This window comes from Nonomuraea sp. NPDC004354 (assembly GCF_053602555.1).
In genome coordinates, this window is record NZ_JBSGDV010000006.1 from 227,217 (window position 1) to 284,887 (window position 57,671).

Annotated in this window: 44 protein-coding genes and 1 tRNA gene (2 of these 45 cut by a window edge); 15 read left to right on the forward strand and 30 right to left on the reverse strand. The window is 70.4% G+C overall.

Annotation, left to right across the window (positions count from 1 at the left end; translation table 11 throughout):
- A protein-coding gene (locus ACWENQ_RS20445) for a TIR domain-containing protein (protein WP_452415639.1) crosses the window boundary here: on the forward strand, positions 1–3,959 show its 3' portion. It extends 1,612 nt beyond the left edge of the window; 3,959 of the gene's 5,571 nt are visible here — the last part of the coding sequence; its start codon lies beyond the left edge, outside the window; it ends in the stop codon at positions 3,957–3,959.
- A gap of 19 nt (positions 3,960–3,978) precedes the next feature.
- Positions 3,979–4,941 (forward strand): hypothetical protein, encoded by a 963-nt coding sequence (locus ACWENQ_RS20450; RefSeq protein ID WP_354910555.1) that lies wholly within the window; start codon positions 3,979–3,981, stop codon positions 4,939–4,941.
- On the opposite strand, the gene coaE is transcribed toward ACWENQ_RS20450, so the two are convergent.
- Positions 4,931–5,518 carry a dephospho-CoA kinase gene (coaE, locus tag ACWENQ_RS20455; protein ID WP_449920855.1) on the reverse strand — a complete coding sequence of 196 codons (588 nt, stop codon included), beginning with the start codon at positions 5,516–5,518 and terminating at the stop codon, positions 4,931–4,933. The genes ACWENQ_RS20450 and coaE overlap by 11 nt on opposite strands.
- Positions 5,519–5,552: 34 nt before the next feature.
- Positions 5,553–5,999 (reverse strand): GNAT family N-acetyltransferase, encoded by a 447-nt coding sequence (locus ACWENQ_RS20460; protein WP_452415640.1) that lies wholly within the window; start codon positions 5,997–5,999, stop codon positions 5,553–5,555.
- A 117-nt stretch (positions 6,000–6,116) separates the two neighbouring features.
- On the opposite strand from ACWENQ_RS20460, the gene ACWENQ_RS20465 reads away from it, so the two are divergent.
- The gene (locus ACWENQ_RS20465) at positions 6,117–6,290 is read left to right on the forward strand and encodes a hypothetical protein (protein ID WP_452415642.1); all 174 of its coding nucleotides are present in this window, start codon (positions 6,117–6,119) and stop codon (positions 6,288–6,290) included.
- 125 nt (positions 6,291–6,415) lie between these two features.
- Positions 6,416–8,431, forward strand: a complete 2,016-nt coding sequence (locus ACWENQ_RS20470) for a CehA/McbA family metallohydrolase (RefSeq protein WP_452415644.1) — start codon at positions 6,416–6,418, stop codon at positions 8,429–8,431.
- Between the two features lie 199 nt (positions 8,432–8,630).
- Here the strand turns inward: ACWENQ_RS20470 and ACWENQ_RS20475 are convergent, their stop codons facing one another.
- Positions 8,631–9,089, reverse strand: coding sequence for a transposase family protein (locus ACWENQ_RS20475; RefSeq protein ID WP_452415645.1), 459 nt, complete (start codon positions 9,087–9,089; stop codon positions 8,631–8,633).
- Positions 9,090–9,288: 199 nt separating this feature from the next.
- Here ACWENQ_RS20475 and ACWENQ_RS20480 point away from each other — a divergent pair, with 199 nt between their 5' ends.
- From ACWENQ_RS20480 to ACWENQ_RS20490, 3 genes are all read left to right on the forward strand, one after another.
- Entirely contained in the window at positions 9,289–9,720 is a 432-nt protein-coding gene (locus tag ACWENQ_RS20480) for a hypothetical protein (protein WP_452415647.1), read from the forward strand.
- A complete protein-coding gene (locus ACWENQ_RS20485) occupies positions 9,717–11,762 on the forward strand; it encodes a M48 family metalloprotease (protein WP_452415649.1) in 2,046 nt (681 codons plus the stop codon). Before ACWENQ_RS20480 ends, ACWENQ_RS20485 begins: the two co-directional genes overlap by 4 nt.
- A gap of 369 nt (positions 11,763–12,131) precedes the next feature.
- Positions 12,132–13,316, forward strand: a complete 1,185-nt coding sequence (locus ACWENQ_RS20490; RefSeq protein ID WP_452415651.1) for an acyltransferase family protein — start codon at positions 12,132–12,134, stop codon at positions 13,314–13,316.
- A gap of 462 nt (positions 13,317–13,778) precedes the next feature.
- Here the strand turns inward: ACWENQ_RS20490 and rpsA are convergent, their stop codons facing one another.
- The 3 genes from rpsA to polA form a co-directional block, all read right to left on the reverse strand.
- Positions 13,779–15,260, reverse strand: coding sequence for a 30S ribosomal protein S1 (gene rpsA, locus ACWENQ_RS20495; RefSeq protein ID WP_449920869.1), 1,482 nt, complete (start codon positions 15,258–15,260; stop codon positions 13,779–13,781).
- A gap of 224 nt (positions 15,261–15,484) precedes the next feature.
- A complete protein-coding gene (locus ACWENQ_RS20500; RefSeq protein WP_452415652.1) occupies positions 15,485–16,588 on the reverse strand; it encodes a polysaccharide deacetylase family protein in 1,104 nt (367 codons plus the stop codon).
- A gap of 876 nt (positions 16,589–17,464) precedes the next feature.
- Positions 17,465–20,155 (reverse strand): DNA polymerase I, encoded by a 2,691-nt coding sequence (polA, locus tag ACWENQ_RS20505; protein WP_452415654.1) that lies wholly within the window; start codon positions 20,153–20,155, stop codon positions 17,465–17,467.
- Between the two features lie 119 nt (positions 20,156–20,274).
- Between polA and ACWENQ_RS20510 the strand changes: the two genes are divergently transcribed.
- The gene (locus ACWENQ_RS20510) at positions 20,275–20,619 is read left to right on the forward strand and encodes a PaaI family thioesterase (protein ID WP_354910544.1); all 345 of its coding nucleotides are present in this window, start codon (positions 20,275–20,277) and stop codon (positions 20,617–20,619) included.
- A 153-nt stretch (positions 20,620–20,772) separates the two neighbouring features.
- Here ACWENQ_RS20510 and ACWENQ_RS20515 read toward each other — a convergent pair whose 3' ends face one another.
- The 3 genes from ACWENQ_RS20515 to ACWENQ_RS20525 are packed head-to-tail and all read right to left on the reverse strand — an operon-like array spanning position 20,773 to position 23,357.
- The gene (locus ACWENQ_RS20515; RefSeq protein WP_354910543.1) at positions 20,773–21,525 is read right to left on the reverse strand and encodes an amino acid ABC transporter ATP-binding protein; all 753 of its coding nucleotides are present in this window, start codon (positions 21,523–21,525) and stop codon (positions 20,773–20,775) included.
- 8 nt (positions 21,526–21,533) lie between these two features.
- A complete protein-coding gene (locus ACWENQ_RS20520) occupies positions 21,534–22,424 on the reverse strand; it encodes an amino acid ABC transporter permease (RefSeq protein ID WP_449920877.1) in 891 nt (296 codons plus the stop codon).
- 3 nt (positions 22,425–22,427) lie between these two features.
- Positions 22,428–23,357, reverse strand: a complete 930-nt coding sequence (locus ACWENQ_RS20525; protein WP_354910497.1) for an ABC transporter substrate-binding protein — start codon at positions 23,355–23,357, stop codon at positions 22,428–22,430.
- 197 nt (positions 23,358–23,554) lie between these two features.
- On the opposite strand from ACWENQ_RS20525, the gene ACWENQ_RS20530 reads away from it, so the two are divergent.
- Positions 23,555–24,100 (forward strand): DUF4352 domain-containing protein, encoded by a 546-nt coding sequence (locus ACWENQ_RS20530; RefSeq protein ID WP_452415655.1) that lies wholly within the window; start codon positions 23,555–23,557, stop codon positions 24,098–24,100.
- A gap of 50 nt (positions 24,101–24,150) precedes the next feature.
- On the opposite strand, the gene ACWENQ_RS20535 is transcribed toward ACWENQ_RS20530, so the two are convergent.
- The 6 genes from ACWENQ_RS20535 to ACWENQ_RS20560 form a co-directional block, all read right to left on the reverse strand.
- On the reverse strand, positions 24,151–24,888 hold the full coding sequence (locus ACWENQ_RS20535; RefSeq protein ID WP_449920883.1) for an ABC transporter ATP-binding protein: 738 nt from the start codon (positions 24,886–24,888) through the stop codon (positions 24,151–24,153).
- Entirely contained in the window at positions 24,878–25,618 is a 741-nt protein-coding gene (locus ACWENQ_RS20540; RefSeq protein ID WP_354910542.1) for an ABC transporter ATP-binding protein, read from the reverse strand. Before ACWENQ_RS20540 ends, ACWENQ_RS20535 begins: the two co-directional genes overlap by 11 nt.
- A gap of 41 nt (positions 25,619–25,659) precedes the next feature.
- Positions 25,660–26,793, reverse strand: a complete 1,134-nt coding sequence (locus ACWENQ_RS20545) for a branched-chain amino acid ABC transporter permease (RefSeq protein WP_354910490.1) — start codon at positions 26,791–26,793, stop codon at positions 25,660–25,662.
- A gap of 14 nt (positions 26,794–26,807) precedes the next feature.
- Positions 26,808–27,776, reverse strand: coding sequence for a branched-chain amino acid ABC transporter permease (locus ACWENQ_RS20550; RefSeq protein ID WP_354910487.1), 969 nt, complete (start codon positions 27,774–27,776; stop codon positions 26,808–26,810).
- Between the two features lie 140 nt (positions 27,777–27,916).
- On the reverse strand, positions 27,917–29,074 hold the full coding sequence (locus ACWENQ_RS20555; protein WP_449920887.1) for a branched-chain amino acid ABC transporter substrate-binding protein: 1,158 nt from the start codon (positions 29,072–29,074) through the stop codon (positions 27,917–27,919).
- Positions 29,075–29,435: 361 nt separating this feature from the next.
- The gene (locus ACWENQ_RS20560) at positions 29,436–30,002 is read right to left on the reverse strand and encodes an ANTAR domain-containing response regulator (RefSeq protein ID WP_452415717.1); all 567 of its coding nucleotides are present in this window, start codon (positions 30,000–30,002) and stop codon (positions 29,436–29,438) included.
- 126 nt (positions 30,003–30,128) lie between these two features.
- Here ACWENQ_RS20560 and ACWENQ_RS20565 point away from each other — a divergent pair.
- Together ACWENQ_RS20565 and ACWENQ_RS20570 are read left to right on the forward strand one after the other, a co-directional pair.
- Positions 30,129–30,204: transfer RNA gene (locus tag ACWENQ_RS20565), tRNA-Leu, on the forward strand.
- A gap of 79 nt (positions 30,205–30,283) precedes the next feature.
- On the forward strand, positions 30,284–31,051 hold the full coding sequence (locus ACWENQ_RS20570; RefSeq protein WP_452415657.1) for a helix-turn-helix domain-containing protein: 768 nt from the start codon (positions 30,284–30,286) through the stop codon (positions 31,049–31,051).
- Between the two features lie 76 nt (positions 31,052–31,127).
- On the opposite strand, the gene ACWENQ_RS20575 is transcribed toward ACWENQ_RS20570, so the two are convergent.
- The gene (locus ACWENQ_RS20575; protein WP_452415659.1) at positions 31,128–31,835 is read right to left on the reverse strand and encodes a siderophore-interacting protein; all 708 of its coding nucleotides are present in this window, start codon (positions 31,833–31,835) and stop codon (positions 31,128–31,130) included.
- 159 nt (positions 31,836–31,994) lie between these two features.
- Here ACWENQ_RS20575 and ACWENQ_RS20580 point away from each other — a divergent pair, with 159 nt between their 5' ends.
- Positions 31,995–32,414, forward strand: a complete 420-nt coding sequence (locus tag ACWENQ_RS20580) for a pyridoxamine 5'-phosphate oxidase family protein (RefSeq protein ID WP_354910478.1) — start codon at positions 31,995–31,997, stop codon at positions 32,412–32,414.
- A 21-nt stretch (positions 32,415–32,435) separates the two neighbouring features.
- Positions 32,436–33,401, forward strand: a complete 966-nt coding sequence (gene dapD, locus ACWENQ_RS20585; RefSeq protein ID WP_452415660.1) for a 2,3,4,5-tetrahydropyridine-2,6-dicarboxylate N-succinyltransferase — start codon at positions 32,436–32,438, stop codon at positions 33,399–33,401.
- Between the two features lie 49 nt (positions 33,402–33,450).
- On the opposite strand, the gene ACWENQ_RS20590 is transcribed toward dapD, so the two are convergent.
- From ACWENQ_RS20590 to gltB, 6 genes are all read right to left on the reverse strand, one after another.
- On the reverse strand, positions 33,451–33,789 hold the full coding sequence (locus ACWENQ_RS20590) for a hypothetical protein (RefSeq protein ID WP_452415662.1): 339 nt from the start codon (positions 33,787–33,789) through the stop codon (positions 33,451–33,453).
- 175 nt (positions 33,790–33,964) lie between these two features.
- On the reverse strand, positions 33,965–35,395 hold the full coding sequence (gene pyk, locus ACWENQ_RS20595; RefSeq protein ID WP_354910472.1) for a pyruvate kinase: 1,431 nt from the start codon (positions 35,393–35,395) through the stop codon (positions 33,965–33,967).
- Positions 35,396–35,430: 35 nt separating this feature from the next.
- Positions 35,431–35,868, reverse strand: coding sequence for a DUF2784 domain-containing protein (locus tag ACWENQ_RS20600; RefSeq protein ID WP_452415663.1), 438 nt, complete (start codon positions 35,866–35,868; stop codon positions 35,431–35,433).
- Positions 35,869–36,873: 1,005 nt separating this feature from the next.
- Positions 36,874–38,646, reverse strand: a complete 1,773-nt coding sequence (locus ACWENQ_RS20605) for a S8 family peptidase (RefSeq protein ID WP_452415665.1) — start codon at positions 38,644–38,646, stop codon at positions 36,874–36,876.
- A gap of 927 nt (positions 38,647–39,573) precedes the next feature.
- Entirely contained in the window at positions 39,574–41,025 is a 1,452-nt protein-coding gene (locus ACWENQ_RS20610) for a glutamate synthase subunit beta (RefSeq protein ID WP_452415667.1), read from the reverse strand.
- Positions 41,026–41,038: 13 nt separating this feature from the next.
- Positions 41,039–45,547, reverse strand: coding sequence for a glutamate synthase large subunit (gene gltB / locus ACWENQ_RS20615; protein WP_452415669.1), 4,509 nt, complete (start codon positions 45,545–45,547; stop codon positions 41,039–41,041).
- A gap of 262 nt (positions 45,548–45,809) precedes the next feature.
- Between gltB and ACWENQ_RS20620 the strand changes: the two genes are divergently transcribed.
- Entirely contained in the window at positions 45,810–47,369 is a 1,560-nt protein-coding gene (locus ACWENQ_RS20620; RefSeq protein WP_452415670.1) for a bis-aminopropyl spermidine synthase family protein, read from the forward strand.
- 157 nt (positions 47,370–47,526) lie between these two features.
- On the opposite strand, the gene ACWENQ_RS20625 is transcribed toward ACWENQ_RS20620, so the two are convergent.
- The 7 genes from ACWENQ_RS20625 to ACWENQ_RS20655 form a co-directional block, all read right to left on the reverse strand.
- Positions 47,527–48,138, reverse strand: coding sequence for a hypothetical protein (locus ACWENQ_RS20625; RefSeq protein ID WP_452415672.1), 612 nt, complete (start codon positions 48,136–48,138; stop codon positions 47,527–47,529).
- 11 nt (positions 48,139–48,149) lie between these two features.
- Complete coding sequence (locus tag ACWENQ_RS20630) at positions 48,150–48,938, reverse strand: hypothetical protein (RefSeq protein WP_452415673.1); 789 nt, start codon at positions 48,936–48,938, stop codon at positions 48,150–48,152.
- Positions 48,935–49,642, reverse strand: coding sequence for a VIT1/CCC1 transporter family protein (locus ACWENQ_RS20635; RefSeq protein WP_354910451.1), 708 nt, complete (start codon positions 49,640–49,642; stop codon positions 48,935–48,937). The genes ACWENQ_RS20630 and ACWENQ_RS20635 overlap by 4 nt, the downstream gene beginning before the upstream one ends.
- Positions 49,642–50,640 carry a prolipoprotein diacylglyceryl transferase gene (lgt, locus tag ACWENQ_RS20640; RefSeq protein WP_452415674.1) on the reverse strand — a complete coding sequence of 333 codons (999 nt, stop codon included), beginning with the start codon at positions 50,638–50,640 and terminating at the stop codon, positions 49,642–49,644. The genes ACWENQ_RS20635 and lgt overlap by 1 nt, the downstream gene beginning before the upstream one ends.
- Before the next feature lie 51 nt (positions 50,641–50,691).
- Complete coding sequence (locus ACWENQ_RS20645) at positions 50,692–51,456, reverse strand: DsbA family protein (protein WP_449920915.1); 765 nt, start codon at positions 51,454–51,456, stop codon at positions 50,692–50,694.
- The gene (locus tag ACWENQ_RS20650; RefSeq protein ID WP_449920917.1) at positions 51,449–51,937 is read right to left on the reverse strand and encodes a MauE/DoxX family redox-associated membrane protein; all 489 of its coding nucleotides are present in this window, start codon (positions 51,935–51,937) and stop codon (positions 51,449–51,451) included. Before ACWENQ_RS20650 ends, ACWENQ_RS20645 begins: the two co-directional genes overlap by 8 nt.
- Before the next feature lie 123 nt (positions 51,938–52,060).
- Positions 52,061–52,906, reverse strand: a complete 846-nt coding sequence (locus ACWENQ_RS20655; RefSeq protein WP_449920919.1) for an AraC family transcriptional regulator — start codon at positions 52,904–52,906, stop codon at positions 52,061–52,063.
- A 103-nt stretch (positions 52,907–53,009) separates the two neighbouring features.
- Between ACWENQ_RS20655 and ACWENQ_RS20660 the strand changes: the two genes are divergently transcribed.
- Positions 53,010–54,752, forward strand: a complete 1,743-nt coding sequence (locus tag ACWENQ_RS20660) for a glycoside hydrolase family 35 protein (RefSeq protein ID WP_452415675.1) — start codon at positions 53,010–53,012, stop codon at positions 54,750–54,752.
- A gap of 58 nt (positions 54,753–54,810) precedes the next feature.
- Here ACWENQ_RS20660 and ACWENQ_RS20665 read toward each other — a convergent pair whose 3' ends face one another.
- Positions 54,811–57,671: the 3' portion of an endo-alpha-N-acetylgalactosaminidase family protein gene (locus ACWENQ_RS20665; protein WP_452415677.1), read on the reverse strand. Its footprint extends 895 nt past the window's final position; the window shows 2,861 of its 3,756 coding nt (coding positions 896–3,756); its start codon lies off the right edge, out of view; the stop codon is at positions 54,811–54,813.

Below are 57,671 nucleotides of genomic sequence, written 5' to 3' on the forward strand. Positions count from 1 at the left end.
GCCAGTCGATGATCGCCGCCCACGTGGGCGAGCTGTCCGCCGAGCACACCGAGGCCCTCGTCCGGCAGGCGCACGCCACCACCCTCGCCCTCGAACTCGTCTACCAGGGCCCGCCGCCCCCCAGGGTGCTGCGCGAGGACCTGATGCGCAGGGGCGTGCGGGTGCGCAGCTTCACCGAGTTCCAGGGCCTGCTCGACCTGTCGGAGTACGTCGCCGAGCAGTCCATGAGGTTGCGCGCCGACCGCCGCTACCCGCCCGAGCTGTACGTGCCCCAGCGCTACCGCGAGCTCGACCGCCCCACGCCCGAGACCAAGGACGGGCTCACCGACGAGCTGATGCGGCTGCTGTCGGCCGACCACGGCAGGTTCCTGCTGCTGCTCGGCGACTTCGGCCACGGCAAGACGTTCGCCCTGCGGGAGCTGGCCAGGCGCATCCCCACCGAGCTGCCGCACCTGACGCCGATCCTCATCGAGCTGCGCGCCCTGGACAAGGCGCACTCCGTCGACGGGCTGGTGGCCGCGCACCTGGCCAACCACGGCGAGGAGCTCATCGACCTCAAGGCCTTCCACTACCTGCTCCGGCAGGGCCGGATCGTGCTGCTGTTCGACGGGTTCGACGAGCTGGTCACCCGCGTCACCTACGACCGGGCGGCCGACCACCTGACGACGCTGCTGGCCGCGGCCGAGGACAAGGCGAAGATCGTCGTGGCCAGCCGTACCCAGCACTTCAAGTCCCACGGGCAGGTGCTGACCACGCTGGGCGAGATGGTCGGGGTCCTGCCGCAGCGGCGCGTCATCAGCGTCGAGGACTTCACGCACGGGCAGATCCGCGCCTACCTCGCCAACCGCTTCACCGACAGCGACGAGGCGCAGGCCCGCCTGTCGCTGCTCGAAGGCATCAAGGACCTGCTCGACCTCGGGCGCAACCCCAGGATGCTGAGCTTCATCGCCGATCTCGACGCCGAGCGGCTGCGCACGGTCGCCACCGCGCGCCACACGATCAGTCCGGCCCTGCTGTACGAGGAGATCCTCACCTCCTGGCTCGCCTTCGAGGAGCGGCGCACCAGCGTGCCGGGCGCTCCCGCGCCGCTGACCGCCGGGGAGCTGTGGCGGGCGGTCACGGCGCTGGCGCTGCGGCTGTGGGACACCGGCGAGTCCTTCCTCGGCCTGGCGGAGCTGACCGAGATCGCCGAGACGCTCACCGACCTGGCCGACGGGCAGCTGACCGGCGTGCAGGCGGCCCACGCGGTCGGCACGGGCAGCCTGATGGTGCGCACCGACGAGGGGATGTTCGGCTTCATCCACGCCTCGGTGATGGAGTGGCTGATCGCCCGGCAGGTCGCCGCCTCACTGCCCGACTCGTCGCTGCTGGCCAGGCGCCCGCTGTCGGCGCTGATGGTGGAGTTCCTGTGCGACCTGGCCGACATCAGGGCCACCCAGAACTGGGTGGCCACGGTGCTGTCCGACCCCGGCACCGACGACGTGGTCAGGGCCAACGCGGTCAAGATCCTGGCGCGGCTGCGCACCCCCGCCAAGGCCGACCTGCGCGGCGCGAACCTGCAGGGCGAGGACCTGTCCGGGCGCGACCTGCGCGAGGTCGACCTCACCGGCGCGCGGCTGGACGGGGCGACGCTGGCCGGCACCGACCTGTCCAGGGCGACCCTGCGCGACGCGGTCCTGCAGGGGGCCCGGCTCGACGGCGCCGTCCTGTCCGGCGCGGACCTGCGGGGGGCCGACCTGTCAGGAGCCCGGCTGTTCGGCACCGACCTGAGCGACGTCTCCGTCGAGGGCAGCCGCTGGCACCGCGCCGCGCTCATCAACACCAAGGGGACGCTGCCGCCGCTGCGCGGGGCGGCCGTCGTGCCGGGCGACCCGGTCGAGGTGGAGCTGGCGCCCGCGGCGATCGGCGTGCCGTACGGGTACCACTTCCAGACCAGCCGCCTGCCCGAGCCGATCGCCTACAGCCCCTCGGGCGCGCTGCTGGCGGTCGGCAACGAGGACGGCGGCGTGCTGCTGTCCACCGGCGGGCTGCCGGTCCGCACGCTGCAGGGCCACAGCGGGCGCGTCTACGCGGTGGCCTTCAGCGACGACCTGCTCGCCACCGGTGCCAGCGACGGAACGGTGGTGCTGTGGGACCCGCTCACCGGCCGGCCGCTGCACACGCTGCGCGGCCACGCGGACGGGGTGTGGCCGGTGCGCTTCAGCCCCGCGGGCGACCTGATCGTCGCCGGCGGCGGGGACGGCGTCGTGCGGATCTGGTCCACCTCGACCGGCGCGCTCCTGCACCGGCTGAGCGGCCACACCGCGCCCATCTTCACCGCCGCGTTCACCCCTTCCGGGCTGGTCACGGGCGACTCCGCGGGCACCGTCCGGGTGTGGGACCCCCGCTCAGGCCGGCACGTGCGCACGCTGTTCTCCGGGCAGGGCGCGGTCTACCGCGCCGCCGCCGGCGCCGACCTGCTGGCCACCGGCCACGAGGACGGCACGGTGCGGGTGTGGCGGAACGGCGAGCTCCTGCACACGCTGTCCGGGCACCAGGGGCGGGTCTACTGCGTCGCCTTCTCACCTGACGCCGACCTGCTGGCCACCGGCGACACCGAGGGCGCCGTCCTGCTGTGGGAGCCGCGCTCCGGCCACTCACGCGGCCTGCACACCACCCACCGGGCCGCCGTCTACCAGGTGACCTTCTCCCCCACCGGCGAGCTACTGGCCACCGGAGACTCCGACGGCACCGTCCGCGTGCAGGAGATCGGCGGGCCGCGCAGGACCGAGCTGTCGGGGCACCGCAGCTCGGTGTGGCCCTTCTCCTTCCGCCCCGACGGGGCGCAACTGGCCACCAGCAGCAACGACGGCACCACCCGTCTGTGGGATCCCGTGACCGGCCAGTGCACCCGCATCCTGCGCGGCCACGGCCGCCGCATCTCCTCCGTCTCCTTCAGCGCCGACGGCTCGATGCTGGCCACCAGCGGCAACGACGGCGCGGTACGGATCTGGGAGCCGCGCACGTGCCGCCGCCTGCGGGAGTTCACCGGCGCCGCCGACCGCCTGATCTCCGCCGTCTTCTCCCCCGCAGGGCCCGTCCTCGCCACCGCCAGCAACGACGGCGGCGTCCACTTCTGGAACGCGGTCACCGGCGACCACGAGCGCGAGCTGAACGTCGAGACCGACCACGTGTGGGCCGAGGCGTTCAGCCCCGACGGCTGGCACATCGCCACCGCCAACGACGACGACAGCGTCCGCATCTGGTACCGGCCGACCGCCCGCCTGGTCAGCGACCTGGCCGACCACAAGGGCAGGGTGCGCTCGATCGGCTTCAGCCCCGACGGGGTCTTCGTCGCCACCGGCTGCGACGACCGGCTGGTCCGCGTCTGGCACGTCGAGTCGGGCGGCAGGGTGGCGACCCTGGAAGGGCACACCGACCGCGTCTACTCCGTCTCCTTCGACCCCACGGGCCGCCTGCTGGCCAGCGCCTCCAACGACGGCAGGGCGATGATCTGGGAGCTGCGCCCGGGCAAACCGTGGAATCCCCGGCTGCTGCACACGCTCAGCGGGCACGCGGGCCGGCTGTGGAGCGCCGACTTCTCCGCCGGGGGCGACCTGCTGGCCACCGGCGGCGACGACCTGGCCGTGCGGGTGTGGGAGGTCGCCACCGGACGGCTGCTGCACACGCTGACCGGCCACACGCGCCGGGTGCTGACCGTCGCCTTCTCCCCCGACGGGCTGCTGGCCAGCGCCGGCGACGACGGGGTGGTCATCCTCTGGCGCGACGGCGTACGGCAGGCCACGCTCCTCGGCCTGCCCGAGGGCTGGGCGGCGCTGGCGCCCGACGGGCGCTACAAGTTCCAGGGCGAGGTGGCCGGGCAGTTCTGGCACGTGATCGGGACGGCCAGATTCGAGCTGGGCGAGCTGGATCCGCACCTGCCCGCCGTCCGGTCGGTCGCCCTGGACGCCGAATTCTGATCGTGGTAGATGGCGTCCTATGGGAATCTCCGCGCGGCTGCGCGACATCGCGGGCAACCTCGACATCATCGTGGTTTTCGTGGTCGCCATGGTGGTCGGCGGCCTCGACCTCCTCAACGTCATCGAGGACGGCAAGGCCGACGGCGTCATCCTGCCGGTGCTGGCGGCTCTCGCCTTCGTGTGGATCAGGGACCGCCACCGCCAGCGCCGCGTCGCCGACCAACTGGCCAAGGTGGCCACCACGACCGACGGCATGTGGTCGCTGCTCACCAGCGGGCAGTCGGTCATCACGCTGACCGGGCCCGCCATCAGCAGGGAGCTGACCGCCGCCCGCGCCGAGACCGACCGCTGGCTGTTCAAGGGCAGCACCGGCACCTTCACCCGCGCCGTCACCCTGCCCGAGTGCGTCGAGCACGCCCAGCGCCAGCGCAGGAAGCTGACCTTCCGCCTGGAGATCCTCGACCCGGCCGACCTCGACCTGTGCGCCGCCTACACCCGCCTCCACCGGGACCTCGCCCCGGCCGGCACCGAGGAGAAGACCTGGACCGACCTGGGCACCCGCCAGGAGCTGTACGCCACCATCCTGGCCGCCTGCTGGTACCGCCAGCGCAACCGGCAGTTACTCGACATCGAGGTCCGGGTCTCCCAGACCCTCTCGCTGTTCCGCTGGGACCTGTCGTGGAGCCGCCTCATCATCACCCAGCGCGGCCCCGCCTTCCCCGCCGTGTCCATCCCGCGCGGCAGCCCCCACTACAACCTGTGGGCCACCGAGCTGGAGAACAGCCTCAGCCAGGCCCGGCGGCTCCCGCTGGAGCGCGCCACCCCGCTCGGCGACACACCCACCGTCGAGGAGGCCCACCAGCTGTTCGCCGCCCTCGGGGTGGCCGTGGACCTGGCCCCGGCCGACCTGCTGGAGGTCACCCGCATCGCGCTCGACCACCTCGACCCCTACCGCGACCACGTCGCGACGGTCAACCCGTGAGCCGCCGCCACACCTCGGCGACCCGGGCGTCCAGGTCGTCCAGCGAGCCCTCGTTCGGGATCACGACGTCGGCGACCGCCAGCCGTTCCTCCCTGCCGGCCTGGGCGGCGATCCGCGCCCTCGCGTCCTGCTCGGACATGCCCCTCACCCGGGTCAGCCGCTCGAGCCGGACCTCGTCGGCGGCGTCGACCACGATCACCACCTCGTACATGGGGGCCAGCTTGTTCTCCACCAGCAGCGGCACGTCGTAGACCACCACGGCGTCGTCGGGCGCGTCCTGCTGCAGCCGCGCGACGCGCTCACCCACCAGGGGATGGACGATCCCGTTCAGCGTGGCCAGCTTGTCGGGATCGGCGAACACGATCGAGCCCAGCCGTTCCCTGTCGAGCGAGCCGTCCGGGCGCAGGATCTCCTCGCCGAACGCGGCCACCACCCTGGCCAGCCCCTGCGTGCCGGGCTCGACCACCTCACGCGCGATCTTGTCGGCGTCGATGACCACGGCGCCGCGCTGCGCCAGCCGCTTGGAGACCTCGCTCTTACCCGACCCGATGCCGCCGGTCAGACCCACTTTCAGCACAGGCAGAGCCTATCCGCCGCGCGGGCCCCGCAGATCAGTCTCGCCGCATGTGCACCAGCGTGAGGTGATCGTCCATCCGCTCCCGGTGTGTCTCCCTGTAGCCCAGGCGACGGTACAGGCGCAGGTTGCCCTCCGACAGGTGACCGGTGAACAGGTCGAACGCCGCCGCCTCCGGCACCGCATCATGCAGGGCCTCCAGCAGGGCGGTGCCGACGCCGCGGCCCTGCGCGTCCGGCGCGACCACCAGCCGCCCGACCCGGCAGGCGGTGCCGGCCAGCCGGCCCCTGACCGCGCCGACGATCCGCTCGCCGTCGGTCGCCTTGAGCACCACGGCCGACTCGATCGCGGCGCGCACCTGCTCCACCGACTCGACCAGCGGGGGGATGAACGGGTCACCGTACAGCTGGGCCTCGGTGACGTAGGCCGCCCGCTGCACCGTCAGGATCTGTCCCGCATCGCGTGCCACCGCCCGCACGATCATGCGCCCACCCTACCGGCCACCCACCCTCCGGACAGGGCAGGCAGCCCCCGCCACCCCGGCCCCCGCGCAGCGTTCGTCCGCATCGCCCCGGCCGAGCGGCGCGGCCAGGCGGTCAGCGTGGCGACCTCCGTGCTCACCGCGGTACAGGAGCTGGGCGTGCCGCTCAGCGGCCCGCTTGCCGATCTCGCCGGACCGTCGGCCGCGATCGCGATGTACGGAGTGGCGGGCACTATCGCCGCCCTCCCCCTCATGAGAACCTGGCGACGCCGGGTCGCGATCACGGGCCGCTGAGCCGGGTGCAACGCATCCACATGACGATCATGAACCAGAACCCGAGCGGCAAGGGCCACGCTGCCCGGCCTCGACCATCCGGCACCTGATGAAGATCGAGATGCTCCGTCGACCAGGAGTGACGCATGTGTGACGATCCGATGCTTCCCGAGCCGGTGGCCCGCGCGGTCGCCGACTACCGCGACCTGCGCGACAGGCACGGCCTCACCTGGGGTGAGGCACCCTTGGGGTACGTCGTCCAGGCCCGCGCCACCGTTTTCCTCGACCGGCGCTACAACTACGTGACCGCCGCCCTGCGGCAGCTCGCCGAGCGGCACCCCGGCGCCTCCCCCGGCGAGCTGGAGGACCGGCTCGGCGAGGTGGACGCGGACAGGGCCGTGCGCGACGGGCTCGGGGGCGACGTGCTCGGCCACCTGCCGGCGCTGCGCCTCACACCTGAAGGTGTCACCCTGGAGGCCCGCACGAGGGTCGTGCTCGGCGACGCGCCGTTCCGGACGGCCCTCCTGCTCGACTCCAGCCGGGAGGAGCCGGTCACGGTCGTCGTGGACGGCGTCGCCCACGAGGTGGCCCCGCGCGGCGCCAAGGTGGTCGAGGCCGCACGCGAGGTACGGGTCGGCGGCCAGGCGGTGGACCTCGCGCCGATAGCCAGGCGGGCGCCTGCGGCCAGGCTACGGCTGCGCGCCGGCCTGCCGTGCCGGTGGAGCATCACCGGCGTGGACGGGCAGGGCTGGTATCCCGAGGGTGCGCCGCACAAGGTGGACGCGCACCTGCGGCCGTACTTCCACGGCGACGACCTGGTGGTGGAGGTGCCGGCCGAGCCGGTCAGGGTGCGCGTCACGCGCGGCATGGAGTACACCGAGTCGGGTGTGTCGCTCACGCCTGCCGCGGGAGAGGAGACGCTGGTGGAGCTGACACCCGAGCGGCTCTACGACGCGGCGGCCCACGGCTGGTACGGCGGCGACCTGCACGTCCACCTCAACTGGATGGGAGAGGAGCCCGCCGCTCCCCGGCTGGCGGCGGCGGCGCAGCACGGCGAGGGCCTGCACGTGCTCGGGCTGGTCGCGGGCAACGTGGCGGGTCGGCGGGTCTACGACCTGGAGGCGCTGGCCCACTGGGTGGGCCGCGACCTGCCGTGGTCCGACAGCGAGCACATCGCCCGGCTCGGCGTCGAGTACCGCAACGACCTGGTGGGCCACTTCAGCGCGTTCGGGCCGCGCGGCCTGCCCGAGCGCTACCACTCGGGCTTCGCGGGCGAGGCCGACTGGCCGCCGAACGCGACGGCGCTGGAGGAACTTCGCGCCTTGGGCGCGATGACGGGCTACGGCCATCCGTTCCACCAGCCGGTCTCCGACGACGACCCGCCCGAGGCGGTCCTCGACCGCGGGCGTGACTGCTCCGCCAGGGAGATCGTCGCCGACGCCGCTCTCGGACTGGTCGACACGCTCGACGTGCTCAACCACTCGTCGATCCAGGGGACGGCGGTGGTCTACCGCCACCTGGTCGGGGCCGGCAATCGGCTCGCGGTCACGGCCGGGACCGACGCCGTGCTGTCCTTCTGCCGGCGCGGCACCGCATCCGGCCCTCCAGGCTGGGCCCGGGTGTACGCGCACGTGGACGGGCCGCTCACCGCGGAGTCGTACATGGAGGCGGTACTGCTCGGCCGCACGTTCGCCACCACCGGGCCGTGGCTCGGGCTCACCGTGAACGGCCACGAGCCTGGCGACACGCTGGACCTGGCGCCGGGAACCCGGGTGGAGATCGAGGTGGTGTCCATCGGGCCCGAGGTGGAGCGGCTGGAGATCCGCACCGCCGACGGCGTCGTCGCCGAAGGACCGCCCGGCCGGCTGACGACGACGCTGGCGGTGGGCGAGCCGACCTACGTGGTGGCCGTCGCGAGCGGCGGTCCGCACCCACGCTCGCAGGCCCGGTGCGGCGCCTACGCGCACACCAGCCCCGTCTACCTGGACGTGGCGGGCGACCATGTGGCCCGGGAGTCGGACGTGCGCTGGTGCCTGGCGTGGCTCGACCGGCTGGAGGAGCTGATCGCGGAGTTCGGCCGGTTCGAGAGCAAGGAGCAGCACGCCGACCACCTCGCCGTGTACGAGCGGGCCAGGCAGGTGTACCGGTCACGCCTGCGATGAGCTTGACCCGACGACCCGGAGCCGCCGTACCCGGTGAAGCCCATCGGGCATCGCGTGGATATACCGGGCCTGTACGCGGCTGACGAATCCCTACTTCCAGCAGCCGCCATTCCCGGTTGAGGTCGCACGTTGTCACGGCCTTTCACCGCGATGACGGGACGGGAAAGTGCGTATTCACATTCGTGCTCCGGTCGCGCCCTTACCGGCGTCGTGATGCCCGTTTCAGCGGTCTCGAGAAGCTGTAGTACGAGAATCGCCTTGACGGCCTGCGCGAAGTGGGCAGCAGCGGAGCTCGCGGAGGATACGCCAGGTCTTCAGTCGCGCATTGGCGCGCTCGCCGGGGCCGCGCAGCTTGGCGTGGGCGGAGTTCGCGCCCTTCTGCGAGGCGGGCTTGTTCTTCCCGTTGTACCGGCACACGCACATGCTCACCCGCGCCGACGTAACCCTTGTCGGCGAGCGTGACCAGCCCGGCGGCGGCCAGACGGCGCAGGATGCCCCGGATGCGAACGGCCTTCAGATCGCGCACCGACCCGGGCAGCGAGCCCGAGGTCCACAGCGGCGCTTGTTTCCTCGGCTGGTCGACTCGGGGGAGCCAGGGGACCAGCCGATTTCTTTCGGCCCGGGGGGCATACCCGGACGTAGTTTTTCGTCCCTTCACCAGGCCCCAGCGAGAGCACGACCATTCGTGCCCGCGCGATGAGGCAGCATGCCCCGGGTCTTGCCGCAAGCCCCGGGGTGCGCTATGCGGTAAAAGCGGCGAAGAGTGCGAGCTGGTCCAGCGCGTAATGATTCACCAGACAGCGGACCTCGGGGCTGCCTATATTTCAGGGACCAGAATTCCCGCGTTGGAGGCCCAGGTGTCCGATGTGTTCGCCAAGGATCTCAGCCGTCGAGTCGTGATGAGAATCGCTCCCTCCGAATCGCCCCTGTTCGATCAGACCTGGGACGCGCTCGGCGGCAGGAACAGGTCGAGGCCTCATCGGGAGCCGCTCGGGTTCGGGCTGCCAGGGGTGGACGAGATGCTGGTGACGGCGATCGTCTCCGGCGTCGTGACCACGGTGCTCATGGATGTGGGCAAGGACGTCGGCTCGTGGACCGGCCGGCTGATCGGCCGGTTGCGCCGTCGTCCGAGGGAGCTGCCCGAGGGCCCGCCGCCGTTGTCTCCGGCCCGGCTGGCGGAGATCCGGAAGGTCGCGTACCGGAAGGCGCGCCGGATGGGCATGTCGGAGGCACAGGCCGACGCACTGGCCGATGCGGTGGTGAGTGAGCTCGCCCGCAAGCCGTCATGAACGGCCGCATCCCGTCGGCCACCGCGTCCGCGTTCGTCCTGCTGATCAGTCTGGCGTTCGCGACGACCGCGATCTACCGGCCAGGGGTGTTCGACCTGCTGTCGACGCATGGGCCGGAGGTCGCGGCAAAGGTCAGGGAGGCGTGCCTGCTGGCGGCGTTGAAGGGCCGGGACGATCCCGCGTGCGAGGTGATGAGCCGTGCGGCTGACCAGGATCTCCGACCGGGCACGTTGCTCTGTTTCGCGACACTCATCCTGCTCACAGGGCTGCAGTACTGGTTCGGCCCGGCCTGGCGGATCCGCCGCCGGCGGCTGCGTCCGGTCGTCGGCGAGGTCCACGATGAGTTGCGGCGGATGTCCGAGGAGGTGCTCGGCGGCCGCCGGGTCGTCTTCCTGCTCGACGTGCTCAACCCCGCGGTGGCCGGGCTGGCGTTCGGCCGGGCCGGGCACAGGTATGTCGTGATCAGCCGGGGCACCTTGATGTTGTTCGAGCGCGATCGGCCGCTGTTCCGTGCGGTGGTACTGCACGAGCTGGCGCACGTGCGCAACAGGGATCTGGACATCACGGCGGTGACGCTGGCGATGTGGCGGTCGTACGCCGCGGTGATCCTCGTGCCGGGCCTGCTCGCCGCCGTGATCGGGGTGCTGTCGGAGCATGCGCCGTTCCTGCGGTCCGAGCAGATGCCGTTCGGCTCGAACGTGGTGCTGTCGTGGTTGTTCGCCGCCCAGATCGCCGGACTGGCGGTGCTGTCGTGGCTGACCCGCTCGGTGGTGCTGCAGTCGCGTGAGCTGATGGCCGACGCCCGCGTGTTGTCGTGGCAGGAGGACGCGACGCCGCTGCGCCGCCTGTTCGAGGAGGCGCCGGCTCCGCGCCGGTGGCCGGTGTCGCTGCGGGTGCGCACCCACCCGCATCTCGCCGTACGCCGGGCCGCACTGGACGATCAGGCGCCGCTGGTACGCCAGGGCTTCGTCTTTCCGCTGGCCCTGGGCGGCTGCTTCTCCCTGACCATGGATCCTGCCACGTCGCTGACCGCGCAGGGACGCACCAACACCTTGCCGTGGCCGGCGGAGGTGTTCGCCCTGCTGCTGGCCGTCGCGCTGGGGTTGCGGGCGTTGCGGGCCGTGGGGGCGGAGAGCGACGCCGTGCACGTGCCGCTGGGCCTGGCCGTGGGGCTGGCGGGTGGCTGGGTTCTGGCCCCGAGCAGGATGACGGACCACGCGCTGGCCCCGTTCCCCGTGTCGGTGCAGCTCGCCGGGCTGGTGGTGCTGGCGGTGGCGGGCCTGCTGCTGGGGGTCTGGGTGCGGTGGGTGGCGAGAGTGTGGGCGCCGCGGGTGCAGGGCCTGTGGTCGGCGCTGGCGCTGCTGTTGCTGATCGCGGCGGTGGTGACGCTGAGCGCGCGGACGTTCTACGGCATCCAGACCGACATCATCATCGCCCATGTCCAGAAATATCCGGCCGTCTCCGACCCGCTGGCACACGTCCTGATCAGCGCGCAGATCGTGCTGGACACCCGGCTGTCGCCGGGCGTCCTGCTGCTGATCGCCATCGTCCTGCTCATGCTGGCCCCGATGGCGGTACGTCTGGCCACCCTCGGCGAACGCCGGCCGCCGATGCCCCGCCGCAATGGCCGCATCGCCCTGGCTCTGGGCTGCGGAGCCGCCGCGGCGGTGATCACGGCGTTGGTGTCGGGCACGGTCAACGGCTACGTCTTCCAGAGCCCTGGCACCACCCTGTCGGGCTTCATCGCGGCCGGAGCCGCTTTCGGCGCCGCCCTCGCGGCCGGCGTGGCCGGGTTGTCCGGGACGTCGCCGGTCGCGAAGGGCATGGTGACAGGGCTGGCCGCCGCGGTGCTGTACGCCCTCGTGCTGGAGTTGGTGGTGCTCCCCATGAGGGCGGCGCTGCCGTGGATGATCCACATGCTCATCCTGGAGCGCATGCTGGAGGCCGCGCTGATCGCCGGGCTGGCCACGGCCCTGCTGGCCCGGTTGCTGCCCGTCCGCAGGGAGCTGGGTCCGGTCGGCGGTGTACCCGTACGGGGGTGAGATCGGCTCTCCCTGGGCGAAGCGGTCGGGGGCGAAGGCGGAGACGTCGACGGTCTGCGGGATGCCTAGGGCGAGCCTGGCGAGAGCCTCTTGAACCCCATCCCGGAGAACCCAGCCGTGCCGATCAGCCCTTCGGCCCCGGTCACGGAACCGAGCATCGGCCAGGCATCGGGCCAGGCATCGGGCCAGGCATCGGGCCGGGCATCGGGCCGGGCATCGGGCCGGGCATCGGGAAGCGCATCCACCGCGGAGAAGGTCGATCGGCCGTGAGCGAGGGCCCTTTCCTGCGTCCAGGGAATCGATCGTCGGTACGGGAGACGTGTCCCTGGTTGGGGGCGATTGGCCGGGCAGGTCCGATAAGTTGGCTAAATGTCCTTTGCCAGCACATTGGCGCCACCGAGCGGAACTCCCGTTCTGTCGCGTCTGGCGTGGCTGGACGCGCTCCGCGGCATCGGGGCGGTCGCCGTACTGGCCGAGCACATGCTGCCGTGGGTGATCCCGTCGCTGCGGCCGTACTGGTTCAACCTCGGCATGTACGGCGTGCTGGTCTTCTTCCTCGTCAGCGGCTACATCATCCCGACCTCCCTCGAACGCCGCGGCGACGTCGGCGGCTTCTGGATCGGCAGGATCTTCCGCCTCTACCCGCTCTATCTCACCGTGATCGCCGTGGTGCTGGCCACCTCGTGGTGGATCCCGGTCCGCGTGGACGTCCCGCGGGAGCCGTCCTCGGTCGCCGCGCACGCCACGATGCTCCAGGACGTCCTCGGCACCGCCGCCCTGGTCGACACCATGTGGACCCTCGCCTACGAGATGGTCTTCTACCTGGTGGTCACCATGCTGTTCGTCGCTCGAGGGCACCGCCGCAGCGGCCCGATCGCGATCGTGTTCGGCGCGGCCGCCGTGGTCAGCGGACTGGTCATGGCCGCCGCGCCGGTCCCGCCGGGCCCCTGGCCCTCGTGGTCGGCGTTCGCGGTCTTCGGTGTCGGTCTCGCGTGCCTGGTCAGCGGCAGGTTCGTGAAGCCCGCCGCCTGGGTCATGGGTGCCGGCGCCCTGGCTCTGCTGGTGCTGACGAGCAGGGTGCCGTGGTTCGGGCTGGCCATCCTCGCCGTCATGTTCGCCGGGACCGCCATCCAGCGGTGGGAGCGGGGCGAGGGCGCGCTGTGGCCCGTCGCGGTCACGGCCGCCCTCGTCGCGGTGGCACCCGCGTGGGCGACCCAGGCCGGCTGGTGGTGGGTACGGCCCGGCGTGTGGATCACCACGATCGCCCTGGCAGCCGCGACGTTCGCGGGGGCGATGGTGTTGCGGCGGCGCCTTTCGTTCCGCTTCCTGGCGTGGCTCGGAACGATCAGCTATTCGCTCTACCTGCTGCATCATCCGCTGCTGAAGGCCTTCGTCGTCGTGACGGGGGATCTGCGCCGGGCCGCGCTGCCCGTCCAGGCGGGGATGGCCGCGCTGTATGTGGTGCTGGTGCTGGGGGCCAGCTGGCTGACCTACCGCTGCGTGGAGTCCCCCCTGCAGCGCCTCGGCCGCCACGTCATCACCCGCCGCCGCTGACCCTGAGCTGACAACACCACCCACACCGACCCACCGGATGCCACCCGGGCCGATGCTTCCCCGCACCCGGTAAGGCTTCCGCGCCGTGCCGATGGCTACCGGATGCCGGCTACTCGCTGCTCTCCCGGCCCGGTCGCCGGACCCGTCGAACGAGGGTGGCTCGGTGTGCCTGGTCCGTCGGGGCGGCCGGCCACGTGCGCTCGGTGACGCGTATCCCTGGACAGGCCCCGGCCCCGTGCCCAGGGTGGCGCGTGGCACGGCTTGCCGTACGGGAAGAAAAGCGCCCCGCCGTACGGGAAGGAAGGCAACCCGCCGCACGGGGAACGAAGGCAACGCGCCGCACGGGGAAGAAAGCGAGTCGCCCTACCGGAACCACAAGAAAGAAGCGCGGGAACGGGAAAGGCCCCGCACGAAGGTCGTGCGGGGCCTTTCGGCTAGCTCAGGTCGAGCGAGGGTAGAGCGTCAGCTCTGCCCGCCGGCGAGCTTCTCGCGCAGGGCCGCGAGGGCCTCGTCCGAGGCGAGCGCGCCCGCGGCCGGAGCCGAGGACGAGCTGCTGCTGGACGGGGCCTGGGTCTCGCCGCTGTAGGACGAGGGGACCTCACCGGCCTCAGCCTCGGCCTTGCGGGCCTCCTCGATCTGCTTCTTGTGGGCCTCGAAGCGGGTCTGCGCCTCGGCGTACTGGCGCTCCCACTCCTCACGCTGCCTGTCGAAGCCCTCGAGCCACTCCCCGGTCTCCGGGTCGAAGCCCTCGGGGTAGATGTAGTTGCCCTGGTCGTCGTACGTGGCCGCCATGCCGTACAGCGTCGGGTCGAACTCGACCTCGGCGCCGACGCCCTCGTTGGCCTGCTTCAGCGAGAGGCTGATGCGACGACGGTCGAGGTCGATGTCGATGATCTTGACAAAGATCTCGTCGCCGACCTGGACGACCTGCTCGGGGATCTCCACGTGGCGCTCGGCCAGCTCGGAGATGTGGACCAGGCCCTCGATGCCCTCCTCGACGCGGACGAACGCACCGAACGGCACCAGCTTGGTGACGCGGCCCGGCACGACCTGGCCGATCTGGTGGGTGCGGGCGAACTGCTGCCACGGGTCTTCCTGCGTCGCCTTGAGCGAGAGGGAGACGCGCTCGCGCTCCATGTCGACGTCGAGAACCTCGACGGTGACCTCCTGGCCGACCTCGACGACCTCGGAGGGGTGGTCGATGTGCTTCCAGGACAGCTCGGACACGTGAACCAGACCGTCGACGCCGCCGAGGTCCACGAACGCACCGAAGTTGACGATCGAGGACACGACGCCCTTGCGGACCTGGCCCTTCTGGAGGGTGTTGAGGAAGGTCTGGCGGACCTCGGACTGGGTCTGCTCGAGCCAGGCGCGGCGGGACAGGACCACGTTGTTGCGGTTCTTGTCCAGCTCGATGATCTTGGCTTCGAGCTCGCGGCCGACGTAGGGCTGCAGGTCGCGAACACGGCGCATCTCGACCAGGGACGCCGGCAGGAAGCCGCGCAGGCCGATGTCGAGGATGAGACCACCCTTGACGACCTCGATGACGGTACCGGTGACGATGCCGTCCTCGTCCTTGATCTTCTCGATCGTGCCCCAGGCGCGCTCGTACTGGGCGCGCTTCTTGGACAGGATCAGGCGACCCTCCTTGTCCTCCTTCTGGAGAACGAGGGCCTCGACGTGCTCGCCGACCTCGACAACGTCGGCCGGGTCGACATCGTGCTTGATCGAGAGCTCACGCGAGGGGATGACACCCTCGGTCTTGTAACCGATGTCGAGCAAGACCTCGTCTCGATCGACCTTGACGACGGTGCCCTCGACGATGTCGCCGTCGTTGAAGTACTTGATGGTCTCGTCGATCGCGGCGAGGAAGGCCTCTTCGGAACCGATGTCGTTGACCGCTACCTGCGGGGTGCTCGAGGTGGCCTCGGTGCTGCTCGTCATGTGTGGAATTGCTCCGAACGCGGACAGATGTCGATGTGGCGGATGCGCAGCAGGCTCTCTTCCGCATCAAGCCGAGGATGACGTCATCGACGAGACCGAGCGCGAGCCCGCTCCGTCTGAGGCGCGCGCGAGCCCACAGCGCAGCGATCAGCATATGAGACCTGGCGGGCGGGGTCAATCCGAGGACACGGGAGTGCAACGGGCGCAAAGCCGCGTGAGGCCGCCTAGTAGGCGTTGAGCTGGGCTCTCCGCTTGGCAGCGATATTACCCGCAGATTTCCGTGGGATGGAGATCCGCTGTGGGTCTCCATCGGAGACGTAGCGCTCACCAGGGTGCTTGTTCAGCCATTCCAGCCAGTACTCCGAGCACCACTTCCGGCATTCGCCCCGTTTGCCGTTGCTCTGGATGCGTTGGATCGCACCCCGATCGAAATTTTTCGCGTAAGGCGAAACGGAGGGCTCCGCTCCTGCGAGGAAGACGCCGGCGAAATCATATCCGGTGCCGTTCCATGATCCGGCCCTGGCGATCTTCTTGGGGTGCGGCATGGAGCCGAACGGCAGCGCGAGCGTGTCGCCCTCCGGCGCGCCGAACTTCTTCAGCAGCCGTTGCAGCCTGACGATCTGCTCCTTGACCTTCTTGTCCGGCAGCACGGCCAGGTTGGGGTGGCCCCAGGTGTGGTTGGCCACCTCGAAGCCGTGGTCGGTCAGCCACCGCACGGCCCTGGCCTGGTCGTCCTGCCGCTGCAGCCCGAACGGCTGGCGGTTGACCCAGAAGGTGGCCACGGGCCGGAAGCCGGGGTACTTCCTGGCCACGTCGTAGATGATCGCGACGGCGGTGTCCTTCTTCGGCATGCCCGTACCGTCCAGCGCGAAGTGGCTCGGGTGGCCGTCGTCGAAGGTGAGCACGACGGGGAACTTGCCGGCCGGCACCGCGATGTCGCCGGTCACGAACTCCTTGGCGGTGATCGGGACGTACCCCTGCCTGGCCAGCTTCTCCAGCTCCTGGCGGAACTGCGAGGGCGTGCGGTCGATCGACGCGAACCGCTTCTTCATGATCCGGTGATACATGATCGCCGGGACCAGGCCGAGCTCGTTGGCCTTCACCTGCTTGGCGAACTCCGGCGTGGCGGTGACCGGGGGCGGCCGGTCGGAACTGGGCAGGTCCGCTTCCGCCTCGGGGGTCGCAGGAGCGTTCCCTGACGGCTTGGCCGTGCCGACCGTCGCGGCCTGCCCGACGGTGGGCTCGCCGGCTGTGGGCAGCAGTAAGAGGGTGGCGATCGCGATCGTGATGACCACGACGTTGGCTATCCCGATGATCCGCGTGAGCAACGCTGAATTCCGCACTGAACTCCCGTGCCGATCGGGGGCAGACCAACCATCTCAGCCTAGACCAGAACGGCTCAGAGGCTTTCATGATCGATCCGCCCGGTGGTCACATTCTCCTGCCGCTGCCCGCCGCCGGCGGCCGCAACCCCGCGCCGAGCGCTTCCCGCACAGGCCGGCCCTGTCCAGCCGAGGCATCCACCCGTCACGAGCAGGGCGCATCCTCAGCGGGCGGGTCACGGGCGAGGTCAGGATCCCGAGCGAGTCACGCCGACCGAGTCACGCCGAGCGCCGCGCATCCGGACGGCCACGCGCCGGACGAAGCGCACGAGCGTCCAGAAGGACACCCGCCAGGCCCAGACGGAGGGCACGGGCCTCCGGAAGGACACCCGCCCGGCCCGGACGCAGCGCACGGGCCTCCGGAAGGACACCCGCCAGGCCCAAACGGAACGCACGGGCCTCCGGCAGGACAACCTGGGCAGGTCGTTCGCCGGCGGACAGGCGCCGTGCCGAGGGCGCGGGAAGCGCCGCTCCCCCGAGACGAAAAGCCCGTCAGCCAGCCCCCCGTGGCCGGCGGCATCGGCAGCGGCCACGGCAGGCCGCGCGCGAGCGTCCGCCCGCGGTCCGAAGAAGGCGGCCGACGACCCCGGCGTCCGCCACCCCGGCCCCGCGGGGCTGGAGTGGCGTGATGGACGGGCGCCGGCCCCGTGCCCAGGGTGGCCTCTCCCCCGCGTGCCGTACAGGCATGGGGCCCTTCCCGTGCGTGCCGTACAGGCACGGGAGCCTGTCCCGTGAAACGGGCGCGGTGGCCTCTCGCGGGCGTGCCGTACAGGCACGCCCGTCGGTGCGCCCGGCGGGCATTCCCGGCCGGACGCCCGGCGGTCAGTGGCCGGCGTCCTCCCAGGTGCGGCCGACGCCGACGGAGACCTCCAGGGGCACGCGCAGGCTGTAGGCCGAGTTCATCTGGTCGCAGACGACCTGGCGGAGCGTCTCCAGCTCGCCAGGGGCCACCTCGAAGACCAGCTCGTCGTGCACCTGCAGCAGCATGCGCGAGCGCAGCCCCTCCTCGCGCAGCGCCTGGCTCACGTGGAGCATCGCGACCTTGATGATGTCGGCCGCCGAGCCCTGGATCGGCGCGTTGAGCGCCATCCGCTCGGCCATCTCCCGCCGCTGCCTGTTGTCGCTGGTCAGGTCGGGCAGGTAGCGGCGGCGGCCCATGATGGTCTCGGTGTAGCCGTCCTTGCGGGCCTGGGTGACGATCTCGTGCAGGAAGTCGCGGACCCCGCCGAACTCCTCGAAGTACTCCTCCTTGAGCGCCCTGGCCTCGGCGACGGGGATGTTGAGCTGGCCCGACAGGCCGAAGTCGGACAGCCCGTAGGCCAGGCCGTAGTTCATCGCCTTGATGCGGGCCCGCAGCTCGCCGTCGACCTGCTCGGGCGGCAGGTCGAAGACGCGTGCGGCGGTCGCCTGGTGGAAGTCGTGGCCTGACTCGAAGGCGGCGATCAGCGACTCGTCGCCCGACAGGTGGGCCATGATCCGCAGCTCGATCTGGCTGTAGTCGGCCGTCAGCAGCGTCTCGTAGCCCTCCCCGACGACGAAGCCCTGCCGGATGCGGCGGCCCTCGGACGTGCGGATCGGGATGTTCTGCAGGTTGGGCTTCTCGCTCGACAGGCGCCCGGTGGCGGCGACGATCTGGTTGAACGTCGTGTGGATGCGTCCGTTGTCGGAGATCTCCTTGATCAGACCCTCGACGGTGGTGCGCAGCTTCTGCTGGTCGCGGTGGCGCAGCATGATGACCGGCAGCTCGTGGTCGGTCTGCGTGGCCAGCCAGGCGAGCGCGTCGGCGTCGGTGGTGTAGCCGGTCTTGGTCTTCTTCGTCTTGGGCAGGTTGAGCCTGACGAAGAAGATCTCCTGCAACTGCTTGGGCGAGCCGAGGTTGAACGGCTCGCCGACCACCCGGTGCGCCTCCTCGACGGCCTGCTTGACGGCGGCGCCGAACTCGGCCTCCAGGCCCGCGAGGTAGGCGCGGTCGGCACCGATGCCGGCCCGCTCCATCTCGGCCAGCACGCTCAGCAGCGGGAGCTCGACGTCCTCCAGCAGCTGGGTGCCGCCCCGCCCGGCCAGGAACGACTCCAGCGAGTCGGCCAGCTCGCGCACCGCGTGGGCGCGCAGAGCGAGGTCCTTGGCGGGCGCGTCCTCGTCGTCGCCGAACAGCGCGGCCTGGCCGCCGGACTCCTCCTCGACCTTGAGGTCGCGGTGGAGGTAGCGGCGGGCCAGATCCTCGAGGGCGAAGGTGCGCTGGCCGGGCATGGCCAGGTAGGCGGCCAGCGCCGTGTCGCACGACAGGCCCTTCAGCTCCATCCCCTGGGCCCACAGGGCCAGCATGGGCCCCTTGGCGTCGTGGACGGCCTTCGGCCTCGCCTCGTCGCCCAGCCACGCCCTGAGGGCGCTCTCGTCGGCCTCGGTGAGCCGTGTGGGGTCGATGTGGGCGGCCGTGCCGTCGGGCGAGGCGATCGCGATGCCGTCGATGCGGCCGCGGCCGCTGCCGTAGGCGCCGCGGAAGGCCACTCCCGCGCGGCCCTCGGGCATCGCCGACAGCCATCCGGCCACCCTGTCGGGGCCGAGGATCACGGTCTCGACCTCGAAGCCCTGCTCTGGCTCCGCCTCGCCGGTGCCGAGCACCTTGAAGACGCGCTCGCGCAGCTCGCCGCGGATCTGCAGGGAGTCGAACAGCTTGTTGATCTCCTCGCGGTCCCAGGTGCCCTGCCGCAGCTCGGCCAGGTCGGCCTCGACGGGCACGTCGCGCAGCAGCTCGGTCAGCCGCCGGTTCATCAGGACCTGGGCGACGTGCTCGCGCAGCTTGTCGCCGACCTTGCCCTTGACCTCGTCGACCCGGTCGATGAGGGCGGTCAGCGAGCCGAACTCGCGCACCCACTTGGCCGCGGTCTTCTCGCCCACGCCGGGGATGCTCAGCAGGTTGTCGCTGGGGTCGCCGCGCAGCGCGGCGAAGTCGGGGTACTGCTGCGGGGTCAGGTCGTACTTCTCCTGCACGGCCTCGGGAGTGAAGCGGGTCATGTCGCTGATGCCGCGCCGGGTCATCAGCACCGTGACCGCGGGGCTGACCAGCTGGAGCGCGTCGCGGTCGCCGGTGACGATCAGGACGTTCATGTCCTCGGCGGCGGCGCGGGTGGCCAGCGTGGCGATCAAATCGTCCGCCTCGTAGCCGGCCAGCGACAGCCGCGGGATGCGCAGCGTGTCGAGCAGCTCGAAGATCAGCTGCATCTGGCCGCGGAAGTCCTCCGGCGTCTCGCTGCGGTTGGCCTTGTAGTCGGCGTACTCGGCATGCCGGAACGTGGGCTCGGACCGGTCGAAGCACACCACCACGTTGGTCGGCTGCTCATCCCGCAGGATGTTGGTCAGCATGGAGGTGAACCCGTAGACCGCCTCGGTGTGCTGACCGTCGGTGGTCATCAGGTTGGCATCCTTCAAGGCGTAGAACGCCCGATAGGCAAGGGAATGCCCATCCAGGAGCAACAGGCACGGACGGGCGGGGGTCACTTCACTCTTCGGCACACTCGCAGCCTAGTCTCCATGTGCGACAGAAAACGTGAGCTCTAGGTACAGGAGGCGTCCCCTTGACGTTCGACGTGGCAGCGGTGAACGAGCTGAACAAGGGCACGATCGGCGAGCGCATGGGCATCGAGTTCCTCGAGGCCGCCGCCGAGCGGGTGGTGGCGAGGATGCCGGTGAAAGGCAACACCCAGCCGTACGGCCTGCTGCACGGCGGCGCCTCGGTGGTCCTCGCCGAGTCGATCGGCTCGATCGGCGCGGCCATCCACGCCGGACCCCGGCGCATCGCGGTGGGGATCGAGATCAACGCCACCCACCACAGGTCCGCGACCGAGGGTTACGTGACCGGCGTGGGCACCATGCTGCACGGCGGCAGGTCACTGGCGAGCTACGAGGTGGTGATCACCGACGAGCAGGGCCGCCGGGTGTGCACCTCGCGCATCACCTGCATGCTGCGGGACGCGTGAGTCACAGGCGCGACTTGTGCCTATTCTTTGCGCGCCCGCCCCGGGGATCGCTACGGTGGTGCCGACAGACCCGCGGGGAGGCCGAGTAGAAAACGTGTGGGGCCGGGGAAGCCCTGCACGGTCCCAAAGGCCCCCCCGGGTTGCCCCTTACGGCTAGAGCACCTTCGACAGGAACAGCTTCGTCCGCTCGTGCTGCGGATTGCCCAGCACCTCGCGCGGCGCCCCCTTCTCGACGACGACGCCGTCGTCCATGAACACCAGCGAGTCGCCGACCTCGCGCGCGAAGCCCATCTCGTGGGTGACCACGACCATGGTCATGCCCTCCCGCGCCAGTCCCTTCATGACGTCGAGGACCTCGCCGACCAGCTCGGGGTCGAGGGCGGAGGTCGGCTCGTCGAAGAGCATGAGCTTCGGCTGCATGGCCAGCGCCCTGGCGATCGCCACGCGCTGCTGCTGGCCGCCGGACAACTGGGCGGGGTAGTTGCGCATCTTCGCGCCCAGCCCGACCCGCTCCAGCAGCTCGGCGGCCCTGGCGCGGACGGCGGCCGAGGACTCCCGCTTGACCCGCTGGGGCGCCTCCATGACGTTCTCCAGCGCGGTCATGTGCGGGAAGAGGTTGAAGCGCTGGAACACCATGCCGATGTCCTTGCGCTGCGCGGCGACCTCCTTCTCCTTGAGCTCGTGCAGCTTGCCGCCGTGCTCGCGGTAGCCGATCAGCTTGCCGTCGACCCACAGGCGGCCGGCGTTGATCTTCTCCAGGTGGTTGATGCAGCGCAGGAAGGTGGACTTGCCCGATCCCGACGGGCCGATGACGCACATCACCTCGCCGTTGCGCACCTCGAGGTCGATGCCCTTGAGCACCTCGACGTGGCCGAAGTTCTTGCAGACCTGCTCGGCCCTGACCATCACATCGCTCACGCCGCACCGCCTATGATCCTGACCCGGCCGCCGCCAGGGTGCGCTCCCCTGGCGAAGTGGCGCTCCAGGTAGTACTGCCCCACCATCATGATCGAGGAAAGGATCAGGTACCAGATGCACGCCATGATCAGCATCGGGATGACCTGATAGGTCGAGGCGTAGATCGTCTGCGCGGTGAAGGTCAGCTCGAGGTACGGCACGGCCGCCACCAGCGAGGTGTTCTTCAGCATCGAGATGGCCTCGTTGCCCGTCGGCGGCACGATGACGCGCATCGCCTGCGGCAGGACGATCCTGCGCATCGTCTGCATGCGGGTCATGCCCAGCGCCTGGGAGGCCTCCTGCTGGCCGGGATCGACCGACACGATGCCGGCCCTGATGATCTCGGCCATGTAGGCGGCCTCGTTCAGGATCAGGCCGATCGCCGCCACCAGGGCCAGATTCCCCACCAGCGACTGCGTGCTGAAGCTGATGAACTCCGGCCCGAAGGGGATGCCGAGGCTCAACGTCGGGAACAGCGCCCCGATGGCGCTCCAGATCAGCAGCTGGGTGTAGAGCGGGGTGCCGCGGAAGATCCACAGGTACACCCACGCCGTGCCGCGCATCAGCGGGTTGGGCGACATCCGCATCAGCGCGAGCACGACGCCCAGGCCGATGCCGCCGACCATGGCCACGAGCGTGAGCCAGATCGTGTTGCGCACGCCGTTCAGGACCGGCGCGGACAGGAAGTACCGCCACTGCTCGGGCCAGTTGTAGTTCGGGTTGGTGATGAGGTTGCTCACCAGCATCGCGGCGAGCACCACGATGACGGCCGCCGCCACCCACCGGCCGGGGTGCCGGACGGGCACGGCCCTGATCACCTCAGGGCGTGCCCTCTCCGTGTCGCTCATGGGTTATCCCTGTGCTCCGTTGATGACCGGGTCCGTGATGGCACCGTCGCCGACGCCCCACTTGTCGAGGATCGACTTGTAGGTGCCGTCCGCGATGAGCTCCTTCAGCGCGCCGAGCCACGCGTCCTTGAAGGTCGCGGAGTTCTTTCCGATGGCGTAGCCGTAGGGCGCGGTGTCGTAGGCCTGGCCGATGATCTCCAGCTTGCCGCCGGTCTGCTTGACCGCGTAGCCGACGATGGGCGAGTCGGCGAGCATGCCGTCGATCTTGCCCGACACCAGGTCGGCGTTGACCTCGGTCTGCTGCTTGCGCACGACCTGCTCGATGGCGGGCTTGCCCGCCTTGGTGCACTCCTCGCTCTTGGCCTTGATGTCGTCGACCTGCACGGTGCCCTGCTGCACACCGATCTTCTTGCCGCAGGCGTCGGCGGGGTTGACCGCCTTCGGGTTGCCCGTCTGGGTGGCCCAGGAGGTGCCCGCGGAGTAGTAGGTGACGAAGTCGACGACCTTCTCCCGCTCCTTGTTGTCCGTGAAGGAGGAGGCGCCCAGCTCGTACTTGCCCGACTGCAGGCCCGGGATGATCGTGTCGAAGCCGGCGTTCTGGAACTCGGCGGTCAGGCCGAGCTTGCCCGCGACGGCCTCCACCAGCTCGACGTCCCAGCCCACGATCTTCTGCGTGGCGGGGTCGACCGACTCGTTCGGCGGGTAGGAGGCGTCGACACCGACGATCAGCTTGCCGTCCGACTTGATGGCGTCGGGCACCATCGCCGCCAGCGTGCTCTGCGGGCTGGCCGCCGCCGAGGAGGCCCCGGTTGCCGCCGTGGCCGCCGGACTGGCGGCAGTGGTGCCGCCTCCGCCACCACAGGCCGTGAGCGTCAGCGCGCCCGCGACGACGAACGTGCCAGCCGCGAGCGCGCGGCGGGAAAGAGTACCCATACTCACAACGGTCCCCTTCGGTTCCTGGTCTTGTCGCAGAGATGCTCCCGCAAGCTTGTCACCAGGCAGATCACCGCTCAGACACAATCGGACAACTTCCTACAAGCGTAAGTCTTTCGATGAAGACCGAATATCGGCTCAACATCTCTTGCGGCGGACACCTGTCACATTGCCCGCCCTCCTCGTACGGTGGCGACGTGCGCCGACCCGTCCTCACCGCGTGCGCCCTCGTGGCGCTGAGCGCCCTCCTGGCCGCCTGCAGCCCCGCACCTCCACCGGCGAAGCCTCAGGCCAGCCCGACCTACGACCTGCCGGCCCGCCCGGTCCGCGTCAACGAGGTGCCGATCCACGCGGCGCCCGTCACCGACGGCGACACGCGATTCCAGGTGATCGGCCTGCAGACCGGCCAGGCCAGCCTCTCAGGCAGCCACGCGGAGTGGCCCGCCAAGGGGCAGTTCGTCACTGTCCGTGTCGTGGTGGAGAACCCGGGAAGATCCACGTCCCGGTTCGACGCGCGCAAACAGCGGCTCGTCACGGCCGACGGGCGGGAATTCCCCATCAGCGACACCGCGCAGATCACCAAACGCCAGCCCGTCGAGATCCCGGTGGGCGCCGGCGTGCGCATGGAGATGGACCTCTGGTTCGACATCCCCAAGGACGCCAGACCCACCGCCGTCAAACTGTACGGTGACCCGCCCATCGGCTATCCCACCACCGACGGCGTCCGGGTGGCGCTCACGTGAGGGTGAGGTGAGCGCGGGCGGAACCTGGACGGCCCCGCCCGCGCCGTACGTCAGTGCTGCTGGCCGTTGGGGCTGGTCTCGCCCAGGTCGCCGCCCAGATAGGCGGCGCGCACGGCCGGGTCGTTGAGAAGGTCGTGCGCCGGAGCGCTCTTGACGATCTTCCCGGTCTCCAGCACGTAGGCCCGGTGGGCCAGTTGCAGCGCCTGCTGGGCGTTCTGCTCCACCAGCAGGACCGTCGTGCCCCTGCGGTTGATCTCCTCGATGATGTCGAAGATCTGCTTGACCAGTAGCGGCGCCAGACCCATCGAGGGCTCGTCGAGCAGGAGCACCTTCGGCTTGGCCATCAGCGCCCTGCCGATCGCCAGCATCTGCTGCTCACCGCCGGACATCGTGCCCGCGGCCTGGTTGCGCCGCTCGGCGAGCCTGGGGAACAGCTCGTAGGCCTCGTTCAGCTCGGGGGCGATGTCGCCGCTGCGCGAGTAGGCGCCCATCAGCAGGTTGTCGTGGACCGACATGCCGGGGAAGATGCCGCGGCCCTCGGGCGCCTGGCCCAGGCCCGCCTCGACCCGCTTGTGGCCGGCCAGCTTGCTGATGTCCTTGCCGTCGAAGACGATCGAGCCCGACGACAGCGGGCGCAGGCCCGAGATGGTCTTCAGCGTGGTCGTCTTGCCCGCGCCGTTGGCGCCGATGAGTGTGACGATCTCGCCCTCGTTGACCTCGACCGAGATGCCCTTGATCGCCTCGATCTTGCCGTAGTGGACGTGGATGTCCTTGACCTCAAGAAGCATCTGCGGGTGCCCCCAAGTACGCCTCGATGACCCGAGGGTCGTTCCGCACCTCGTCGGGCAGGCCGTCCGCGATCTTCTGACCGAAGTCGATGACGCCGATGCGGTCGCTGATGCCCATGACGAGGCTCATGTCGTGCTCGATCAGCAGGACGGTGCGCCCCGCGTCCCGGATCTTCCTGATGAGCTGCTGCAGCGACTCCTTCTCCGCGGGGTTCATGCCCGCCGCGGGCTCGTCGAGCAGCAGCAGCTTCGGCTTGGTGGCCAGCGCCCTGGCGATCTCCAGCCGGCGCTGGTCACCGTAGGCGAGATTCTTGGCGTAGTCGCCGGCCCGGCTGGCCACGCCGCAGAACTCCAGCAGCTCCATCGCCAGCTCGCGGCCCTCGCGCTCGGCCTTGCGGTGCCACGGCAGGCCGAGAGCCACGCTGACCATGCCCGACCTGTGGTGCGCGTCGGCGCCCACCATGACGTTCTCCAGCGCCGACATGTTGTGGAACAGCCGGATGTTCTGGAACGTACGGGCGATGCCCCGCTTGGTGATCTTGAAGCGCTTCAGGCCGCTGATCTTCTCGCCCTCGAAGCGCACCTCGCCCTCGGTCGGCTGGTAGACGCCGGTGACCACGTTGAACACCGTGGTCTTGCCGGCGCCGTTCGGGCCGATCAGCGCGAAGATCTCGCCCTCGTTGACGGTGAGCTCGACGCCGCGCAGCGCCGTCACGCCGCCGAAGCGCATCGTGAGCCCTCGCAGCTCGAGCAGGGCCTTCTTCTCCTGGTTCACTTGCTGGCCCCCTCAACGACCTCGGGCTTGGCCTCGGGCCCCGCGACCTCTGCACCGAGACTGCCCATGCCGCCCGAACCTTCCTTCAGCTCGGCCTTGCGTTGTCTGGAGGGCAGCAGACCCTCCGGCCTGAAGATCATCAGAGCGACCAGCACCGCACCGAAGATCAGCATGCGGTATTCCTGCAGGCCACGGAAGCGCTCGGGCAGCCACGCGACGATGAACGCGCCCAGCATGACACCCGGAAGGTTGCCCGCGCCACCCATGACCACCGCGGCCAGGATCGTCGCCGACAGCAGGAACAGGAAGTCGTTCGGGTTCAGCGAGATGACCTTGGCCGCCCAGACCACGCCCATCGCGCCACCGATCGAGGCGCCGATGGCGAAGGCGAGCATCTTGAACCTGAAGGTCGGCACGCCCATGACCTCGGCGGCGTCCTCGTCCTCCCGGATGGCCGCCCAGGCCCGGCCGACACGGCTCTTCTCCCAGCGCTTCACCAGGATGATCACGACGACCGCGAGCGCGACCAGCATGTAGTAGTACGGCCGCGGGTCCAGCACGCCGTACTTGAAGATCTGGATGCCGAACAGCTCCACACCCTCGATGCTCGGCGGGTGCGGGATGCCGCGGATACCGTTCGGGCCGCCGATCGCGTCGGTGTTGCGGGCCGTGATGCGGATGATCTCACCGAAGCCCAGCGTGACGATCGCCAGGTAGTCACCGCGCAGCCGCAGCGTCGGTGCTCCCAGCACGACGCCGGACAGGGCGCAGATGAGGATGCCGACGACCAGGATCTCCCAGAAGTTCCAGCCCAGCCTGGTGCCCAGCAGGCCCATCGCGTAGCCGCCCACCGCGTAGAAGGCGACGTACCCGAGGTCGAGCAGACCGGCCTGGCCGACCACCACGTTGAGGCCGATCGCCAGCACCACGAAGGTGCCGATCGGGAAGAACAGCACGCTCGCCCAGTCGGAGTACGGCGACATGATCGGCGCCAGCGAGTCCGACGGGAGGAGCAGCGCGGCGACGATGAGCAGGATGTAGACCGCCCAGCGCTGCCACCAGGGAGCCACGGCCCACGCGTGGTGCAGGCGGTCGGTGAAACCGCCCCACGCGGAACGGATGTTTGACATTGCGTTCTTCTGGTTCATGCGCGCGCCTGCTGGAGTGATTCACCGAGAAGACCGGTGGGCCGGAACATCAGGACCAAGACGAGGACCGTGAACGAGATCACGTGCTTCCAGTCGGAGCCGAAGATGATGGCGCCGTAGTTCTCCACCAACCCCAGCGCGATTCCGCCGACCAAGGCGCCACGAAGGTTTCCGATGCCGCCGAGAACGGCCGCGGTGAAGGCTTTGATGCCGAAGAGAAAACCGATGTAGTAGTTGGTGTTCTCGTACGCGAGCAGATACAGCGCGCCGGCCACACCGGCCATCGCGCCGCCGATCAAGAACGTCATCTGGACGATCTTGTTGATGTCGACGCCCATGAGCACCGCGGCCTCGGGATTCTGCGCGGTCGCGCGAATACCACGGCCGATCTTGGTCCGGTTGACCAACCGCTCCAGCAGGATCATCATCAGCAGCGCGGACACGACCACGAACACCTGGTGAGCCATCACCTTGTGACCGAAGATCGAGAACAGCTCCGTGCGCTCCATGATGCGCGGCAGGCCCATCTGAATGCGGCCGCGCTCAGGCCTGTCGAAGACGGTAGGGATGATCAGGAGCGCGAACAGCTCCTGAAGGAAGATGGAGGCGCCGATGGCCGAGATGAGCGCGGCCAGGCGGGAGGCGCCACGCTTGCGCAGCGGGCGGTAGGCGATCCGCTCGAGCGCCGCGGCGGTGCCCGCCGAGGCGAGCGCACCGGCCGCGATCATGGCCACGACGAGGCCGACCAACGCGACACCGGTCAGGGGCGAGTTGATGCCGAGCGCGAACGGCACGTACATCGCGCCGAAAGTGCCGATCATGAACACTTCGGAGTGCGCGAAGTTGATCAGCCGCAGCACGCCGTACACCATCGTGTATCCGAGCGCGATCAGCGCGTAAATGGATCCGAAGGCAAGGCCGTCAATGGTTTGCGGCCAGAACTGAGCAAAGAAGTCATTGAACACTTGACGATAACCACTTCTAGGCGAGGGTTCTCCAGCACTGCCGGTAGCGAATGCGCGAAAGGAGCGGGACCGCTCGCGGCGATCCCGCTCCCCGCGTTCATCAGCTACCCGATCTCACCTGAGAGACAGGCGGGAGACCGTTACCCGAGCTTGGCCTCGGAAGCCTTGCCGAGCAGGCTGATGTTGCCACCCTTGACCTGGTACATGTAAATGTCCTTGGCCACGACCTCACCATTGGACTCGAACTTCACCTGCTTGGAAACGCCGGGGAAGTCGACCGTCTGGATGAAGGTGTTGATGTCCTCGGGCGTCACCTTGCCGGCCTTGACGGCCTCGATGAAGACCGAGGCGGCGTCGAAGCCCTCGGTGGCGTAGATGGCGGGGTCGGCGCTGTAGGCGGCCTTGTAGTCGGCCGCGAACTTCTTGACCTTCTCGTCGGTCACGTCAGGCGTGGCGATGTAGCAGGGGCAGCCCACGAGCGCACCCTCGGCGTTGGCCGCGCCGGCGCCCTCGATGAGACCCTTGTCCAGCGAACCGTCGCCGCTGAAGAACTTGGCGTCCTTCACACCCTTGTCACGCAGCTGCTTGAGCAGCGGACCGGCCGCCGCGTAGTAGCCGCCGAAGAAGATGGCGTCGGGCTTGCCCGCGGCCACCTTGTTGACCACCGAGGAGAAGTCGCTCTCCGCCGGGTCGAGCGAGTCGTCGGTGACGGTCACGCCCTTGGACTTCAGCTGCGCGCGGACAGCGTCGGCCAGCGGCTTGCCGTACTCGGACTTGTCGTCGATCACGAAGACGTTCTTGGCCGCGGCGGCGCCGGCGATGAAGTCGGCGATGCCGGGACCCTGCACGCTGTCGTTCGGCAGCACGCGGTGCCAGTACTTCCAGCCGTTCTGTGCCAGCGCGGCGTTGGTCGCCGAAGCCGAGACACTCGGAATCTTGGCCTCTTCAAGCACCGGAGCCACCTGGGCGGACTCACCGGAGAACGCGGGGCCGACCAGAGCCACGATCTTGTCGGTCTTGATGGCCTGCTGAGCGAGGCCGACCGCCTTGGTGGCGTCAGCCTGGCTGTCGTACTCCACCATCTCGATCTTGACCTTGGGGTTGGTCGCGTTGTACTGGTCGATGGCCAGCTTCGCGCCGTTCCTGGGCGGGATCACGATGCCCGCGTTGGAGCCAGTCAGGTCGCCCATGAAGCCAATCTTGACAGTGGTGGGCGCCGCTTCACCGCCACCAGTGGGCGCTCCCGCGGGAGCGTCGGAGCCGCCGCCGCACGCAGCGAGACCGAGCGTGAGAGCCATACCAACGGCAAGCGCGCCGCCGAAGCGAGCAATCTTTGGCCGCAAGGCTGCCTTCCTTTCGCCTGATCCTTTGTCAGGACCGGAATCACAGAGTCATACCCATGCTGGGCTGACCCAGGGGGGTTGTGACGGTTAGTACAGCCAGGAGATGTCACGGGTTGGTACAGCGAACAGCCTCGTTACCGCTTCGTTATTACACCGATCCTTTACGGCTACCGCAGCGAATTGAAAGGTCAAACAACCTCAAAGGAACGTTCCACAGTATGAAACGACCAGTAGACACTTCCGCACATCAGAGGGCATGCTGATGTGAAATCGGCCGGCGGATGACGCTGTGGCGGTCGGGAATCCGGCCGATTCCTCACCCCTGCTTGGCGGCGTCGTCCACGACGATCTGCGCCACCTCGCGCATGCTCAGCCGGCGGTCCATCGAGGCCTTCTGGATCCACCTGAACGCCTGGGGCTCGCTCCAGCCGTGCTGGGCCATCAGCAGACCCTTGGCTCGCTCGACGAGCTTGCGGGTCTCCAGCCGGCCCGACAGCGACGACACCTCGGCCGCCAGCGCCACCATCTCCTCATGCCTGCTGACAGCCATCTCGATCGCCGGCACGAGGTCGGCCTTGGTGAACGGCTTGACCAGGTAGGCCATGGCGCCCGCGTCACGCGCCCGCTCCACCAGGTCACGCTGGGAGAAGGCGGTGAGGATGAGGCAGGGCGCGACCCTGTCGGCCACGATCCGCTCGGCGGCGGAGATGCCGTCGAGGATGGGCATCTTCACATCGAGGATCACCAGGTCGGGACGGAGCTCGGTGGCCAGCTTGATCGCGTGCTCGCCGTCACCGGCCTCGCCCACGACGACGTAGCCGTCCTCCTGGAGCATCTCCTTGAGGTCGAGGCGGATCAGCGCCTCGTCTTCCGCGATCACCACTCGCCGCTGCGTACTCACGAGCAGAAGCCTACCGACGTCCGCTAGATTAGATCCACGCTGGCGTCCGGGGCTGATCCACCGCTGTGGGTAGACTCTGGACAGCAGAACCGGACAAGTCCGAAAAATGCCCCGATATCCCAATGGCAGAGGAAATGGTCTCAAACACCATCGAGTGTGGGTTCGAATCCCACTCGGGGCACCATCACCGCCGACCCTCCGATCCCGCCCCTCCGTAGAGCCACCATCCCGAAACTGTCGGTGACGGTTGCCATGCTGGCGGCATGCACCCTCGCGACACCGTGGACCGCGCACTCTCCCTGTCCGCCCAGGGCGTGAGCGACAGGGAGGTGGCCGCGCGATGCGGCGTCTCCGTCGGCGCCGTCAGGAAGTGGCGCACGGGCGAGCGGCGGGCCCGCGACGAGGCCGACCGATGGCGGCGCCGCGACTGCCCGCGATGTCACGACCGCCCGATGGACGTCACGGCCTACGCCCAGTTGCTCGGTCTCTATCTGGGCGACGGCCACCTCGCCCTGGGGCGCAAAGGGGTCTACCGGCTGTCGATCTCCTGTGCCGACGACTGGCCCGGCCTGATCGAGGAGACGGCCTCGGTCATGTCACGTGTCATGCCGACCTCGGCGGTCCACCGTCGCTCACGCAGAGGCTGCACGGAGGTGACGAGCCAGTCCACCCACTGGGCGTGTCTGTTCCCCCAGCACGGGCCCGGCCCCAAGCACCTGCGTGCCATCGTGCTGGTCCCCTGGCAGAAGGAGATCGTCGAGGCGCATCCAGGCCGGTTCGTGCGGGGGCTGATGCACGCCGACGGCTGCCGCGGCGTCAACCGGGTCAGGCGCGTGCTTCCCAGCGGGGTTCGGTGGTACGAATATCCGCGCTACCACTTCAAGAACGAGTCGGCCGACATCCTCCGGCTCTGCGGGGAAGCGCTCGACCTGCTGCGGGTGGCATGGCGCTACAGCAACCGCAACGACATCTCGGTGGCCAGGCGCGAGGCCGTCGCTCGGCTGGATCTTCATGTCGGCCCCAAGTACTGAGCCCTGCGCCGGCGGCGCCCGGGCCGACCGGCAGCCCGGACGCGGTCCCTGGTCGGGGCTCGCCCGCGGCCCCCGGTCAGTCGAGACCCTTCCTGCCCGGGGTCCAGAACGGCTTGGTGATGACGTCCCGCCGCGGCCAGCCCCGCTCGCCGACCAGGTGCGCGCGGACGGCCTGGATGGTGCGCGCCTCGCCCGCCAGGTAGGCAACGCCGGGCGCGTCGGGCAGGTCCAGCGCCGCCACCGCCTTCACCAGCGTCTCGGAGCCGACCGCGGGGACGCCGCTCCTGCACACCCTGACCAGGTCGCGCGGCAGGTCGAGATGGTCGCCGCCCTCCTCGGCCTCCACCGCGCCGAAGACCGCCGCGTCCGCCGGTACGGCACGCAGCATCGCCCCGAACGCCACGGCGGCCGTCTCCTCCCCCGCGAACAGGTGGTACGGCGCGCCCTGCCGTACGGTGAGCTTGCCTTCGGGTTTGGTGAAGGCGACCTCCTGGCCGGGGCGGGCGGTCCTGACCCAGGTGGCGCCGGGCGTGTCGGCGCCGTGGTCGTAGCCGATCAGGTCGATGCACTCCCATGTGGGGTCGTGCTGCCAGACGGAGTACGTGCGCAGCGTCAGCGGGGAGTCGACGAGGACGCGGACGTGTTGTCCCGGTGTCCAGGCCAGGCCGGCGGCGGCCTGCCCGGCGATCCTGAGCCTGCGCATCCTGGGGGCGACCTGTTCGGCCGCCACGATCTCACCGGTGACGAACAGCCGGGAACGCAGCGCGCGGGTGATGGTGTTCACGGCACCCCTCTCCGATATATCTGTACTATTCAGCGACTATATCGCGACATATCGCGCTGGGCGCGGGGTTCTGCGCCCCGAGATGTCGGCGGCGGCTCGGTTGGGATCGCGCTGGGCGGGGATGTTCTCCATCGACGTGATCACTGGAGGGGGGCAGGGATGACGCTGACCGTGTCGGACCGTGAGGCGTTCCTGGCAGAACCGCACATCGGGGCGCTGGCCGTACATGAGGAGGAAGGGCGCGGGCCGCTGGCCGTGCCGGTCTGGTACCACTACACGCCCGGCGGCGAGGTGGCGTTCCTGACCGACGGCGACTCCCGCAAAGCCGCGCTGATCACCAAGGCGGGGCGGTTCACCATGCTCGCCCAGCGGATGATCCCCACCTACCGCTACGTCTCGGTCGAGGGCCCCGTCATCTCCGCCAACCCGACGACCGTGGAGGAGATGGCCAAGATCGCCGCGCGCTACCTGCACGAGGACGCCGTCGAGGGCTACGTCGCCCAGTCGAACCTCTCGGCGCTCGTGACCTTCCACATGCGTCCCGAGCGCTGGCTGTCAGCTGACCTGGGCACCATCTGACGCTCCGGTATTTTGTGCCATGTGACTGCTATCGATCCCACCAGCACCGGCGCGTACGGCGTCGGGCTTGCCACGATTGCCGCCGACGGCACGGTTCTCGACACCTGGTTCCCCGCCCCCGCGTTGGGTGAGCCGCCCTCCGTGGGCACGCGGCGCCTGTCCGCCGAGGAGGCCGGCGACCTCGCCGCGCTGACCGGCAGGGACGACGCCCGTGGGGTCGAGGTGGTCGCCGTCCGCACCGGCATCGCCAAGCTGTCGGAGGCACCCGCCGACGCCTACGACGCCTACCTGCGCCTGCACCTGCTGTCGGCCCGACTGGTCCGCCCGCACGGGCTGAACCTGGACGGCGTGTTCGGCAAGCTGGCCAATGTCGTGTGGACCAACCACGGCCCGTGCGCCGTCGACGGCTTCGAGCAGACCAGGGTACGGCTGCGCGCCAAGGGCACGGTGACCGTCTACGGCGTGGACAAGTTCCCGCGGATGGTCGACTACGTGGTGCCGTCCGGGGTGCGCGTGGCCGACGCCGACCGGGTACGGCTCGGCGCCCACCTGGCCAGCGGCACCACGGTCATGCACGAGGGCTTCGTGAACTTCAACGCCGGAACGCTCGGCGCGTCGATGGTCGAAGGGCGGATCTCGGCCGGCGTCGTGGTCGGCGACGGCTCCGACGTCGGCGGCGGCGCCTCGATCATGGGCACCCTGTCCGGCGGCGGCAAGGAAGTCATCTCGATCGGCGAGCGCTGCCTGCTCGGCGCGAACGCGGGCATCGGGATCTCGCTCGGCGACGACTGCGTGGTGGAGGCCGGGCTGTACGTCACGGCCGGCACCAAGGTGGCCCTCCCCGACGGGCGCGTGGTGAAGGGCAAGGAGCTGTCCGGCTCGAGCGGGTTGCTGCTGCGCAGGAACTCGCAGACGGGAGCGGTGGAGGCGGTTCCGCGCACCGGAACGGGCATCGAGCTGAACGCGGCCCTGCACGCCAACGACTGACCCCGGACCCTTCTGTGTCGCCGACCGGAGTCATGGCCGGTCGGCGACGTCAGTCGAACAACTCGTCCACGGTGGTGACGTCGAACGCCCGGTCGATCCACGCGTCCGCGAGACCGGGATCGTGGCAGGCGAGGATCCGCTCCCGCGCCTGCTCCGAGACGACGAGCTTCCGCCTGGCGAGGATCTTCAGGATGGCTTCGGCCTTCCCCTCGGCCTTCCCTTCGGCCTGATACTTCCGAGCGAAGTCGCTCTTGTACTCGTAGGTTCCCACAGCCATCAATTCCTCCAGATGCTTGCGGGCGGCCTCCGGCAGCGCCGAGACCAGGTCGTTCAAGGGTGAGACCCATGGCGGATTATCGATTTTGCCTTCGAGGAAGGCGTGAGGCACCGCGGGAGCGCGACAGCACACTCCTGAGGAGCGCGCCTGCGCGGCGGCTCCCCGGAGGATGCGCATCCGGGGAGACACAGCCGAGGGCGCCGGGCGGGTGACCGTACCGCTCGCCTGGGGTCCGCCCATCCCGTCTGTATCGGGACGGCACGGGCGCCGGGTGAAGGGCGTGCTGTCAGTGGGCGTGGGAGACGGCGGAGCCGATCGTGTGGACGCGCAGCGCGTTCGTCGAGCCGGGCGTGCCGGGAGGCGAACCCGCGACGATGACGACCTTGTCGCCCTTCTCCAGCCGGCCGGTTGACAGCAGGGACGCCTCCACCTGCCTGACCATGTCGTCGGTGTGGTGCACGAACGGCACCTGGAACGTCTCCACCCCCCACGTCAGCGACAGCTGTCCGCGCACGTGGGGCGCGGAGGTGAAGGCCAGCAGCGGGATCGGCGAACGGTAGCGGGCCAGGCGGCGCGCGGTCTCGCCGGACATCGTGAACGCGACCAGCGCCTTCGCCCCGACGATCGCGCCGACCTCGGCCGCGGCGCGGGCGATGGCGCCGCCGGTGGTCTCGGGGAGACGGTCGAGGCTGTGGGTGGCGCGCAGCGACGACTTCTCCGCGGCGCAGGCGATGCGGTCCATGGTGGCGACGGACTCGACGGGGAAGCTCCCGACCGAGGTCTCGCCGGACAGCATGACCGCGTCGGCGCCGTCCATGACGGCGTAGGCGACGTCGGAGGCCTCGGCGCGGGTGGGACGCGGGGCGTTCATCATCGAGTCGAGCATCTGGGTGGCCACGATGACCGGGCGGGCCTTCTCGCGGCACAGCTCGATGATGCGCTTCTGGACGATCGGCACCTCTTCGAGAGGCAGCTCGACGCCGAGGTCGCCGCGGGCGACCATGATGCCGTCGAACGCCTCGACGATCTCGGGCAGCCGCTCGACGGCCTGCGGCTTCTCGATCTTGGCGAGCAGCGGGAGCCGTACGGCCTCCTGCTCCATGATGTTGCGGACCACGTCGGCGTCGGAGGGGCGGCGCACGAACGACAGGGCGATCATGTCGAACCCGGTGCGCAGCGCCCAGCGCAGGTCGGCCTCGTCCTTGTCGGTGAGGGCGGGGGCGCTGACGTTGACGCCCGGCAGGTTGAGCCCCTTGTTGTCGGAGATCATGCCGCCGATGACGACGCGGGTGGTGACGCGCGGGCCGTCGACGCGGGTGACCTCCAGGACCACACGCCCGTCGTCGACGAGGATCGTGTCGCCGGGCCGCACGTCGTTCGGCAGGCCCTTGTAGGTCGTGGAGACCTGCTCGCGGTCGCCGGGGACCTCCTCGGTGGTGACGGTGAACACGTCACCGAAGCCCAGACGCACCGGGCCTTCCTCGAACTTGCCCACCCGGATCTTGGGGCCCTGCAGGTCGGCGAGCACGCCTACACCGCGGCCGAGGTCGGCCGCCACCTCCCGCACGCGGTCGAAGACCTCCTTGTGCAGCTCGTGGGAGCCGTGGCTGAGGTTGAAGCGGGCGACGTCCATGCCGGCGCCGATCAGCTCGCGGAGCCGGTCGGGCGTGGAGGTGGCAGGACCGAGGGTACAGACGATTTTCGCGCGACGAGTCACGTGTCCTACCTTAATTGGTACAGACCACTTGGCAGTCACGCGCGGGAGAAATCCCGGTGACGACGTCTCCACAGGTACCCGACCCAGGAGATAACTACAAGGACGGCCACGCCGAGCCGTACGAGATTGGTGTATTTCTCCGGATAGATGACGCCCTCGATGTAGTGGTCGATGAACCCGGACGGCGGCAGCCCCGCCATCCCGGCCCGGCGCCGCCCCCAGTCCTCGGCGACGGTCAGCGGGCACTCGACGCCGGTGATGATCGACAGCACTCCCCAGCCGGCGACCGCCAGGTGCGCCCAGATGGAGCGCGGCCACCGCCACGCGAGGAAGCCGCCCACCGCCAGGTAGGCGAGGAACAGGAAGTGCGTGGTCATCGCGGCGTCCGCGAGCAGCCGGTACAGCGTGCCGTCCAGTACGGTCCTGTCCAGCAGCGTCCCGTCCGGTAGCGTCCCATCCAGTACGGCAAGCACGAGATAGCTCCTCCGTGGTCACCGGCTGACGTCTGCCCGGTCGACGCCACTCGGGCGCGACGGCGGGCCGCCGTCACATCACCCGCCGATCGCCTGGCCGTGCGCCGAACGAACCACGGATCCGCCGACCGCCTGGCCCGTGTGCCGACCGACCCGCGATCCGCCACGCCGGTGAGTCCACCGGTGTCGCGGTCCACGGGGCTGACCGCTCGCGAGCCGTCGAGTCGGGGCCCGCGAGCCGGAGACCCCCAACCGAGGTCCGCCGGGGCGCGTGACCACGGGGCAGCCGGACCACGGACCGAATGAATCCGCAGCCCACCGGTCCAGGTGCCGCCGACCCCACGGACTTGCCAGGCCGCCGGACCACGGACCGCCGAACCCACGGACCCCGGACCACGTAACCCGCGAACCACCTAACCCACGATCCACGGACCGCCGGACGGAGGGCCGCCGGTCCACCGAGCCGCTGATCCACCGGACCGTGCGACCACCGGGACCGCGCCCAAAAGACCGCCGAGCCGCCAAACGATCGGACGCCGCACCATCCAGCCGCCAGCCCACCAGCCGTCAGGCCTCAGGCCTCAGGCCTCAGGCCGCCGGACTACCGGACTACCGGACTCTCCATCGGACCGGCAAACCGCCGAACCGAAGGGGCCCGGATCTGCCGAGCCGACAGATCGCCAAGCCGCCAAGCCGCCGAGATCGCCGGGCTGTCGGGTCGCCGAGCCGCCGAGATCGCCGGATCGCCGAGGTCACCGGTCCGCCGGATCACGGGACCGCGACCCAGGAGACCGCGACCGTGAAGACGTCAGGTCGGAAACCGAACCCTTACCTCATGTTCTACCTCGCCGGCCCGCCTCGCGCCCCGTCTGTGCCAGATCAGATCCGCGCCCGTTTCAAGACGCGATCGTCTTCCCCAGCGCGAGCGTCTTCCAACGCGCGAGCGTCATCCAAGGCGCGAGGTTCATCCAGGGCAGCGAGCTTCATCCAGGGCGCGAGCGTCTTTCAGGGCGCGATCGTCGCCGCCTTGTAGGCGTTGACGACGCCCCTGCCGTAGAACCCGTTCTTCGCCGTGTCACCCTCGCAGACGTGGGTCTCTGTCTGCCCGAAGTACTTGTACTGGAAGGCGCGCGGCGACGGGCACGGCTTCGGTGTCGCGCTCGAGTACATCAGTCGCTCGACCGAGGCCGCGTCCATGGTCACCCCGCCGGGGCCCGGCCGGCCGAAGCGGCTGATGAGGATCGCGGCGACGCCGGTGGCGTGTGGCGCGGCCATCGAGGTGCCGTCCAGGTACTGGTAGTAGGCGCACCTGCCGTCGTGGCAGTCACGGACGACCTCCGCGGTCTTGGGCATGCCCGCCGCGTCGATCTTGTTCGTCGCGCGCATCGCGGCGGTAGGTGCCGCGGCCAGGATGGACCTGGTGGGCGAGATGCCGCCGCCGTCGAGCGAGTCGCCGCCGGGCGCGGACAGGTCGGTCTGTTCGATGCCGTAGTCGGAGTAGACCGCCTTGCGTCCCGACGGGCCGAGCGCGGCGATGGAGATGACGCCGTTCGACTCGACCGGCACGTTCAGGCAGGTGTTGTCAATCGTGCGGGACCGCTGGGAGTCCTTGGGGTAGTTGGGGCTCTTGTCGTCCGTGCGCGGGTGGCCCAGATCGGTGGAGCCGTTGCCGAGAGCGGCGATCACCGTGACGCCCTTGCTGCGGGCGTAGTCGATGGCGCGCTGCATACCGGTGATGATGGCGCGCTGCTCCGTCCGCTCGCGCTGGCTGTCGGCCTTGTTGTTCGGACAGTTGAACATCCACGGGTCGAGGTAGTAGCTCATGTTCACCACGTCGACGCCGGCGTCGGCGGCGTAGGTGAGCGCGTCGAGGCTGGGCTTGAGGAAGAACATGCCGGAGTCCTGGCCCGCCCGCAGGTTGAGCAGCTGCACGTTGGGGGCGACGCCCGCGATGCCCTTGCCGTTGATCGGGGAGCCGATGGTGCTGGCGACGTGGGTGCCGTGCCCGTCGTCGTCGACGTCGACGGGGTCCTTGCAGCTCTTGACCTCGCAGGGTCCGTCGAGGGGCTGGCCCTTGGGGTCCTTGGGCCGGTCGGTGACGAAGTTGCGGCTGAGCTCGCGGTTGAAGTTGGGGGCGATGTCGGGGTGTTTGCCGTCGATGCCGGTGTCTATGACGCCGACGAGCACCTTCTTGTCGCCGGGCGCGATCGCGTTGGCACGGTCGGCACCGATCATCTTCATGTCCCACTGGCGGGAGGCCAGCGGTTCGGCGGCCCGGGTGCCGTGCGCTCTCATGTCCGGCATGACAGAGGCGCGGGCCGACAGGGGCCGGGCGGGGAGGGCGGAGGCGTCGGCGCGTCCGGCTGCCACCCCGGCCTGTCCCGGGTGGAGGGCGGCCCACTGGTCCCGGGCGGAGACGTCGGCGCGCCCCGCTTCGGGGTGGAGGGCGGCCCATCGGTCCTGGGCGGCGGCCGAGGCGAAGCCGATCGGGCGGTCGCTGGAGACTCCCACGATCGCCGCGTCACGGGCGAGCGTGTCGACGAACGCGCCTTCGGTTCCCTTCACCACCACGTATCCGAGCTTGGGCTCGACCGACACGGCACGGCCGCCGTGGGCGGCGATCGCGGCGACGGCCTGGGCCTGCCTGCCCGCGGCGTAGAAGACGAGGTAGTCGGCGTCAGCGGAGGAGACCGGCCGCGCGAGCGTGGCGGCGGTGGTACATGCGGTCACCGACATCGCCATCGCCGCCGCGAGAAGTCCCAAGGTGATACGCCGCATAGAAACCCCCGTTTTCGGTCGCCGCATACGAGGGGAGCATCTTGTCGAGACCATTCCCCGTCTGCAACTTATTCACCCCTTTGTGTGCTTTATCGCGATCTTTGCCGCATGTTGGTCACGTACGCCAGCGCGCCACGCCGCCAAGGCGTACAGAACCTGCCGGCGCCGTGGAAGGGCCACGCCGGTGAACGGCGCCGCCCTGACGACGCGACCTGCCGGACCAGGCACCGTGGACGGCGTGACAGGCACTGAACGGCACCGTCTGGACGACGCGGCCTGCCGCCAGCCACGGATGGGGTGACAGGCCACTGAACGGCACCAGGTCAGGCGTCATGGACGGGATCGCACACCACTGCACGGTACCGCCGGGGAGATACGCCACGACCTGCGGTGGCACTCGACGCGCACAGATGGAGCCCCGCCACGGCCCGCGCCGGCCAGCCACGCCGCCGGGATGCACATCACCTGCTGGAGCATGCGACGGACCGGCGCACACCGGCGGCCGCCATGGTGGGCACGGCCAAACCACGCCGCCGGGGATGTGCGCGAGCGGGCGCCAGGAGCGTTCCGGTGGTTCTGCGGCACCAGGCGTCATAACAGGCACACACCGGCGAACGGCCCCGCCAGGGGCGCACAGAACCCGCCAGAGCAGACGCCATGGGACGGGCCGCACGCCGGTCAACGCCACCAGGGCCGCACAACCCCGCGCCGGAGCAGAAGCACCGGGCTCGTCGGAGCAGGTCAGGCGGGTTGCGACCCCCGAAGAAAGCGGGCTGCCGATCACTGCCGTGGTGTGCGCCGGACGAACCCGCCGGGGCCGCGCCGGCCACCGCGATGGCGAGGGCGGCGGCGCAGCGTCGTACGGAAGGCGACGAGAACGCCCGCCCGGGAAGCCCGGGCGGGCGTTCGTCGTTCACCTCGGCCGCGTCACACCAGCGGGCGCGTCGTCGGCAGGATCGGGTACGGCAGCGCCGTCTCGCCGGTCAGGAAGCGGTCCACGCCGGACGCGGCCGCCCGCCCCTCGGCGATGGCCCACACGATGAGCGACTGGCCGCGTCCCATGTCCCCGGCGACGAACACGCCGTCGACGTTGGTCATGTAGGTCTTGTCGCGCGCCACGTTGCCCCTGGCGTCGTAGTCCACGCCGAGGTCCTGCAGCAGCGCCCCCTTCTCGGGGCCGACGAAGCCCATCGACAGGGTGACCAGCTCGGCGGGGATCTCCCGCTCGGTGCCGGGGATCGGCTTGAAGCCTGCCTGCGGCCCCTCGACCTCGACCAGGCGCAGTGCCCTGACGTTGCCGTCGGCGTCGCCGACGAACTCGGTCGTGGAGACCGCGTAGACCCGTCCGCCGTCCGCGTCGGCCAGCTCCTCGTGGGCGCTCTCCATCTTGAACAGGATGGGGAACGTCGGCCAGGGCTGCGAGCCGGGCCGCGCGGCGGGCGGCTGGGGCATGATCTCCAGCTGGGTCACCGAGGCGGCCCCCTGGCGGATCGCGGTGCCGATGCAGTCGGCTCCGGTGTCGCCGCCGCCGATCACCACGACGTGCTTGCCGCGGGCGTTGATCGGGGAGTCGTCGAAGTCCCTGTTGGCCGGCGGGAGGTACTCCATCGCCTGGTGGACGCCCTTGAGGTCGCGTCCGGCGACCGGCAGGTCGCGCCAGGCGGTGGCGCCGCCCGACAGCACGATCGCGTCGAACTCTTCGCGCAGCTGGGCGGCGGTGATGTCGACGCCGACGTTCACCGAGGTCCTGAACTCGGTGCCCTCGGCGCGCATCTGCTCCAGGCGCCGGTCGATGTGGCGCTTCTCCATCTTGAACTCGGGGATGCCGTAGCGCAGCAGCCCGCCGACGGCGTCGGCCCGCTCGAAGACCACGACGTCGTGGCCGGCGCGGGTGAGCTGCTGGGCGGCGGCCAGGCCCGCGGGGCCCGAGCCGACGACCGCGACCTTCTTGCCGGTCTTCACGGCGGGGGGCTGCGGCGTCACCCACCCCTCGGTGAAGGCGCGGTCGATGATCTCGACCTCGACCCGCTTGATCGCCACGGGGTCGGAGTTGATGCCGAGCACGCAGGCCGCCTCGCACGGCGCGGGGCAGAGCCTGCCGGTGAACTCGGGGAAGTTGTTGGTGGCGTGCAGCCGCTCGATCGCCTCACGCCAGTCGTGGCGGTAGACGAGGTCGTTCCACTCGGGGACGAGGTTGCCGAGCGGGCAGCCGTTGTGACAGAACGGGATGCCGCAGTCCATGCAGCGGGCGGCCTGCTTGGTCAGCTTCGGCGCGGGGAAGTCCTCGTAGACCTCCCGCCAGTCGCGGATGCGGACGTCGACGGGACGGCGCGCCGGCAGCTCCCGGTCGTGCGTGAGGAAACCCTTGGGGTCGGCCATGGTGTGCGCCTCCTTAACCCTGAACCGCGGCGGCCATGACCGCCTCGTCGATGTCCCTGCCTTCGATGCGGGCGGCCTCGGCGGCCTGCAGCACCCGCTTGTAGTCGGTCGGCATGACCTTGCCAAACCTGGTGAGCGCGCCGTCCCAGTCGGCCAGCAGTTCCTTGGCGACGGGGGAGCCCGTCTCCTCGAAGTGCCTGCCGACGGTCTCGTGCAGGAAGGCGGCGTCCTTGTCGGTCAGCGGCTCGATGGCGACCATCTCGCGGTTGACCCGCTCGGCCCGCAGGTCGAGCAGGTAGGCGACGCCGCCCGACATTCCGGCGGCGAAGTTGCGCCCGGTCGGGCCGAGCACGACGACCTTGCCGCCCGTCATGTACTCGCAGCCGTGGTCGCCGACGCCCTCGACGACCGCGGTGGCGCCGGAGTTGCGGACGCAGAAGCGCTCGCCGACCACGCCGCGGATGAACACCTCTCCCGACGTCGCGCCGTACAAGGCGACATTTCCGGAAATGATGTGGCCGTCCAGCGGGGCGGTGTCGTGCGGGCGGAGCGTGATCCGGCCGCCGGACAGGCCCTTGCCCAGGTAGTCGTTGGCGTCGCCGGTCAGCCGCAGGGTCACGCCGCGCGGCACGAACGCGCCGAAGGAGTTGCCCGCCGAGCCGGTGAAGCTCACGTCGATCGTGTCGTCGGGCAGGCCCGCGCCACCGTACCGCCTGGTCACCTCGTAGCCGAGCATGGTGCCGACGGTGCGGTTGACGTTGCGGATCGGCAGGTCGAGCGTGACCGGGGTGCCGTGCTCCAGCGCACCCTCGGCCAGGGCGATGAGCGTGTTGTCGAGCGCCTGCTCCAGGCCGTGGTCCTGGGCCACGGTACGGCGCAGCGGCGTGCCCTCGGGCAGCTCGGGCCGGTGCAGGATCGGCGACAGGTCCAGGCCGTTGGCCTTCCAGTGGTCCTCGGCCGCGCTCATGTCGAGCATCTCGACGTGCCCGATCGCCTCGTCGAGCGAACGGAAACCCAGCTCGGCGAGGTACTCGCGGATCTCCTCGGCGATGAACTCGAAGAAGTTCACCACGAACTCGGGCTTGCCGCTGAAGCGGCTGCGCAGCTCGGGGTTCTGGGTGGCGACGCCCACGGGGCAGGTGTCGAGGTGGCAGACGCGCATCATGACGCAGCCGGACACGACCAGCGGGGCGGTGGCGAAGCCGTACTCCTCGGCGCCGAGCAGGGCGGCGATGACCACGTCGCGGCCGGTCTTGAGCTGGCCGTCGACCTGGACGACGATGCGGTCGCGCAGGCCGTTCAGCAGGAGCGTCTGCTGGGTCTCGGCCAGGCCGAGCTCCCACGGGGCGCCCGCGTGCTTGAGCGAGGTCAGCGGGGAGGCGCCGGTGCCGCCGTCGTGGCCGGAGATCAGCACGACGTCGGCGTGCGCCTTGGAGACGCCCGCGGCGACCGTGCCGACGCCGACCTCGGCCACCAGCTTCACGTGGACCCTGGAGACCGGGTTGGCGTTCTTCAGGTCGTGGATGAGCTGGGCCAGGTCCTCGATGGAGTAGATGTCGTGGTGCGGCGGCGGCGAGATGAGGCCGACGCCGGGCGTGGAGTGCCTGGTCTTGGCGATCCACGGGTAGACCTTGTGGCCGGGCAGCTGGCCGCCCTCACCGGGCTTGGCGCCCTGGGCCATCTTGATCTGCAGGTCGTCGGCGTTGACCAGGTACTCGCTGGTCACGCCGAACCGGCCGCTGGCCACCTGCTTGATCGCGCTGCGCCGGGCGGGGTCGTACAGGCGCTCGGGCTCCTCGCCGCCCTCACCGGTGTTGGACTTGCCGCCGAGCCTGTTCATCGCGATGGCGAGCGTCTGGTGCGCCTCCATCGAGATGGAGCCGTAGGACATGGCGCCGGTGGAGAAGCGCTTGACGATCTCCGAGACCGGCTCGACCTCTTCCAGCGGCACGGGCGCCCGGTCGGACCTGAAGGTGAACAGGCCGCGCAGCGTCATCAGCTTCTCGGCCTGCGAGTCGACCAGGCCGGTGTACTCCTTGAAGATCTCGTAGCGGCGGCTGCGCGTGGCGTGCTGCAGCTTGAAGACCGTCTCGGGGTTGAACAGGTGCGGCTCGCCCTCGCGCCGCCACTGGTACTCGCCGCCCACGTTGAGCCGCCGGTGGGCGTTCTCGACGCGCGGGTAGGCGTGGCGGTGGCGGGCGGCGGCCTCCTCGGCGAGCACGTCGAAGCCGACGCCGCCCAGGCGCGAGGTGGTGCCGACGAAGCAGGTGTCGACGACCTCCTCGCCCAGGCCGAGCGCCTCGAAGATCTGCGCGCCGGTGTAGCTGGCCACCGTGGACACGCCCATCTTGGACATGACCTTGATGACGCCCTTGCCGTAGGCCTTGATCAGGTTGCGCACGGCCTTGGGCTTGTCGACCTGGAGCATGCCGGTGTCGACCATGTCCTCGACGGTCTCGATGGCGAGGTAGGGGTTGACGGCGCCGGCGCCGTACCCGATGAGCAGCGCCATGTGGTGGCACTCGCGCGCCTCGCCGGTCTCGATGACCAGGCCGATCTTGGTGCGGGTCTTCTCGGCGATGAGGTGGTGGTGGACGGCACCGGTCAGCAGCAGCGACGGGATCGGCGCGAGCCGCTCGGAGAAGCCACGGTCGGACAGCACGATGACACGCGCGCCGCCCGCGATCGCCTCGGAGACCTCGGCGCAGATGGCGGCCAGCCGGTCGCGCAGCGCCTGCCCGCCGCCGGCCACCTCGTACAGGCCGCTGACGACATAGGGGTGGAAGCCGGGCAGGTGGCCCTCGTCGTTGATGTGGATGATCTTGGCGAGCTCGTCGTTGTCGATCACCGGGTACGGCAGGACCAGCTGCCGGCACGAGGCGGGGCCGGGCTCGAGCAGGTTGCCCTCGGGGCCGAGCGTGCTGGCCAGCGAGGTGACCAGCTCCTCGCGGATGGCGTCCAGCGGCGGGTTGGTGACCTGGGCGAACAGCTGGCTGAAGTAGTCGAACAGCAGCCTGGGCTTCTCGCTCAGCACGGCGACGGGCGTGTCGGTGCCCATCGAGCCGATCGGCTCCTGGCCGGTCCTGGCCATGGGGCCCAGGATGATCCGCAGCTCTTCCTCGGTGTAGCCGAAGGTCTGCTGCCGCTTGACCAGCGTCTCATGGGTGGGCAGCTCGTGAGCGCGGGCGGGCAGCTCCTCGAAGCGCACCAGACCCGCGTGCAGCCAGTCCTCGTACGGGTGCGCCGAGGCCAGCTCGGCCTTGATCTCGTCGTCCTCGATGATCTTGCCGCGGGCGGTGTCGATGAGGAACATGCGGCCGGGCTGCAGGCGGCCCTTGCGGACGACGTCCTCCGGCGCGAAGTCGAGCACACCGGCCTCGGAGGCCAGCACGACCAGGCCGTCGGTGGTCACCCAGAACCGGCCGGGGCGCAGCCCGTTGCGGTCGAGGACGGCTCCGGCCAGCGTGCCGTCGGTGAAGGTGATCGAGGCGGGGCCGTCCCAGGCCTCCATCATCGAGGAGTGGAACTCGTAGAAGGCCCGGCGCTGCGGGTCCATCTCGGTGTGGTTCTCCCACGCCTCGGGGATCATCATCAGCACCGCGTGCGGCAGCGAGCGCCCGCCCAGGTGCAGCAGCTCCAGCGTCTCGTCGAAGGAGGCGGTGTCGGAGCCGTCCGGGTCGCAGATCGGGAAGAGCCGCTCCAGGTCGCCGGGGATGAGGTCGGAGGCCAGCATCGCCTCGCGGGCGCGCATCCAGTTGCGGTTGCCCTTGACCGTGTTGATCTCGCCGTTGTGGGCGACGTAGCGGTAGGGGTGGGCCAGCGGCCAGCTCGGGAAGGTGTTGGTCGAGAAGCGCGAGTGCACGAGCGCGATGGCGGTGTCGTAGCGCTCGTCGGACAGGTCGGGGAAGAACGGCTCGACCTGCAGCGGGGTGAGCATGCCCTTGTAGACCAGGGTGCGGCTGGACAGCGAGGGGAAGTAGACGTCCGCCTCGTGCTCGGCCCGCTTGCGCAGGCAGAAGGCGAGCCGGTCCAGCTCCAGGCCGCTGCCGCCGTTCGGGTCGGCGACGAACAGCTGGCTGAAGTGCGGCATGACGGCGCGGGCGCTCGGGCCCGCGTTCGAGGTGTCCACGGGGACCTCGCGCCAGCCGAGGACCGTCAGGCCCTCCTGCGCCGCGATCTCCTCGATGAGCCGCACGGCGCTCTGCCGGGCCTGGCCGTCGACGGGCAGGAAGGCCATGCCCACGGCGTAGTGGCCGGGCTGGGGCAGCGGGAAGCCGGTGACGGCCCGCAGGAAGGCGTCGGGGATCTGCGTCAGGATGCCGGCGCCGTCGCCGGTGTCCGGCTCACTACCCTTGGCCCCCCGGTGGTCGAGATTGCACAGCGCCGTCAGGGCCTTCACGACGATCCCGTGGTCTCGGCGCCCGTTCGCGTCCGCGACCATGGCGACACCGCAGGCGTCGTGCTCGTTGGCGGGGTGGTAGAGGCCCTGGGGGGCGGGGAACCCGAGGTGGGCAGCAGGCATTGAATCCCTCCCGTCGTCATCGTCTGCTTTGGTGTTGCAGGCGGGGACGACGTTGGCCCTGCTGCTGTTCGGTGGGTAGAGGGTATCGCACCCTGCCGGATTAGTGCCCACCCGGTCCACATCGCGAACATTCACAATATTTCGGCATGTGGACTCAGGTGTCCCAACACGCGATACCTTCCACATATTCCTCACTGATGTCCGCCCAGTCGCCGGTGCCGGGCGCGCAGGCGCTCCCCCGTCGCGCGGCTAAGGTTGCTCCATGGAACGCGACGGCCTCGAAGCCCTGCTGGCGAGCGCGGGCGCCGACGGCAAACGGCTGCGCCACGCCCTCATGCTCGTGTGCGACAGCCAGTGGTGGACCCTGGCCGACCTGGTCAGGGCGAGCGCCACCTCCAGACGCTCCGTCGAGGCGCTCCTGCGCGAGATCAGGCTCGAACGGCAGGGCGAGCGCTTCCGGGTGCCGCTCCCCCACACCCCCGACTACCAGGACCTGTTCGCGGTCAGCGAGCCGCCCGCCGACCCCGTCGCCCACCTGCTCCCCCACTACGAGCACGTGGTCAAGCGCATGCACCACCTGATCAGGCATGCCCCCGCCGCGCGGCAGGCGCTCGACCACGTCTCCGCCACCGCCGAGACCGTCGTCCGCCGCGCCCTGCTGCTCGGCGCCAGGTTCTGGCTGCCGGGCGCGCGCGTGCTGTGCGTCGGCGACCACGACCTGACCTCCCTCGCGGTACGGCTGGTGCATCCCGAGGCCGAGGTGACGGTGGTCGACATCGACGAGCGCATCCTGGCCTACATCGACGCCCAGGACCTGGGCGTGTCCACGCGGTGGGCCGACCTGCGGCTCGGGCTGCCCGCCTCGGTGCGCGAGCACGACCTGGCCGTCACCGACCCGCCGTACACGCCGGAGGGGGTGGGGCTGTTCGTGGGCCGCGCCGTCGAGGGGCTGAAGGACGACGGCCGGATCCTGCTGGCCTACGGCGCGAGCGAGCGCACGCCCATGCTCGCGCTCAAGGTGCAGCACACGCTGTCGGCACTCAACCTCGCCTACGAGGCGGTCTACCCCGACTTCAACCGCTACTTCGGCGCGGAGGCGATCGGCTCGGCCGCCGACCTGTACATCCTGCGGCCCACGACGAAGACCCGCCCCGCCGTCGCGGCCCGCGTCGACAAGCTCGCGACCGCGATCTACACCCACGGGCCGCAGTCGATCGAGTCGGCGCCCAAGGGGGCCGAGAAACCCCAGGGCGGTCCGGGCACGGGGCCCGACCTCGCGCCCGGGTTCGCGCCCGACCTGCTCGTCGGCGACTGGCCCAAGGAGCTGCCCCAGCCGCGCGCCAGGCTGGCCACCTGGCTGACCAAGCCGCACGCGACCGCGCCCTCGACGGTGGCGATCGCGGTGCCGGCGGGGCTCGAGGCCGCGCTCCCCCGCCTGCTGCTGGCCGGGCGCGCGGCGCGCGTGCGGGTCCACCTGGCCCAGCCGCCGCGCGACCTGCCGCGGCTCCCGGAAGTCTACGAGATCACCATGGACGGCCCGGTCCTGGACGCGGTACGGCTGCCGCCGCCCGCCGACGAGACGGGCCGGCTGGTGCGCCGGGTCCTGGACAACGCCCACGGCAAGGCGGCCAACACCTGGCGGGAGGGGCTGATCGCCGCCGCCGCGGCCAGGGGCGTGACGCTGACCAAGAACGACGCCAGGGCGCTCATCCGGGCGGCCGCCCCGTGGGTGGAGTCGGTCACCGTGCTGGAGCTGCCGCTCCACCGCCTGGAGTCGCTGCCCGAGGCGGTCGCCGCCACCCTCGCGGCCCTCCCCCGCTGACGGGCCCGGCGCCCGCCTCCGCCGCGGGACAAGGTGCCGGGCGGCGCGGCCCCGCACCGAGCTCAGGTCGCGCGACCGGGCGGCGGCCTCAGGCGGCTCAGGTGGGGCGGGCTCAGGCGGGCTCAGGCGGGCTCAGGTGGCGGGCCCTCAGGCGTGCTCAGGTGGCGGCGATGACGCGGTCCGCGACGACCGCGCGGGCCAGGCCGTCGAGCGCGATCTGCGGGTGGACGAGGTCGTGGTCGCCGCCGCCGACCGGCCCGACCCAGCTCACCGTCACGAAGTGGCCGAGGGCCCGGGCCTGCGCCCTGCTGCGGGCGGCGTCGAAGGCGACCGTCTGCCGGACGAAACCGCTCGATCCCAGCGCGGACACCAGTGCGTCGGCGGCCCGTCCGTCGGTCAGGTTGAACAGCAGGAACTGGCCCGCGACCGTCCGGTCCGCGCTGGTGTAGGCGGCGTGCAGGACCTGCGTGCAGCCCTCGGCCGCCACGCCCGCCAGCATCTCGCCGCAGTCGTCCAGCAGGCCGGAAGACCCGCGCACCATGGTGACCCCGCCCGAGGCGAGCGTCGTGGTCTGCGGGCCGAGAACCTCGGCCACGGTGAGCGGCGTGGGGTCGAGCGCGGCGGTGTCGATGACGGCGTACTGCGCCGAGGTTCGCTCGCCGGTGAAGACCCCGGGTCGCGGCCCGTCGCCGCGCAGGAAGAGATAGGCCGTGGCGGCGGCGAGCGCCACCAGGGCGACCAGGACGGGGATGAGAACGCGGCGCGGCACGGTCATCAAGCCTAGGAGGTGCCGGTGAGCGCCACGACCCGCTTGAACAGAGCCTTCTCGGCGGCCCGCACGGTCAGGGCGAGGTTGGCGAAGTCGTCCCTGGGTGCGGGCTCGGCGCCGTCGGCGCGCGCCAGCCACACCAGCGCCACGTAGTGGCCGAGCGCGTAGGCGCCGCCCTCGGTGTAGGCGTCAGGGGGGAAGGCGGTGACCGGACGCACCCAGCCGCCCCTGTGCAGCGACTTCAGCGACTCGACCAGCTCGCCCGCGACCTTGGCGTCGTTGAGGTTGAGCAGCGTGAACTGGGCCAGGTAGCGGCCGTCGGCGCTGGTGTAGGCGGCGCGCGCGGCCTGCGAGCAGCCCGCCTCGGCGGCCTCGGTGACCAGCTCCGCGCCCCAGAGGGCGGCCGCGCAGTCGGCGTCGACGACCTTCTCCGACAGTTTGAAGGTGACCTTGTGCGCCCCGGTGAGGGTCCTGCCGGGGAACAGCTCCTTGGCGGTGAACGGCTTGGCGTCCTTGGCCCGCTCGGCGATGGGCTCGAACACCTTGGGCGAGGCCCATCCCTCGAACCGCTCCGGCCGTAGCCCCTCGACGGTCAGCCCGGCGGCCTGCTGCGGCTCGGTCCTGGCGTCGGCGCCGAGCGCGGCGACGACGGAGGTGAGCGTCACGGCGGCGACGAGCACGCCCGCGACGCAGGCGATGATCACCAGCAGGCGCTGCTGTTCCGGCCTCAGCCCCCAGTCGGTGAGCAGGGGGAGGTTCCAGTCGGGCGGCGGTGTCTTCCGGCGTTTCCTGGTGCTCACAGCCCGCCCGTTCCTCCGATCAGGTGGCCGAGTCCGAAGGTGAGGCCCGCCGCGACGACCCCGACGACGAGCTGGCGCAGGCCCGAGTACCACCAGCTGCGGGCGGTGACGGTGGAGACCAGCGCGCCCGCCCCGAACAGCGCCAGGCACGACAGCACGGCCGAGGCGGTCAGGCTCGTGACGCCGAGCAGGTACGGCAGCAGCGGCAGGAGCGCGCCCACGCTGAAGGACAGGAACGACGACACCGCGGCGGTCTTGGGTGAGGGCAGGTCGGCAGCGGTGACGCCCAGCTCGGCCTGGGTGTGGACCTCCAGCGCCCGGTGCGGGTCGCGGGAGATCTGCCTGGCCACCTCGGCGGCGAGCTCCGGGTCGACGCCCTTGTCGATGTAGGCCTGGGCGAGCTCTTCCTGCTCGGCCTCGGGATGCCGGGCGAGCTCGCGCCGTTCGACGTCGATCTCGGCGAGGGCCAGCTCGCGCTGGCTGGCCACCGAGACGTACTCGCCGCCCGCCATGGAGAACGCGCCCGCGGCCAGCCCCGCGATGCCGGCGAGCGCGATCACCTTGGTGTCGCCGGTGCCGCCCGCGACACCGGCGATGAGCGCGAAGTTGGACACCAGCCCGTCCATCGCGCCGAAGACCGACGGGCGCAGCCATCCGCCGTTGACGTCACGATGCTGGTGGTGGATCTCCGCGCGCCCGCTCATCAGGACTTCTCTTCCTCCGGTACGGCCTGGGCCTTGCCGTCCCCTTCCCCGTCGGGCGCCTTGTCCTCGTCGTCGTTCCGCTCGCTCCCCGCGCTGTCCTCCTCACCGGCGGGCGGCGCCTGCTCGGCGGCGGTGTCGCCGCCGGACGGGTCGGCCGAGGGCGAGACGACGGTCTCCTCGGTGTCCTTGTTCCTGGTGGCCCAGAAGTAGACCAGGGCGCCGACGAACAGCACGAGCGCGGTCCACTGGTTGATGCGCAGGCCGAGGAAGTGGACGGCGTGGTCGACGCCGCCGACGGGGTCGACCCGCAGCCCCTCGATCCAGAACCGGCCGAGGGTGTAGCCGGCCACGTAGAGCGCGAACAGCCTGCCGTGGCGCAGCGTGAACCGCTTGCCCACCCAGATCAGCAGGAAGCCGAGCGCGACGTTCCACAGCGACTCGTACAGGAACGTCGGGTGGTAGAGGCCGGTGTAGCCCTCGATCGTGCCCGCCTTGCCCGGCTCGATCTCCAGCCCCCAGGGCAGCGTCGTCGGGCTGCCGAACAGCTCCTGGTTGAAGTAGTTGCCCCACCGGCCGATGGCCTGGGCGAAGGCGATGCCGGGCGCGATGGTGTCGGCCACCGCGCCCAGTGACAGCCCCCGCTTACGGCAGGCCAGCCAGACGCCCACGCCGCCGAGCGCGATCGCCCCCCAGATGCCGAGCCCGCCGTTCCAGATGAACAGCGCCTCGTACGGCTCGTTGGGCGCCCGGTCACCGAAGTAGAGCTGCCAGTCGGTGATCACGTGGTAGAGGCGGCCGCCGATCAGGCCGAAGATCACCGCCGGGACGGCGATGTCGACGATCGTTCCGGGCGTGCCGCCGCGAGCCCGCCAGCGACGCTCGCTGATCCAGACCGCGACGATGACGCCCAGGACGATGCACAGCGCGTAGGCCCTGATCGGGATCGGGCCGAGGTACCAGACCCCCTGGGAGGGGCTGGGAATCGAGGCAAGGGGCATGTCAGTGGAGAGTAGCGGACCGAGGGCTACTTGGCGGCATCGAGCCGAGGGCTACTTGCCGGCATCGAGAACGACCCTGCGCAGCTCGCTGGGCACGAAGGCGACGTCCTGCTCCATCTTGGTGCCGTTGAGCTTGACCGTCGGCGTGCCCTCGATCTTGGCAGCGGCGAGCGCCTTGTCGCTGTCGGCGATGTGGGTCTGGGCGTGCTTCTGCGAGGTCACGCAGGTGGCGAAGTCGGGGGCGGTGACGCCGGCCTCCTTGCCAAGCTCGACCAGCTCGGCGGTGGTGAAGCCCTCGACGTGCTCCTGGGGCTGCTTCTCGAAGAGCTTGTCGTGGAAGGCCATCCACTGCTTGCCGTCGGTGACGCAGCGGGCCGCGGCACCGGCGCGTACCGAGTTGTTCCGGGTGATGCCCTTGTTCATCTGCGGCGGGAAGATCGTCAGCGGGTGGTAGACGACCTTGGCCTTGCCCTCGGCGGCCAGGTTCTTGAACGTGGCGCCGCTGGTCTTCTCCAGCTGCTTGCAGGCGGGGCACTGGAAGTCTTCGTAGATGTCGATGACGGGGGCGGTCACGCCCGGGTTGGCCATCACGGCCGTGCCGTCGCTCTGCAGCGCGATGGGCGCGAGGTTGTCGCCGGCCTGCTCCGACTGGCTCTGGTTGGCCGCGTACAGCCACCCGGCGCCGACGGCCGCGAGGGCGACGACGCCCACGGTGACGTAGGTGGCCATGCGCTTGCGCTGGTCCTGCTTCTTGTCGGCCTCGCGCTGCGCCTTGATCCTGTCCCGCGCGGACTGTTCCCGCTGGGCCTTACTCATCGTCGTCCCCTTCGAAATCATCACTGTGCCCGCTTCCCCCCGCCAGCCCGAGGGCGGCGTCCAGGGCGAACCGCCCCGGAGGGAAGCGAACGGTCCACGCGGCCAGCAGCACCAGGCCGAAGTCGCGGACGATGTCGAGCAGGTAGCTCGGCTCCTCCCACGCCTTGAGCTCGCCGCCGCCGCCGAAGCAGCCGCAGTCGATCCGCAACCCGTTGGCCCACGCCCACGCGATACCGAGGACGAAGGCCAGCATGAGGAGCCCGCCCACCACCGCGGCCACCCTGGTGAGCAGGCCGGCCACCAGCAGCACGCCGACGACGATCTCCACGATCGGCAGGGCGTAGCCCACTGCCGTGGCGATCGCCTCGGGCAGCAGCTGGTAGGCCTTGACGGCCAGGACGGAGTTGTAGATACTACCGATCTTCAGGCCGCCGGCCACGATCAGCACTCCACCCAGGACCAGTCGAGCGACGGTCGTCACCCAGGGTATCGCCACCCTCGCACGCTGTAGCGGTTGCAACGCGGTCACATGCCTCTCCTCTGTTGTCGCACCTGGGAATGCGCACAGTACCTGGGTGTCATCTGATCACGTGCTGAATAAGGCTCAACTAAGGTCGGCGGTCACCAGACCGCCGTGTTGCTGAGCGCGGAACTCGCTGGGCGGCAGGCCCGCCCTGCGGGTGAAGATCCTGGTGAAGTAGGCGGGGTCGTCGTAGCCGACCCGCCTGGCGATCGCGGCGACCGGCAGCTCCGAGCCGGCCAGCAGGTCCTTGGCCCGGTTGAGCCTGATCGACAGCAGGTAGTCCTTGGGGCTGCAGCCGGCCAGGCGGCGTACCACCACGCGCAGGTCGCCGACCGTCATGCCGAGCCGTTTGGCGTGCTCGGCGACGGAGATGGGCAGGCAGGCGTCCCTGGCCAGGCCTGCCAACACCGGGTGGCCGGTGGCGTCCTCGTCGGCCCTGGCGTGCCGGAGCGCGACGAGAACCTCGTGGACCAGCGCGGAGGTCTCGACCTCCAGGTAGGGGCTGCCCCTGCGGATGGCCTGCGCGATGCGGCCGATGGCGTGCGCGGCGGGCTCGGCGGTGGTCAGCGGGGTGACGGGCGTGGCCGTGTCGACGAAGCCGAGGTCCTGGTAGGCGGTGGCGGCGGGCCCGGTGAAGTCGACGAACCATTCGACCCAGCCGGTGTCGTGCGGCGCGTAGTGGTGCTTGACGCCGGGCAGCAGCCACAGGACCGACGGGGCGGTGACCTCCACGGGTACGCCGCCGGCATGGGAGAACCAGCCGTTGCCCTGGGTGACGACGACGGCGACGTGGTGGTCGAGCGCGCGCGGGCCCACGGTGGGCAGCCGGCCCTCCAGGTGGCCGACGCCGAGGCAGACGAGGCCGAGCCTGCGGTGAGCGGGGCCTGGGGTGAGGTAGTGCATCCACCGCCGGAAGTCTTCGGCCATCCGCTCCCCCCTTCCGTCCAACAACTTCACCAGCTTTGTCCATGGCCCCTGAGCTGGGGAATCGGCAAGCTGCTACGCGCGGAATCCTATCCCAAGGGGCAAGATGCGATATTTCACGATAAATGGGGGCGCTTTTCGGCTGGACGGCGAGGAGTTCAGGGTGCTTTCAGGCGCCCTGCACTACTTCCGCGTCCTCCCCGAGCAGTGGAGCCACCGGCTGAGGATGCTGAGGGCCATGGGCCTCAACACGGTGGAGACCTACGTGCCGTGGGACCTGCACGAGCCCCGCAAGGGAGAGTTTCGCAGGCTCGACGAGCTGGGCGCCTTCCTCGACGCCGCGGCGGCCGAGGGGCTGCTGGCCATCGTCAGGCCCGGGCCGTACATCTGCGCGGAGTGGGACAACGGCGGCCTGCCCTCGTGGCTGACCGCCGAGCTCGGCCCCCGGGTGCGCACCAGGGACGCCGAGTACCTCTCCCACGTCGAGCGCTTCTTCGACGAGGTCGTCCCGCTGATCGCCGACCGGCAGGTCACCAGGGGCGGCAACGTGATCATGGTGCAGGTCGAGAACGAGTACGGCTCCTACGGCAGCGACGCCGTCTACCTGCGCCACCTGGCCGACGACCTGATCGCGCACGGCGTCGAGGTTCCCCTGTTCACCTCCGACGGCGCCGACGACTTCTACCTGACCGGCGGCACCGTCCCCGGCGTGCTGGCGACCGTGAACTTCGGCTCCGGTCCCGAGGCGGCCTTCGCCAAGCTGCGCGAGCACCGCCCCGACGACCCGCTGATGTGCATGGAGTTCTGGTGCGGGTGGTTCGACCACTGGGGGCAGCCGCACGTCACCCGCGACGCCGCCGACGCGGCCGACAACCTGGAGCGGATCCTGGGCGCGGGCGCGTCGGTGAACCTGTACATGGCCCACGGCGGCACCAACTTCGGTACCACCGCCGGCGCCAACCGGGTCGGCGAGCTGGCCCGCGGCGAGTACCGGCCCACGGTCACCTCCTACGACTACGACGCCCCGATCGACGAGCGCGGCGCCCCGACGGAGAAGTTCTGGCGCTTCCGCGAGATCCTGTCCCGGTACAACCCGTCGCCGCCGGACGTGCCCGGACTGCCTCCCGTGCTCCCGCCCTCCGTGGTGCCGCTGGCCGAGTCCGTACGGCTGCGCGACGTCCTGGACGAGGTGGCGGGTCCCGCGGTGACCGCTCCGCTGCCGCCGTCGTTCGAGGATCTCGGGCTGGCCCACGGTCTGGTGCTGTACCAGGTGGAGGTGCCGGGGCCGCGCAGGCCGTACCGGCTGCGGGTGGGCAGCGTGCACGACCGCGCCCACCTGTACGTGGACGGCGAGCTGGCGGCGGTGCTGGAGCGCGACGGCGAGGAGCCGGTGCTGGAGGTGCCGGGCCCGGCGCGGCTGGAGCTGCTGGTGGAGTCGATGGGCAGGACGAACTACGGGCCCGCGCTCGGCGAGCGCAAGGGCCTCATGGCGCCGCCCATGCACGACCGGCAGTACCTGCACGGCGTGACGGCCAGGCCGATCCCGCTGGACGAGCTGCCCGCCCTGCCGTTCGGGGAGGGGCCGGGCGCGCAGGTGCCCGCCTTCTTCCGCGGCGCGTTCGAGGCGGCCGAGCCGGCCGACGCTTTCCTCGCCCTGCCCGGCTGGGGCAAGGGATACGTGTGGGTGAACGGTTTCCTGCTCGGCCGTTACTGGGACAGGGGCCCGCAGCGCACGCTGTACGTGCCGTGGCCGCTGCTGCGGGCGGGCGCGAACGAGGTGGTGATCCTGGAGCTGGACCGCGCGGGGTCGCCGGAGCTCGAGCTGCGTCCCGAGCCCGACCTGGGCTAGCGGTCACATGAGGCGGGCCCCAGGGGAACCTCCCCTGGGGCCCGGCGCGTGTCAGGGGTCAGCGGCAGGAGAGCCTGGCGTCGCCCCAGTCGGCGTGGTCGTTGCCGTTGCCGTCGCCGCCGTCGGCGACGCGCAGCTGCACGTTCCTGGCGCCGGTGACGTCGGCCTTCAGCTCGTAGGCGGGGTCGGCGGCGCGCAGCACCGGGCTCTGCGCCACCACCGTGCCGTCGGCCACGACGGAGTACTGGACCGACCCGCGCGTGGTCTGCACGTCGTCGACGCCGACCCAGGCGGACAGGGCGGTGCAGCGCCCGCCGAGGAAGTAGGTGATCGTGGCGGGAGCGTGGGTGCCCAGGCCCTTGGCGAAGGACCGGCCGCCGATCGTGATCGGCCTGCCGTCGCCCTGTCCCTGCTCGCCGTTGGACTGGTCGCGCTCGACGGGCCCCCAGCCGTTGGTGGCCGCGGTCCAGTCGATGTCGCTGACGTACACGTCGCTGGTGGGCGGCGGCGGCATCGTCCGTACGGCGGCGCCGGCCTCCAGCGTCTTGACGACCCCGCCCACCTCGTAGGTGAGGGTCGCCTTGAGCTGGTAGGGCTGGTACGGCGCGTCGACGGGCGGCGTGACCTTCCACGCGGTGGACAGCTGCCGGCCCGGCTCGACGGCGGCGGCGGTGCCCTCGCCGGTGACGGTCCAGCCCTGCGGCGCGGTCAGCCGTACCGAGACGTTACGCGCGGCGGTGTCCTCCAGGTTGGCGAACACGGTGGTCACGTCGTTGGGCAGGCCGGGCTCCAGCGTCTCGGCGGCCGGGCGGACCGCCAGCGAGGCGCAGGCGAGCTGGTCCTGGGCGGGGCCGAGGTCGGTGACGGAGAAGTCGTCGAGGACGAAGTCGGCGCCGTCCCTTTCGGCCTGCAGCGAGCGCAGGCCCACCCAGACGTCGCCGCAGCCCGCGACGACCCGCTCGGTGAACGTGGCGGTGGTCAGCTTCTGCTCCAGCGGGGTCTGGCGCAGTTCGACCGTCTGGCCGGCCTTGTCGTAGCCGGTCACCCAGGCGAAGGTGTTCGGCAGCGCGTTCTGGTAGCGGAAGGACACCTCGTAGGCGTGTCCCGGCTCGAACCTGGTGCTCCACGGCACGGTCCGGTAGACCAGCCCCCTGCGCTCCTCGTGTGCCTTCAGCGACTCCTGCCCGCCGATGACGTCGTCGACGGCCTTGCCGTTCCAGCCGGCCTGGGTGTAGGGGGCGTGCTTCTGGGCGATGTGGGTGCGCGGGTCGGTGCTGCCGCCGGCGTCGCCCTTGACGAACGGGCCCCAGCCCTGGTCGACGTGCTCGAAGTCCTCGACCTTGCCGGTGGGCTCGGCCCGCACCAGCCGTACGTCGTCGACGCGCACGGCCGCCTGTCCCGCCTCGGCGGTGACGTGCACGGTCGCCTTGTCCTTGGGCGCGGTGAAGACCACCTTGACCCGCTGGAAGTAGGTGTCGTGCTTCTCGTCGGCGGCGACGTGGTTCTTGACGGCCGAGCGGTCGAGGGAGGCGGAGACGTTCAGCCCGCGACCGCCGTCCACGGTGAGCGTGGTGCGCCGCGAGGCGCCCGGCTGGACCTCGATCCACGCCGAGAGGCTGTAGGTGGCGCCAGGGGTCAGGCCCTTGAGCCGCTGCCGCAGCTCGGCGCGCTCGCCGCCGCCGAGCAGCGCGACCCGCTGGCCCGTGGCGGTGGTCTCGACGCTGACCGCGCCGCCGGTCTCCCACGCGCCGGTGAGGTCGCCGTTGAAGCCGGGGTCGGCGACGCCGCTGCCCTCACCCCAGCGCGGGCGGTCCTGCTCGGGCGCCTTGCCGGGGTAGAGCACGTACGGCACGCCCGCCTCGGCGGTCAGGGTGATCTTGCCGTCGACCGGGGTGACGGTGCCGGCCTCCACCCTGCCCTGGGTGGTGAGCTTGTAGACGCGCATCGTGGTGGTGGCGTCCCACGTGGTTGTCCCGCCCGCCGGGTTGTAGTGGTAGTACCTGCCCTCCCACGGGATCAGGTAGGTGCCGCCGTCGATCACCTTGGCGGTGCCGGCGTAGACCTCGCGCTTGCCGCCGACGGCCGTGGCGCGCACACCGTCGCCGAAGACGATGCCGTCGGCGTTCCAGTCCATGATCGGGAAGTGCTGGAGGTACTTGGCGGGGAGGTTGTTCTCCCAGATGTTGCGGTAGAAGGGGGTCCAGTCGACCTCGCCCGTCCAGCCCTCGAACTCCTCGATGCGGGCGTTGCCCAGGATGGGGTGGTTGTTCCAGACGTCCTTCTCCTGGTTGCGGATGAAGCGGATGATCTGGGAGTTGAGCCCCTTGTTGGTGGCGCCGCCATAGTTGAGGTCGGCGGCCCAGTGCGACCACAGCGAGGCCCGCTCCAGCTTGTCGGCCCACTCGCTGGAGACCTGCCAGCCCTGCTCGCGCAGTTCGGCCAGGGTGCGGTCGGCCACCCAGCCGTGGGTGTAGTAGACGTCGAGGTAGAGCAGCGCGAGGTTGCGGTCGGTCTCCTCGCGCAGTTGCTTGAAGCGCTTGGCCAGGTTGCCCGTGGCCAGGTCGTGGCGCTGGTCGATGTAGTACGACTGGCCGAGCCAGTCCCAGCCGCGGGCGTTCTTGTTGACCAGGTTCTCGTCGAAGGCGCCGGCCTCGGCGTACGCCTCGGTGGCGTTGACGTGCACGCCGAAGGCGGCGTTCCAGTTCTTGCCGGCGCGCAGCAACGTGTTGAGGTCCTTCAGCCCGCCCGCGCGCTTGTTGTAGTTGCCGCCGTAGTCGGGGTGGGCGGAGTCGTGGCCCTCCGACTGGTAGCCCTTGAGGATGGCCAGCTGGCCGAGCCCGTCGGTGGCCAGCGAGATGCGCTTGACGTCGTCGAGCGTGCGCAGGAACGGGTGGGTGGCCTGGCTGGCGAAGTTGAAGG

What these genes read in the sequence shown, in the direction of transcription:
- ACWENQ_RS20570 (WP_452415657.1), top strand. Translation starts at nt 30,284, where the DNA reads ATGCACCCTCGCGACACCGTGGACCGCGCACTCTCCCTGTCCGCCCAG.
- rpsA (WP_449920869.1), bottom strand. Translation starts at nt 15,260, where the DNA reads ATGACGAGCAGCACCGAGGCCACCTCGAGCACCCCGCAGGTAGCGGTC.
- ACWENQ_RS20510 (WP_354910544.1), top strand. Translation starts at nt 20,275, where the DNA reads ATGGGCATCGAGTTCCTCGAGGCCGCCGCCGAGCGGGTGGTGGCGAGG.
- ACWENQ_RS20460 (WP_452415640.1), bottom strand. Translation starts at nt 5,999, where the DNA reads ATGATCGTGCGGGCGGTGGCACGCGATGCGGGACAGATCCTGACGGTG.
- ACWENQ_RS20580 (WP_354910478.1), top strand. Translation starts at nt 31,995, where the DNA reads ATGACGCTGACCGTGTCGGACCGTGAGGCGTTCCTGGCAGAACCGCAC.
- ACWENQ_RS20655 (WP_449920919.1), bottom strand. Translation starts at nt 52,906, where the DNA reads ATGGCCGAAGACTTCCGGCGGTGGATGCACTACCTCACCCCAGGCCCC.
- ACWENQ_RS20555 (WP_449920887.1), bottom strand. Translation starts at nt 29,074, where the DNA reads ATGGCTCTCACGCTCGGTCTCGCTGCGTGCGGCGGCGGCTCCGACGCT.
- ACWENQ_RS20470 (WP_452415644.1), top strand. Translation starts at nt 6,416, where the DNA reads ATGTGTGACGATCCGATGCTTCCCGAGCCGGTGGCCCGCGCGGTCGCC.
- ACWENQ_RS20635 (WP_354910451.1), bottom strand. Translation starts at nt 49,642, where the DNA reads ATGAGCGGGCGCGCGGAGATCCACCACCAGCATCGTGACGTCAACGGC.
- ACWENQ_RS20520 (WP_449920877.1), bottom strand. Translation starts at nt 22,424, where the DNA reads ATGAGCGACACGGAGAGGGCACGCCCTGAGGTGATCAGGGCCGTGCCC.
- ACWENQ_RS20515 (WP_354910543.1), bottom strand. Translation starts at nt 21,525, where the DNA reads ATGGTCAGGGCCGAGCAGGTCTGCAAGAACTTCGGCCACGTCGAGGTG.
- lgt (WP_452415674.1), bottom strand. Translation starts at nt 50,640, where the DNA reads ATGCCCCTTGCCTCGATTCCCAGCCCCTCCCAGGGGGTCTGGTACCTC.
- ACWENQ_RS20645 (WP_449920915.1), bottom strand. Translation starts at nt 51,456, where the DNA reads ATGAGTAAGGCCCAGCGGGAACAGTCCGCGCGGGACAGGATCAAGGCG.
- ACWENQ_RS20490 (WP_452415651.1), top strand. Translation starts at nt 12,132, where the DNA reads ATGTCCTTTGCCAGCACATTGGCGCCACCGAGCGGAACTCCCGTTCTG.
- ACWENQ_RS20660 (WP_452415675.1), top strand. Translation starts at nt 53,010, where the DNA reads ATGCGATATTTCACGATAAATGGGGGCGCTTTTCGGCTGGACGGCGAG.
- ACWENQ_RS20620 (WP_452415670.1), top strand. Translation starts at nt 45,810, where the DNA reads ATGGAACGCGACGGCCTCGAAGCCCTGCTGGCGAGCGCGGGCGCCGAC.
- ACWENQ_RS20485 (WP_452415649.1), top strand. Translation starts at nt 9,717, where the DNA reads ATGAACGGCCGCATCCCGTCGGCCACCGCGTCCGCGTTCGTCCTGCTG.
- ACWENQ_RS20535 (WP_449920883.1), bottom strand. Translation starts at nt 24,888, where the DNA reads ATGCTTCTTGAGGTCAAGGACATCCACGTCCACTACGGCAAGATCGAG.
- ACWENQ_RS20605 (WP_452415665.1), bottom strand. Translation starts at nt 38,646, where the DNA reads ATGCGGCGTATCACCTTGGGACTTCTCGCGGCGGCGATGGCGATGTCG.
- gltB (WP_452415669.1), bottom strand. Translation starts at nt 45,547, where the DNA reads ATGCCTGCTGCCCACCTCGGGTTCCCCGCCCCCCAGGGCCTCTACCAC.
- ACWENQ_RS20450 (WP_354910555.1), top strand. Translation starts at nt 3,979, where the DNA reads ATGGGAATCTCCGCGCGGCTGCGCGACATCGCGGGCAACCTCGACATC.
- ACWENQ_RS20540 (WP_354910542.1), bottom strand. Translation starts at nt 25,618, where the DNA reads ATGCGCTTCGGCGGCGTGACGGCGCTGCGCGGCGTCGAGCTCACCGTC.
- ACWENQ_RS20545 (WP_354910490.1), bottom strand. Translation starts at nt 26,793, where the DNA reads ATGTCAAACATCCGTTCCGCGTGGGGCGGTTTCACCGACCGCCTGCAC.
- ACWENQ_RS20525 (WP_354910497.1), bottom strand. Translation starts at nt 23,357, where the DNA reads ATGGGTACTCTTTCCCGCCGCGCGCTCGCGGCTGGCACGTTCGTCGTC.
- ACWENQ_RS20610 (WP_452415667.1), bottom strand. Translation starts at nt 41,025, where the DNA reads ATGGCCGACCCCAAGGGTTTCCTCACGCACGACCGGGAGCTGCCGGCG.